33 protein-coding genes and 1 pseudogene are annotated in these 47087 nt (G+C 64.0%); 13 read left to right on the top strand and 21 right to left on the bottom strand.

Annotated elements, in window-relative coordinates:
• The first annotated feature begins 152 nt into the window (after positions 1-152).
• Positions 153-1355, top strand: coding sequence for a diphosphate--fructose-6-phosphate 1-phosphotransferase (locus tag SFHG_RS01725; protein ID WP_042432662.1), 1203 nt, complete (start codon positions 153-155; stop codon positions 1353-1355).
• 68 nt (positions 1356-1423) lie between these two features.
• Here SFHG_RS01725 and SFHG_RS01720 read toward each other — a convergent pair whose 3' ends face one another.
• From SFHG_RS01720 to SFHG_RS01710, 3 genes are all read right to left on the bottom strand, one after another.
• Positions 1424-2380, bottom strand: a complete 957-nt coding sequence (locus tag SFHG_RS01720; protein WP_042432660.1) for a putative manganese transporter — start codon at positions 2378-2380, stop codon at positions 1424-1426.
• A 301-nt stretch (positions 2381-2681) separates the two neighbouring features.
• On the bottom strand, positions 2682-3233 hold the full coding sequence (locus tag SFHG_RS01715; RefSeq protein ID WP_042432658.1) for a hypothetical protein: 552 nt from the start codon (positions 3231-3233) through the stop codon (positions 2682-2684).
• Positions 3234-3237: 4 nt separating this feature from the next.
• Positions 3238-17262 (bottom strand): YDG domain-containing protein, encoded by a 14025-nt coding sequence (locus tag SFHG_RS01710; RefSeq protein ID WP_148514783.1) that lies wholly within the window; start codon positions 17260-17262, stop codon positions 3238-3240.
• A 423-nt stretch (positions 17263-17685) separates the two neighbouring features.
• Between SFHG_RS01710 and SFHG_RS01700 the strand changes: the two genes are divergently transcribed.
• The 7 genes from SFHG_RS01700 (at position 17686) to SFHG_RS01670 (ending at position 22752) form a co-directional block, all read left to right on the top strand.
• Complete coding sequence (locus SFHG_RS01700) at positions 17686-18639, top strand: transglutaminase-like domain-containing protein (RefSeq protein WP_148514782.1); 954 nt, start codon at positions 17686-17688, stop codon at positions 18637-18639.
• 158 nt (positions 18640-18797) lie between these two features.
• Positions 18798-19850, top strand: coding sequence for a type II secretion system F family protein (locus SFHG_RS01695; protein WP_042432650.1), 1053 nt, complete (start codon positions 18798-18800; stop codon positions 19848-19850).
• Between the two features lie 20 nt (positions 19851-19870).
• On the top strand, positions 19871-20197 hold the full coding sequence (locus SFHG_RS01690; RefSeq protein WP_042432647.1) for a hypothetical protein: 327 nt from the start codon (positions 19871-19873) through the stop codon (positions 20195-20197).
• Positions 20194-20733 (top strand): DUF4860 domain-containing protein, encoded by a 540-nt coding sequence (locus tag SFHG_RS01685; protein ID WP_081468873.1) that lies wholly within the window; start codon positions 20194-20196, stop codon positions 20731-20733. Before SFHG_RS01690 ends, SFHG_RS01685 begins: the two co-directional genes overlap by 4 nt.
• A gap of 1 nt (position 20734) precedes the next feature.
• Positions 20735-21163, top strand: coding sequence for a PQQ-binding-like beta-propeller repeat protein (locus SFHG_RS01680; RefSeq protein WP_042432645.1), 429 nt, complete (start codon positions 20735-20737; stop codon positions 21161-21163).
• A gap of 1 nt (position 21164) precedes the next feature.
• Positions 21165-21647: a hypothetical protein gene (locus SFHG_RS01675; RefSeq protein WP_042432642.1), complete on the top strand. Its 483-nt coding sequence runs from the start codon at positions 21165-21167 to the stop codon at positions 21645-21647.
• A gap of 31 nt (positions 21648-21678) precedes the next feature.
• Positions 21679-22752: a type IV pilus twitching motility protein PilT gene (locus SFHG_RS01670; protein ID WP_042432640.1), complete on the top strand. Its 1074-nt coding sequence runs from the start codon at positions 21679-21681 to the stop codon at positions 22750-22752.
• A 339-nt stretch (positions 22753-23091) separates the two neighbouring features.
• Here SFHG_RS01670 and groL read toward each other — a convergent pair whose 3' ends face one another.
• From groL to SFHG_RS01590, 16 genes are all read right to left on the bottom strand, one after another.
• Positions 23092-24726, bottom strand: a complete 1635-nt coding sequence (groL, locus tag SFHG_RS01665) for a chaperonin GroEL (RefSeq protein WP_042432637.1) — start codon at positions 24724-24726, stop codon at positions 23092-23094.
• 90 nt (positions 24727-24816) lie between these two features.
• Entirely contained in the window at positions 24817-25104 is a 288-nt protein-coding gene (locus SFHG_RS01660; RefSeq protein WP_042432634.1) for a co-chaperone GroES, read from the bottom strand.
• Between the two features lie 255 nt (positions 25105-25359).
• Positions 25360-26229 (bottom strand): response regulator, encoded by an 870-nt coding sequence (locus tag SFHG_RS01655; RefSeq protein WP_238318241.1) that lies wholly within the window; start codon positions 26227-26229, stop codon positions 25360-25362.
• 3 nt (positions 26230-26232) lie between these two features.
• Entirely contained in the window at positions 26233-27504 is a 1272-nt protein-coding gene (locus tag SFHG_RS01650; RefSeq protein ID WP_202898035.1) for a sensor histidine kinase, read from the bottom strand.
• A gap of 317 nt (positions 27505-27821) precedes the next feature.
• Entirely contained in the window at positions 27822-29300 is a 1479-nt protein-coding gene (locus tag SFHG_RS01645) for an FAD-dependent oxidoreductase (protein ID WP_042432631.1), read from the bottom strand.
• A 178-nt stretch (positions 29301-29478) separates the two neighbouring features.
• The gene (gene nadE, locus SFHG_RS01640) at positions 29479-30297 is read right to left on the bottom strand and encodes an NAD(+) synthase (protein WP_042432628.1); all 819 of its coding nucleotides are present in this window, start codon (positions 30295-30297) and stop codon (positions 29479-29481) included.
• A 293-nt stretch (positions 30298-30590) separates the two neighbouring features.
• Positions 30591-31244: a hydrogenase nickel incorporation protein HypB gene (gene hypB, locus SFHG_RS01635; RefSeq protein ID WP_042432625.1), complete on the bottom strand. Its 654-nt coding sequence runs from the start codon at positions 31242-31244 to the stop codon at positions 30591-30593.
• Positions 31245-31398: 154 nt separating this feature from the next.
• Positions 31399-31752 (bottom strand): hydrogenase maturation nickel metallochaperone HypA, encoded by a 354-nt coding sequence (gene hypA, locus SFHG_RS01630; RefSeq protein WP_042432622.1) that lies wholly within the window; start codon positions 31750-31752, stop codon positions 31399-31401.
• 128 nt (positions 31753-31880) lie between these two features.
• The gene (tatC, locus tag SFHG_RS01625; protein WP_238318240.1) at positions 31881-32693 is read right to left on the bottom strand and encodes a twin-arginine translocase subunit TatC; all 813 of its coding nucleotides are present in this window, start codon (positions 32691-32693) and stop codon (positions 31881-31883) included.
• A gap of 24 nt (positions 32694-32717) precedes the next feature.
• Complete coding sequence (locus tag SFHG_RS01620) at positions 32718-33284, bottom strand: Sec-independent protein translocase subunit TatA/TatB (protein ID WP_042432616.1); 567 nt, start codon at positions 33282-33284, stop codon at positions 32718-32720.
• Between the two features lie 168 nt (positions 33285-33452).
• Complete coding sequence (locus SFHG_RS01615) at positions 33453-33647, bottom strand: hypothetical protein (RefSeq protein ID WP_042432613.1); 195 nt, start codon at positions 33645-33647, stop codon at positions 33453-33455.
• 6 nt (positions 33648-33653) lie between these two features.
• Entirely contained in the window at positions 33654-35006 is a 1353-nt protein-coding gene (locus SFHG_RS01610; protein ID WP_042432610.1) for an amidohydrolase family protein, read from the bottom strand.
• A gap of 120 nt (positions 35007-35126) precedes the next feature.
• Entirely contained in the window at positions 35127-36548 is a 1422-nt protein-coding gene (locus tag SFHG_RS01605) for a sensor histidine kinase (protein WP_042432607.1), read from the bottom strand.
• 12 nt (positions 36549-36560) lie between these two features.
• Complete coding sequence (locus tag SFHG_RS01600) at positions 36561-37244, bottom strand: response regulator transcription factor (protein ID WP_042432605.1); 684 nt, start codon at positions 37242-37244, stop codon at positions 36561-36563.
• 150 nt (positions 37245-37394) lie between these two features.
• A complete protein-coding gene (locus tag SFHG_RS01595; RefSeq protein WP_042432602.1) occupies positions 37395-38579 on the bottom strand; it encodes a 4Fe-4S binding protein in 1185 nt (394 codons plus the stop codon).
• Between the two features lie 52 nt (positions 38580-38631).
• On the bottom strand, positions 38632-39441 hold the full coding sequence (locus SFHG_RS01590; protein ID WP_148514781.1) for a hypothetical protein: 810 nt from the start codon (positions 39439-39441) through the stop codon (positions 38632-38634).
• Positions 39442-39824: 383 nt separating this feature from the next.
• Between SFHG_RS01590 and SFHG_RS01585 the strand changes: the two genes are divergently transcribed.
• The 5 genes from SFHG_RS01585 to SFHG_RS01565 all read left to right on the top strand — a co-directional run bounded on the left by SFHG_RS01585 (position 39825) and on the right by SFHG_RS01565 (position 45494).
• Positions 39825-40646 carry a hypothetical protein gene (locus SFHG_RS01585; RefSeq protein WP_042432597.1) on the top strand — a complete coding sequence of 274 codons (822 nt, stop codon included), beginning with the start codon at positions 39825-39827 and terminating at the stop codon, positions 40644-40646.
• Between the two features lie 2 nt (positions 40647-40648).
• On the top strand, positions 40649-41350 hold the full coding sequence (locus tag SFHG_RS01580; protein ID WP_042432594.1) for a TorD/DmsD family molecular chaperone: 702 nt from the start codon (positions 40649-40651) through the stop codon (positions 41348-41350).
• 124 nt (positions 41351-41474) lie between these two features.
• Positions 41475-42200, top strand: a complete 726-nt coding sequence (locus SFHG_RS01575; RefSeq protein WP_202898034.1) for a 4Fe-4S dicluster domain-containing protein — start codon at positions 41475-41477, stop codon at positions 42198-42200.
• Positions 42201-42209: 9 nt separating this feature from the next.
• Positions 42210-43202: a 4Fe-4S binding protein gene (locus SFHG_RS01570; protein WP_042432592.1), complete on the top strand. Its 993-nt coding sequence runs from the start codon at positions 42210-42212 to the stop codon at positions 43200-43202.
• Between the two features lie 390 nt (positions 43203-43592).
• Positions 43593-45494 (top strand): UvrD-helicase domain-containing protein, encoded by a 1902-nt coding sequence (locus SFHG_RS01565; protein WP_042432589.1) that lies wholly within the window; start codon positions 43593-43595, stop codon positions 45492-45494.
• Positions 45495-45727: 233 nt separating this feature from the next.
• Here SFHG_RS01565 and tnpA read toward each other — a convergent pair.
• Together tnpA and SFHG_RS01555 are read right to left on the bottom strand one after the other, a co-directional pair.
• A pseudogene (gene tnpA, locus SFHG_RS01560) lies at positions 45728-46183 on the bottom strand (IS200/IS605 family transposase).
• 369 nt (positions 46184-46552) lie between these two features.
• Positions 46553-46915 carry an arsenate reductase family protein gene (locus SFHG_RS01555; protein WP_042432586.1) on the bottom strand — a complete coding sequence of 121 codons (363 nt, stop codon included), beginning with the start codon at positions 46913-46915 and terminating at the stop codon, positions 46553-46555.
• Positions 46916-47087: the final 172 nt, after the last annotated feature.

Genomic DNA, 47087 nt, shown 5'->3' with positions numbered 1-47087 from the left:
GCCCCGGCCGCCGCGTCCCTGCCGTCCCGGCTGCCACGCCTGCAGCCGCCCCGTTCGCAGCTTTTTTGCAGCCTTTCGCCCTTAGCCCGCAGCCTGGCGCAAGCGTGCGATAATGGGGCCTTCCTACCCTGAACAACGTGCAGGAGCATCGCATGGCCAACTGCCTTGTCGCCCAATCGGGCGGCCCTACCGCCGTCATCAACGCCAGCCTTGCCGGCGTCATCCGCGCAAACCAGCTCAACCCGCTCTACGACCGCGTCCTCGGCGGCCTTCACGGCATCGAGGGAACGCTGGCGGGCAACCTGTTCGACCTGACCGACCTGAGCGGCCGCGAGATCGAGGTGCTCAAGCAAACGCCCTCGTGCGCGCTGGGCACGTGCCGCTACAAGTTCTCCGACGAAGCCGATTTCCGGCGTCTCATCGATGTCATGGACGAGAACGACATCTCCACCATGTTCTACATAGGCGGCAACGGCTCCATGTCCACGGTAGCCGCCATGACCGCCTGGGCCGCCGAGCGCAACCTGGACAAGCGTTTCATCGGCATCCCGAAGACCGTCGACAACGACCTGGGGCTTATGGACCACTGCCCCGGCTTCGCCAGCGCCGCGAAGGTGGCGTGCGAGATAACGCACGCCACGCGCATGGATTACGACGCCTACACGCGCCCCGAGGTGTTCGTGCTGGAGACCATGGGCCGCGACGCAGGCTGGCTTGCGGCCAGCACGTGCCTGACCGGCGACGTCGACCTGCTCGTGCTGCCCGAGGTCGACTTCCGCCGCAGCATCTTCTTGGAGCAGGTGCGCGCGAAGATGGAGCAGCAGGGCAGCTGCTACGTGGTGGTGTCGGAGGGCGCGCGCTGGTACGACGGCACGTACCTGTCGGCCAACGGCAAGGCCGCCGACGGGCTGGGCCACGCCATGCTGGGCGGAGCCGCCGGGCGGCTGAAGTCCATGATCGTGGAAGCCGGCATCGTGCCGCGCTGCGTGGTGCAGGACCTGTCGCGCGTGGCGCGCTCGAGCAACTTCGCCATGAGCTTGGTGGACCTTGAGGAGTCCTACGACCTGGGCGTCTCCGCGCACATGCGCAGCGCGAAGCCCGAGTTCACAGGTCAGGTGGTGGGTATCCGCCGCGGCCAGGGCGTCGACGGCGGCTACAACACCGAGTTCTTCGCCTGCCCCGCCTCCGACCTGGCCAACTTCGTGCGCCCCTTCCCCAGCGAATGGATCCTGCCGAACTACCAAGGCGTCTCCGACGAGGCGCTCGATTACTTCCGCCCGCTCATCCAAGGCGAGCCGAAGCTGATCTGCGAGAACGGCATCCCCTTGACCATGCGCCCCTTCAACAGGCGCTAGCGGGTAAGACCTGCAGACGATAGGGCGAAACGGCTGCGGCCGCGAAGACGAGCCCGCGGCTTCGGACTCTAGAACGCGATGCCGAATGCGGAGATGATGAGGCCCCAGAACACGCCTGTGGCCCACAAGCCCGCCAGCACGATGAGGTTCTGGCGAAGGCCGCGGTTAGTGCGGAACAGCACCAGCAGGCCCACGCCGGCCGACACCAGAAGGCCCGCCATCATGGCGCCCGCGCCGAGCGCGCCCTCGACGTAGAGCTGCGCGATCACCACGCTTGCCGCGCAGTTCGGGATAAGGCCCACCAACGCGCTGCCCAGCACCGACAGCACCGGGTTGCTGCCCAGGAATGCCGCCAACGCGTCCTCGCCGACCAGCTCCAACGCACCGTCGAGCACAAGGGTGATGATGAAGATGAACACCGTGACCTGCAGCGTGTGCTTGAGGGCGCTGCGCAAGATGGAGCCGCCCTCGTGATGATGCTCGTGTTCCTCATCGTGCTCGAAATCGTACGCCAGCTCCGGCTGCTGCTCGCAAGTTTCGCAATCGCCGTTGCAATGGCAGCGATCGCGTTCGCACAGCTCGTGGATGCGCAGCCTCTCGCGGTCGCGGCGCGCCAGGCGGACAGCCGCGTCCACCACGAAGCCCATGACCATGCCGATCATCAGCTTCACGCCCATGATCTTCAGGATGGTCGCCGGCGCCACCTGCTCGGCCAGGAAGATGGGCAGCATCTCGTCGGAGGTTGACAGGAACACCGCGAACAGCGTGCCAAGCGTGATGACGCGGCCCGCCCACAGCGTTGCAGCCGCCGCCGAGAAGCCACATTGCGGGACGATGCCCACAAGCGCGCCGACCACCGGCCCCGCCGCGCCTGCACGGCGCACGGCCTCCTCGGCCTTGTCGCCCGCCTTGTGCTCGAGCCACTCCATTGCCAGATAGGTGACGAACAAAAACGGGATAAGGTACAGCGTGTCCTCGACGGAGTGCTCGAGAACGTGCCCGATGAGATGCGTGATGTCTTCCATGATCCTTGCCTTGCGATCGAAAGGTGCCCTTGCCTGCGCATGCGTCGCATGCGCTCCGTGTGTCAGGTTCCCAGTTTACAGAACGCGTCAAGCGAACGTGAAGAAACCGTGAACGGTGGCTAACTTTCCCGACTTTTGCCCTATCCGGCCCGAGGCGCCTAGTGAATCGCAAGACGCGACCGGCACCCGATGAACAGGTTCCAGGAGGGCGTTCAGATATGGGACGGGCCCGGGATTTCTCCCGGGCCCGTTTGGGTCCCGCCTGTTCGTCTCTTCGTTCGATGCCAGAGACGGCCTGCGACTAGGCCAGCGCCGCCTTCAGCTGATCGATGCCGTCGAACGAGGTTTCGCTGTTCCCGTTTTGGCGGTCGATCTTGATGACCGTGCCCTTCCATGTGGGGTCCTTGCGCTGGGCCGTCGAGCCCGCCGCCGCATTATCGGCGGGCTTGCCGCTTTCCTCATCGTGCTCCTTGAACTCGTCGGTTCGCACGATGAAGCGGTAGTCGAACTTCTTGCGGTCCGGCAAGCCCTTCGAATCGAAGCCGTATTTCAGCTGGCCGAGCATGCCGCGCATGGTCTCGACCGCGCCGGCTTCCCCGATGCCCACCATGCCGAGCTCGCTGCTGTAGAGCGACTTCGGGGACACGTACAGCGTGCGGACTTGGCGGCGGCGACGCTCCTCGACGCGAACGAGGATCGCGGCGATGGCCACGATGCCGACCCACCACACGATGGCGAGCACCAGGTCGAGCGGGCTGTCGATGCGGTTGAAGCCTAGGTGGTGCCACAGCACCAGCAGCAGCGCCGCAACGACCGCCGCCGCGCCCAGCACCAGATAGTTGCTTTTCCTCATGGCCCTAAGCCTCCATTCCGGCGGGCTTGGCGGTGAGAGACCCCGAGGGGTCCTTGCCGTCGCCATCGCCCAGAACATCGTTCATGTCGTTGCGCAGCTTGCGCTCATGGTTCTTACGGCGAAGCGCCGCCGCAAGACCGTAGACGGCCGTCAGAGCCATGCCGACGATCATGTACCAGTGCACCCAGCAATGATCCTCGACCGACTCCCTGCCCAACGGGTTCTCGGCGTCGTAGATCCGCTCCTCCTCGACCGGGTTATCGGCCTCGGGGCCGCCCGTCACCGACTCGTACGCGCCCTCGAGCACACCGGCCAGCGCATCGAGCGGGCCGGCAGCTGCAGGCGCCGGGGCCGAAGGCGACGAGCTAGGCGTAGGCGCGGGTGCGGCCGTCGAGTCGTTGCCCGGCGTCGTGCCGTTACCCGGGTTCGGGTTCGGCGTCGGAGTGGGCTCCGGCGTCGGGGTCGGGGTCGGCGTGGGCGTCGGGGTAGGCTCCGGCGTCGGGGGCACCGGGGCCGGCGTGACCGTCAACGTGCCCAGGTACTCGTCGATGACGTAGTTGGCAGCATCGGTTTCACCCCACGTGATGCGATAGGTGTTCTTCGAGCTGCCCACCTCGGTCTGGCTGCCGGTGGTGGCCGCCGTAACGCGATCCTCGCCCTGCAGGCCCTCGATCGACAGCTCGCCGCTCACAAGCTCGCTGCCGTCGTAGATCTTCGAGTCGCTGCCCGTGGTCACCGTCAGCGGCGCGGGCGTGATGCGGTACGTGCGCTCGACGCTGCCGGCGTAGTTGCCCTTGCCGACAACGGTCACGGTCACCTCGCCGACGTTCTTCACGTCGCCGGAGAAGGAAAGCTCGTAATCACGGCCCTTCACCAGCGCCTTGCCGTCCTTGTCGATCACTTCGGGCTCGAAGCGCTGATCGGCGCCGTTGTACACCGTGTCGGACAGATAGCCGACCGTCACGCCGCCGAACGCATCGGCGTCGTCGGGGTCGATGGACTGCGCCGACACCGTCAGCGTGCCGAGGTTCTCCTCGACCGTGTAGTTCGCCGCCTTCGCGCTACCGTCCCAAACCAGCTCATAGCCGTTCATGCTCGAGCCGACCTCGGTCTGAGAGCCGGTGGTCTTGAGGGTGGCGGCCTCGCCGTTCACGAAGCCGGAGACCTTGCCCTCAGCCGTCAACGCATCACCATCGTAGGGCTTGGAGGCGCTCGGGGTGGTCACCGTCAGCTTCGCCGGCTCGACCTTGATGGTGCCGTCGACGAACTTGATGTTGAGCCTCGAGGTGACGTCCTCGCCCTCGGCGTTCTTGATGACGAGCACGTCGGCCGTTGCCACCACCTCGCCGTCGGAGACGTCCTTCGCCGTCGCGCTGGACGCGGCGGCCTCGAGCGTGTAGCCCTCGGGCAGGGCGCCGACCGTCACGGTGGCGCCATGGGACGCGCCGTCGTAGTTGAACGTGCCGCCCGTGGTGGTCACGACCACCTCGTCAGCGGACTCGGTGACGGTCAGCTTGCCGATGGTCTCGGCCTCAAACCTGTAGTTCGCCCGCTTCGCCGTTCCGCTCCACTCGATCCTGTAGGAGTTATCGCTCGAGCCGACCCTGGTCTGGCTGCCGACCAGCTTGAACGCGACGGTCTCGCCGTTCACCAGGCCATCGACCTTGCCGCCGGCGGTCAGGGGCTTGCCGTCGTAGACCTTGTTGGCGCTTTCGGTGGTCACCGTCAGCGGCGCGGGCGCGATCTGGTACGCCACATCGACGCTGCCGGCGTAGTCGCCCTTGCCGGCCACGGTCACCGTGACGGTGCCCGCGTCGGTCGCGTTCCCTGAGTAGGTCAGCTCGTAGTCGACGCCCTCGACCAGCGTCTTGTCGCCGTCCTTCACGACCGGCTTCTGCTGCTGGGCCTTGCCGCTGTACACGACGTCGGCAGGGGCCTGGACGGCCATATCAGCTGCCGCGATCTGCTTGGCCGTGACGCTCAGCGCGCCCTCGTCCTTGGAGATGGCGTAGTTGTCCGCGTTGAAGCCCTCGCCCTCGGTATAGGCGATGGCGTTCGCCACCTTGCCGTCGGAGACGTGGGTGGCGCTGCCCGTGGCGCGGACGTCGGAGACCTGGCCGTCGACGAAGCCCTCATCGCCGAGCTGCTTCCAGCCGGCCACCTCGGGCCTGGTGAGCGCGATGCCGTCGAACACCTTCGAGGCGCTTTCACTCTTCAGGCTGACCGCGCGCTTGGTGACGGATAGCTGCTGCGAGCCGTACACGTAACCCTCGTAGTTGCCCGGGCTGGACGCACGGAGCTGGACCGTTGCGGAATCGGCCACATCGGTCGCCGCGAGCGAGCCGGGGTCGGTCGTCCAGTTCTCGCCGTCAAGGCTGTACTCGATGGTCACCGCATCCTGCGTCGGGACCGCCGCGGAGGCGACCTTCGCCGCAAGCGGCTTGCCGTCGTAGACCTTGGAGGCGGAGCTGCCGCTCAGCGAGATCTTCCCCTCCGCCTTGGCCGCGGTCACCTCCAGCGACCCGATGGTATCGGCGCCGTGGACGTAGTTGCCTTCCTTCGCGGACTTGTCGAACGCGATGGCGTAGGTGTTCACGCTGGAGCCCGCATCGGTCTGGCTACCGGTCACGGAAAGCGACGTCTCCTCGCCGTTGACCAGGCCGACGATCTTGCCGGGCGCCGTCAGCGCGGTGCCGTCATAGACCTTGAAGGCCCCCTCGGTCACGACATGGTACTCGGCGGGCGCGATCTTGATGGCGCCGGTCCGCTTCTCGATATCCAGCTTGCCAGTGACATCCTCGCCCTGGGCGTTGACGATGACCAGCTCGTCGACCGAAGCGGTCACGCCCGCCTCGTCGGTCGCGTCGGTGGCCGCGGCGTTGGAGTGCGCGGCCTTCACCGAATAGCCCTCGGGCAGGCCGGACACGGTCACGTCGACGCCGTGGGCCTGGCCGTCGTAGACGCCGGAATAGCTGCCGGGCGTCGCGACCACGCGGCCGGCGAACTCGGTGACGGTCAGCTTGCCGACGGTCTCGGAGACCGTGTAGTTCGCCTGCTTGGCGGTGGCGTCCGCCGCCGCCCAGTCGATGGCGTAGGTGTTGTCGCTCGTGCCGACCTCGGTCTGGGAGCCGGTGGTCTCGAAGGGCGTGGACTCGCCGTTGACGAAGCCGGAGATAGTGCCGGCGGCGGTCAGGGCGTTGCCGTTGTAAACCCTGGAGGCGCTCGGCGTGCTCACCGTCAGCGGCGCGGGCGTGATGCGGTACGCGCGCTCGACGCTGCCGGCGTAGTTGCCCTGGCCGGTGACGGTCACCTTAATGACGCCCGCCGCATTGGTGAAGTCATCGGCGCCGTAGGACACCGTGTAGTCGATGCCCTCCGTCAGGAGCTTCTCCCCGTCCTTCACCTCGGGTGCCCACTTGTGCTCACGGCCGTCGTAGACCAAATCGCTCGGACTGGAAACCGTCATGTCGGCGGAGGAGACGATGTCCTTCGCGACGACGGACAGCTCGCCCTCGCTCTTCTCGATGGCGAAGTTGCTGGCCTTGAAACCGTCCTTCCAGGTGTAGGCGATGGTATTGGGAACCTTGCCCTCGGCCACCGTCATGACCCTGCCGACCGCCTTCAGGTCATCGACCTGGCTACGGAACAGGGCCTCGGCGCCCTGGACCGTCACCGCGTCATCGGACTGGTACGCGCCGTTGTAAACGAACTCGCGCGTGTTGGACGCAAGCTTCACGGAAGCGGGCGCGATCTGGTACTCCCTCGTAACGGAGCCGGTGTAGTCGCCGATGCCCGTAATGGTCACCTTGATGGTGCCCGTCACGTTGGTGAAGTCATCAGTGCTGTAGGCCACCGTATAATCGCGGCCCTCGACGAGCGCGTTGCCGTCCTTGCCGGTGACCACGGGAATCCACTTATGCTCGCGCGCGTCGTAAACGGCGTCGCTCGGAGCGTTGACCTTCACCCCGGCATACGCGCCCGGGATCGGGTCGTCCGGGTTGATGGACTGCGCGCTCACCGTCAGCGTGCCGTACCTATAGGTGATGTCGTAGTTCTCCACCTTCGTGCCGCCGTTGCCGGGCGTTGCGGCGAAGGTGTTCTTGCTGGAACCCACAGAGGTCTGGAAGCCGAAGAAGTCGTAGCCGAACTCCTCGCCGGAAGCAAGCGAACCATCTTCCACGCTGACCTTATGCTCGGTGAGCGCGGTGCCGTCGTAGACCTTGGAGGCGTCGCCGGAGACAAGCGTCACCGGACGCTTGGTCACGACGAGCGAGGCCTTGCCGGTCGCCACGTTGCCGAACTGGTCGGTGACGTCCTGGCCGGCGGCGTTCGTGATGACATAGGAATCAACTTCTGCCGCGGCGTACCCGGCGTCGGTGACGGAGCCCTTGGTCTTGGCCGAAAGGGTGAAGCCCGCGGGCACGCCGATCACGTTGACCCCGGCGCTTTCGAGGGCCGTGCCATCGTAGACCTTGGTGCCGCCCTGCGGAATCACCACGATGCCGGCCATGCTCTTGGTGACCTCGAGCGTGCCGAGGTACTCCTCGATCGTGTAGTTCTCAGCCTTCGCGTTGTCGTCCCACACCAGCTCGCAGCCGTTTTCGCTCATGCCGACAGTGGTCTGGCTGCCGGTGGTCTTAAGGGTTGCGGCCTCGCCGTTCACGAAGCCGGACGCCTTGCCCTCGGCCGTCAGCGCATTGCCGTCATAGGGCTTGGAAGCGCTCGGGGTGGTCACCGTCAGCTTCGCCGGCTCGACCTTGATGGTGCCGTCGACGAACTTGACGTTCAGCTTGGAGGTGACGTCCTCGCCCTGGGCGTTCCTGATGACGAGCACGTCGGCCGTGGCAGCAACCTCGCCGTCGGAGACGTCCTTCGCCGTGGCGCTGGACGCGGCGGCCTCGAGCGTGTAGCCCTCGGGCAGGGCGCCGACCGTCACGGTCGCGCCATGGGCCGAGCCGTCGTAGGTGAACGTGCCGCCCGTGGTGGTCACGACCACCTCGTCAGCGGACTCGGTGACGGTCAGCTTGCCGATGGATTCGGAGACCGTGTAGTTCGCCTGCTTGGCGGTGGCGCCTGCCGCCGCCCAGTCGATGGCGTAGGTGTTGTCGCTCGTGCCCACCTCGGTCTGGGAGCCGGTGGTCTCGAAGGGCGCGGACTCGCCGTTGACGAAGCCGGAGACGGAGCCAGCGGCGGTCAGGGGCTTACCGTTGTAGACCCCGGATGCGCTCGGCGTGGCAACCGTCAGCAGCGCGGGCGTGATGCGATACGCCACGTCGACGCTGCCAGCATAGTTACCCTTGCCGGTCACAGTCACGGTCACCGTGCCCGCATCGGTCGTGTTCCCGGAGTGCGTCAGCTCGTAGTCGACGCCTTCTGCCAGCACCTTTTCGCCGTCCTTCACGACCGGCTTCTGCTGCTGGCTTTCACCGTTGTAGGTAACGTCGGGCAGGCTGCCGACGGTCATCTGGGCGACGCCCTTCGGCGTGACGGTCAGCGTGCCGTCGTTCTGCGCAGCGATATAGTAATTGCCTTCCTTAGCGGTATCCCACGTGATGCCCGACACCGTGTTGGCGGAAGAGCCGACCTCGGTCTGGGAGCCCTGGGTTTGAGCGATCGCGTTCTCACCGCCGACAAGGCCTTCGATCGTCGCGCCCGCAGTCAGGGCTTCACCGTCATAGACCTTGGAAGCGCTGCCGGCATTCACGGTCAGCGGAGCCTTCGTGATCTCGTACGCTTTCACGCACGTGCCCGTGTAGCTGCCCATGCCGGCAATCGTCACGTTGACGACCTTCACGTTCACGAAGTCGTCGGTATCGTAGGTCACCGTGTAATCGCGATCCTTGACGAGCTTGTTGCCGTCCTTGTCGGTGACCTCGGGAGCCCACTTGTGCTCCGTGCCGTCGTAGACATGGTCGCTCGGCTCGTCGATCGCGACGCCCTTATAGGAATCCGGGTTCTGCGGATCGGGCGTGATGGACTGAGCCGTCACCGTAAGGGTGCCGACGTGCTCGCCGATGATGTTGTAGTTGTTCTCCGCACCGGGCTTGAGCTGGTAGGAAATCGCGTTCTTGGAGGAGCCGACCTCGGTCTGCGAGCCCGTCGCGTGCACCTGGCCGTCATCGGCAAGGTCGGTCCAGATGAAGCCCGTGTCAGGACGGTTCGGACCCATGTCGACCCAGTCCTTCGCAAGGGGCGCACCGTCGTACACCTTGGACGCGCTGGCAGACGTCAGCTCGACGTCACGCTTCTGGATGGCAAGCGTCTGCTCTGCATACTTATAGCCGCTATAGTTCGCGGCGGAAGCGCGAACCTCGACGGTCAGGGTGCCGGCGTTGATCGCCGTGATCGCGGAAGGGTTGCTGCGCCACTCGGTATCGGCGCTGCCTTTGGCGCGATACTCAAGGTTCACGTCGGTTCCCGCGACGGAAGCCGAAGCCGTTGCGGCGCCCGCCTCATGCGAGGATGCATCATATATATAGGTAGCATTGTTCGGCGTGATGGTGATGCCATCTTCGGCCGCAAGCGCCGTGATGCTCAGCTTACCCTCGTCCTTGGAGGTGGCGTAGTTGTTCTCGTTGAAGCCAGCGTTTGTGTCGTATGCGATCGAGTTGGTGACCTCGCCCTGGGCAACGGTGGTCACGGAACCCGTAGCGCGAACGCTCGAAACCTCGCCCGTCACAAAGCCGGTGTCTCCCTGCTGCTGCCAGCCGGAAACCTCGGGCTTGACAAGCGCGGTGCCGTCGTAGGGCTTCGAGCCGCCCTCGGACTTCAGCTCAACAGGGCGCTTGGTGATCTGGTACGTGCGCTTGACCTCGCCGGAATAGTTGTTGATGCCTTTGATGGTCACTGTAATCTTCTTGCCGGTGGCGTTGGTGCGGTCGGCGGTGCCGTATTCGACGGTGTAGTCCTTGCCGGGCTCAAGCGTGCGCTCCCCATCCTTGACCACGGGCGTCCACGTCTGATCCTGGCCGTTGTAGACGACATCCGCAGGCGAATCGACGAACATCGTATTCTTCGGATTCTCAGGATCCGGAACGATCGACTTCGGCGTGATAGTCAGCGTGCCGTCCGTTACGGCGAACGTGACCTTCGAGAAGTTTTTGCTGGTGTTGGCGAACTGCTCGGAAGCAAGGTTCATCTTGTAGGTGCCGACATCCGTGCCCTTGGCAACGGCCGTTCCGCTGAAGGCGAAGTCGCCTTCCCCGTACAACTTGCTGGAAGCCTCGACGAAGTCATAACCTTCAACGGACTGCTCCAAGCCGTTGTACTCGACGCTCTTGTTATGGCCGGCGATGGTCGCAACCACCTCGGAGTCGCTCGCGGTCACCACGAGCTTACCGAGTTCAGTCTTCACCCAGTAGTCGTTGGCGTTCGTGCCCTCGTTGAAGGTGTAGTCGAAGGTGTTGTCGCTTTCGCCGGCATCGGTCTGGGAACCGGTGACCTTGATGGTCACGCCCTCGCCGTCGATGAAGCCGGTCCCCTCGCCCTTCGTTTCAACCGTCACGGTATCGTTGGTAAGCGGTTCACCATCATATTTCTTGTTATCGCCCTTAGAAGTCAACGTGACCGGGCGGCTGGTAATGGCGACCCATTCCCCGTTTTCCGCGTACTGATCAGCAGCGTAGTTGGGGCTCGTCGCGCGCAGCATCACCAGCTGAGCGCCGAAATGGGTCAGCGTGATACCCGACGGATCGTCCGTCCACTGTTTACCGTCAGTGCTGTACTCCACCTTGAGCGCATCGCCGAACTTGTCGGTGGTTTTTGCGACATACGCGGAAAGCGGCGTGCCGTCGTAGACCTTCTGCACATCGTGCACATCCCAGACGACCTTGCCAGCATCGAGATCGCCGCCCGTAATCTCAAGCGAGCCATCGACGACCACAAACTCCACGTTGGTGAAGTTGCCGCTAGTATTGGAGAACTGCCCGGAAGCCAGGTTCATGTTATAGGTGCCGGCATTCGTGCCCTTGGCGACGGCCTCGCCCTGGAACTTAACGTTTGCTTCGCGGTAGCGACCATCACTCGTAGCAAAGGAGTACCCTGTCACACTCTGCTCGGAGCCGCTGTACGGCAGCGTGGCGCTGTTGCCCGTGATGGTGACGGTGACCTTGTCGGTAACCGGCGTCACCTTAAGGGCGCCTTCTTCCTTACTAATACTGTAGTTGTCGAAGTTGGTGTTCGAGTTGCGCTCATACGTGAACGAGTTCGCCACCTTGCCAGCATCGGTAATGGTGCCCGTCACGTTATAGACAGCGCCCTCGCCCGCAACAAAGCCGTCGCCGCCGACGGTGACGCCATCATTGGTCAGCGCCTCGCCGTTGTACACCCGGCTTTCGCTTGCCGAGGTCAGCGTGACGGAGCGTTTCGCGATTTCCAGCTTGCCCGGAACCAGCGTTACAGCGAACTGGCTGGACACATCGTTGCCGTTAGCATCCTTCACCACCGGCGTGCCGCTGATGGTGTTTGCATATTCGCCGGCGTTAACGGCCTTCGGGTCGGAGGTATTCAGGCCCTCGACCGTGTACTTCTGGCCGTCCACCGTGAACTCGGACGTTTTCAATCCCGTCGCCGCGTGCTCAACGCCGTCGTACGTGTTGCCGGTGGAGGAGTTCGCCTCGACCGTGACCTGATACTGCGCCTGGCGATTGGCCACCGTCAGCTGACCGGGGATCACGCTGATATCGTAGTTGCTTTCCTTGGTGTTCTCATTCAGCGTGTAGCTGAACGCGTTGGGGCTGCCGCCCACCAGCGTCTGAGAACCAGTGAAGGTGTAAGCGGCGCCTTCACCCTCGGCCCAGCCGGACTCCACCGCAAGCGGGGTCTGCTCCTCGCCACCCTTTTTATTGGTCAGAGCCGTGCCGTCGTATTCCTTCTCAAGATTGGCGGACTGAAGCGTCACCTTCGCCTTGGAGATAGCAACGGAACCGTTCGTGATATCGAAGCGGACGTTGGGGAAGTTGACCGCATCGGCATTCGTGAACTTGCCCTGCAGGTCCATGACAGACGCGCCGGCATCCGTGCGCGACACGCTGTTCTCGCCGGAGAAAGCGACCTTTGTACTGGTGTACAGCGCGTTAGAGGACGCAAAGCTATAACCGGTAGCCGTCAAAGGCTTCCCGTTGTAAACGCCTTCGGCATGGTTGCCCGCGATGGTCACCACAACCTCATCGGACACCGGGTTCACCTTCAGAACGCCCTCGACTTTGGTGATGTCGTAGTTACGGTAGGCGCCCTCGGCGTCTTTCGCCAGCTCCTCGCCCGCGGCGTTCACCAGCTTGTACGTGAACGCATTAGCACTGCTGCCGGCATTGGTCTGAGAACCCGTAACGCCTGCGACAAACTTGTCCCCGGTAGCCAGGCTGCCACTCGTGATGCTGACGGCGCGATCCTCAAGTGGGTTGCCGTCATAGGTTTTCTCAGCCGGCGTAGCGGAAGTCAGCGTCACGGCGCGCTTCGTGATGGTGAGCGAGCCATCGACGATCTGGAACTTCACGTTGGTGAAGTTGGTGCTGTTGTTCTTGAAGTCCTCGGGCTTGAGGTTCATCTCATACGTGCCGGCATCGGTGCCCTTGGCAACCTGATCGTCAGCGGAGCCAACGAACTCGATATCCGTGGCGGCGTAGTTGCTGCTCGAGGTACTGCGAAGCTCATAGCCCTCGACGGACTGCTCGGAACCGTTGTATTCCTTTGTATCGGACTTCTCGGCGATGGTGACAACCACCTCATCGGTAACCGGCGTCACCTCAAGCTTGCCGGGCTTATACGTGATGTTGTAGTTGGAGGCCTTGGTGCCGTTCTTGAGCATGACGCTGTTCTGCGCCACGTTGCTCTCGATTTCGCCGACGTTGGTGATGGAGCCTTCGACCGTAGCGGACGCGATGCCGTCCTCGCCCACGAAGCCCTCAGCCGTGAACTCGTGCTCCGCCTCGGCGGCAGTCAGCGCGGACCCGTTGTAAGCCCTGGTCACAGAGCCGGCGGTCACGGTTACCTCAGCAGGCTTGATGGCCAACGTGCCCGGGGCGACGCTGATGGAAAACTCCTCCGTCACGTCGTTGCCGTTCGGGTCGGTCACCCTATAGCCGTCCTTATCGCTCGTGACGATATTACTGTAGGTGCCAGCATCCACGCCCGAAACGCTTGCATGGTAATTGGAAACAGTGTACTCAACGCCGTCGAAGGTCCACTTATCCTGCTCCACGCCGGACACCGCGTGCTCTTTACCGTCATAGGTTGCGGCATCATCGCTCTTACCCGTCAGCGTGATAGCGTACTTCTTGTCATCCGAACGATGCTTCACCGTCAGCTTTCCCCGCTCAGTGGTGACGCTGTAGTTGTTTCCGTTCGTCCCATTTTGGAACTTCCAGCTTTTGTCCTTGATGGTGCTGGCGGAGGTGCCGCACTGCGTCTGCGAGCCCTCCACGGTAACGTCGGAGATGCCCTGGCCGTCAACGAAGCCCTTGGTAGTGAACTTCGGGTCAGCCTGATCGGCGGTCAGCGCGCTGCCGTCGTATTCCTTTTCCGCGGACCCAGCCGTGATCGTCACCGAACGCTTGTCGATAGTGAGCTTGCCGTCCTCAGTCGTGATCTTGAACTGATCGGTCACGTCATTGCCATGGGGGTCTTTCACGACCGGGGTTCCCACGACCTTATTCGTATAGGTACCCGCATCGGTTCCGGACACGCTGGCGCTCATGCCTTCAACAGTGAAGGTCACCTTGTTTTCGTTGGTATAGGTATCGCCCGTCACGCCAGACACCGTATGTTCTTCGCCGTCATAGGTAACCGTGTTCGAGCAAGCGGTAACCGTAATCGCGTACTTATCTTTGCCGGTGCGCGCGTTGACCACCAACTCGCCAAACACAAGCCGCACGTCATAGTTGTTGAGCTTAGTGCTGGGGGTGTAGGCGGGGTCGAACTTGTTCTCATACGTACCCGGCAGGATGTTGTTTTCGTCATACCAGGTGAGTTTGTCTTTGGCCAAAACGCCATCTTCGCCCACGAAACCGTCGCCGCCAACATTCTTGCTGATATCGGTGCGACGCTGCAGCGTTTTGCCGTCGTAATTCTTGTGACCACCTTCGGACGTCAGGATAACGGTACGCTTGCCAATGGTAAGCACGCCGTCACGCTCAACCCGGAACTTCACGTTGACGTAGTTCTTGGCGGCATCACCCTTGAGCGAGAACTGCGTTTCGGCAAGGCCCATCTTGTACTCGCCGGCATCAGTGCCCTTTGCTTCTGCCTTACCGGTGAAGCTGATATCGCCTTCACCCACACCAGCAGGCAAACCGGAAACGTCGTAGCCCGAGACACTCTGCTCTTCACCGCTGTACTTCTCGCCGCCGTTGTGACCGGAAATCGTAATGGTAACCTCGTCGGTAACGGGGCCGATGTGCAGGTTGCCGGGCGTCGTCTGGGTCACGACATAGTTATTATCGGAGCTGACCTTGCCGATGGTGCCATTCGCGAACGTATACGGGTAATCCCCGGCGTTCGTGCCCTTGCCGCCCTCGAGCATCACGCCGTCGAAGCTGGCGCTCACGCCCTCGGGGAGGTTCGTCGTGTAGCCATCGACGCCCTGCTCGGAACCGTTATAGGTTTTGGAATCGGAATTCGCCTTCAACGAAACGTTCTGGCGGTAGTAGAACTTCACCACATTCTGAGACTCGTCAGCGCCAAGCTTGAGGTCCTGAACGTTATCGCTGACCGGCGTGTAACCGGCAATCGCCTTGGGCGCAAGCCCAGTGACCTGGTCGCCCACATGGCCCGAACGCTTCTCGCTTGAAATCGGGGTGTCCGAACCCGTCCAGTAGTACTCGATGCTATAGTTCACCGGATTTGCGGTGTAGTAGAAGTCGATGGAGGAGTCATTGCCCACCACACCGGATTTCGTCTCGTCGGAAACAGGCTTATAGCCCTCAATGGAAATGGGGCTCTGCACAACCGTCTGACCCTTCATGTAACCGGAAAGGGTCTTGGACGGCGCAACCTGAGTTGTGGTCCCCTCAAGATAGTAGTTGACCTGGATGGACTGATCGCAAGCCACATACTTGCCGTAGTAGTTCACGTTCTCGCTCGTGCGCATGGGGAACGACACCGCCTGCGTGCAAGCCTGATCGGAGCACCATCCCATAAACTTATATTTCACACCGTTGACGGTCTTCTCATCAGCGGGGGTTTTGGAGGGGGCGGCAACCTGCGCAATACCCTTTTCCAGCTTGTACGTGGCAGCGTCGTACTGAGCGAAGCCGGACGCATCGGCGTCCTGAAGATAGAACACCGCGTTGATCGCCTTGTTGCACTTCACTACCACCTTACAGTCAAGGTGGTACCCACAACCGACATTCGTATTATTCGAGATCTTGTACGGATAGAGCGCGATCTCCTCCACGTCATCTTCCGTGATCTGAGTGCCCTGCTCCTTGGAGAGCGTGTCCTTCCATGCCCGGAAAACGGCGTTCCAATACTGGCTATATGCGCCGTTTCTATCGAGCACCCAGCTTGAACCCGTGCTTCCATCAGGCCATTGCGTCACGCGATTCGCCACGTTGTCGTAACTGTTCTTGCCGCCCGGAAGGTTCAAACCGTCGAGATTGACCTTGACCCCTAAGGCATGTTTTCCGCCGGAGGGAAACCAGGAGGCAGTGCCGTTGCTGTCCGGGTTGGCGGTAGGGCTATTCTGGAAGAACAGATAACAATTCGTAGCCGAGGCTTTCGATTCCGCCACCGTCAGCTCGTAGGTGGCGGTGAGCACCTTGCCTTCCGCAGTGACCGTGGTGGCCGTGATGGTGACCCTGCCCGCTTTGACGCCGACCACCTTGCCGGAAGCGTCGATGGTGGCGACCGAGGGATCACTCGACGTCCACGTGACGTCCGTATCGGAGTCCGTGGTCAACGTGATGTTCTTGAATTGCTCGACCGTGTCAGTCTCAGGCCCGAAAATGGACAGCGATGTCGCCGCCGGCTTCTTCATCACATGAATGGTGAAGGTTTCGGCATGCCAGCCCAAAGCGTAATACTCGCGCTGCACCGTCGCATCGCCAACTTCACGGCCCGTTGCGGTTCGCAACCCGCTGCTAGACCCGGACAGCTTGACGTTCTCGGAGCCGCTGGACACCGTCCAGTTCTCTCCCCACCACGCGTTTTCGTCACCTACCAGGTCAACGCTTTCGTCAACATAGATCCACTTCTCGAAGTCCGTGTTGTCGGGCTTCTTGGTGGAATCGGCGAGCGTAACCTCATCGCCCTGCGCGATGGAGGTGGGGCCGGAGATGGCACCTGCGCCGGAGACGGAGGCCTGCGTCTTCTCGGTAGCATCATCCTCCTCGGCGTCGTCCTCGATGGAGACGGCGGCGTTATCCTTGCCGGAATCGCTGGAAACAGCCTCAGTCTCAAGCGTCACGGTCGCGCCGGCGGCTACGTCGGCGGCGGAAACGGTATAAACGCCCTGTTCATCGGGGCAGATAGGGTTCTCCTTGCCGGAAACCTTGAGCACCGCCTTCGTAAGGCTATAGCCGTTATCGGGGGACACCGTGAACTTGAAGTCGTCATTCACGGGCACGGTGAGCTTATGCGCAGGCGCAGAGACGACCTGGTTCATATACGCGATGGAGGCGTTGCCCAGCACCAGCTCGACGTCGGCCGTGTCGGCATCCTCCTTCGCGCTCTCGTCCCGCTGCGTCGCAGCGGGCTGCGCGGGCACGGAAGCGCTTGGGGCGGCCTGCTGCTGCGACGTCGTGGACGCAGGCTGCTCGCTTGCCGCAGGCGCTGCAGAGCTCGCCGCGGAGCTTGCCGCCGCATCAGCGGCCTTGTCGGCCGTGCTCGTGGCCGCAGCGGACGAGGCGCCTTCCACCTGCGCCGCCGCATCGTCTGCCGCGGCGCCATCGCCGGCGTACACTTGCGACGGTGAAACCGCCGGCCAGCCGAATCCCATCAAGACGACGGACAGTGCCACGGACAGCGCCTTGTGACCCAGCGAGTACCGCTGCGTCATGCTCTCCACCGTCAGCTGGTTGCTCTTTGCCTTCATATCGTTCACCTCATCAAGCGTCTCCGTCGGAAACGTTCACAGCCGAAATACCGTTTCAACCCGCTTCGCCACCGCGCGTGATCATTCGAAGCGCGCAGTCGGCCTAGTGCAGGCTATTGTGGGAAATTATATAACGATTCCCCCTATTCTGTACCTCCCCTGCCACTAAATTTCTGCATTCAAATCAAATTAATTCATATACGAAATCCCAGTTCAATATGAGATTCTGCCCATTTCTTCGATTTGCCCGTAACAAACAACGCCCCTTTTGTATGTCCGCAGAACTGTCACCCCTCCGATAGAAGGGTTTTCCAGACTTTCCCGACAACGTGACAAACGATGAAGAGAACGAACGATCTCGCGTCAAAACCGTTTAGCTGCGCAGGCCGAAACCCCACCCATCACGCGTATAATCGACGCATCATGGAATCATCCGCTCAGACAAGGCGCACCTCCCCGCTCATCGCCGCCATCGCGGCGGCGGCTTTCTGCGCCCTGCTGTGGCTTACCGCATGCAGCGGATCCGGCAGCGCAGAAGGCGCCGGCAAGGACCAGGCCACCGGCGCCGCGTTCTCCCCTGCCGCAACAGTCGAGGAAACGCAGTTCGACGCGAGCGCCGCCACGGGCGCCAACGACGCGCTCATCGATGCGTCCCACGTGCAAGACGGCTACGTCAGCGCGAGCGCCACTTCGAACGCGCGTATAAAAGCCCAGGTCATCAGCGGTCAAGCAAGCTCCAGCTTCGACATGCCCCAAGACGGCACGCCCATCGCGTGCCCGCTGGCGTTCGGCGACGGCCCGTACACGGTGCGCATTATGCGCAACACGTCAGGCAACAACTACGTGGAGCTGTGCAGCGCCGACATCGACGTCGCGCTGACCTCGGAGTTCGCCCCGTTCCTGCGCCCGAACGTCTACTGCAGCTACACTGCTTCCAGCAGCTGCGTGGCCAAGGCCCGCGAGCTGGTCGAAGGCTGCGAGAACCAAGGGGATGCCCTACGCGCGATCTGCACCTACATCGTCGACAACGTGGCCTACGACGACGACAAGGCTGCGAAGCTCAAGGATTCCGCCGGCTACATCCCCGACCCGGACGAGACGCTGCAGTCGGGCAAAGGCGTCTGCTTCGACTACGCAAGCCTAGGCGCCGCCATGCTGCGAAGCCAGGGGATCCCCGCGAAGATCGTCACCGGCACCGTCTCGCCGCAGGGCATCTACCATGCGTGGATCATGGTGAACATCGACGGCACCTGGCAAAGCGCCCGCTTCAGCGTTTCCCCGAACACCTGGTCGCGTATCGACCTGACCTTCGCGGCAACGGGAGGCGGGGCGAACGTCGGGGACGGGGAAAACTACACCGACCGCTATGTGTACTAGCAGCGCGGGCGAAAACGCTCGCTACCGAAACCCCCTCGCCCGGTGCATAGTGGCACCGGGGTATCAGCTTCTTCTCAAAAACAGGAGAAAACGCACGTCATCGCCTACTATATGTGAGACAATAACGAACGTTTAAACCGATAACCCAGGAGGTACCGATGACAGGAAAGCTTCTGGAGAGCGGCGCCATCAGCGCGTTCTGCAGCAGCGTGGCGACCATGCTGGCTGCCGGCGTCCAGACGGACGAAGCCGTTCACATGCTTGCGGAAAACCGCGAGCAATCCGAATTCAAGCGCGTATGCGACGCGGTCTACTCCAAAGTCGTCGAAGGCTCCAACCTCGCCGACGCCATGGAGGCTACCGGCGCCTTCCCCGCCTACGCAACGGAAACCGTGCGCGTCGGCGAGGCATCGGGCCGCACCGAGCGCGTGCTGCGCAGCCTCGGGCGCTACTACGATAGCGAAGGCCGCGCGTTCGCCAAGCTGCGCAACTCGGTCGGCTATCCGGCGGCGCTGCTGTGCATCATGAGCGTCATCCTGGTGTTCACCGTGGCAATCATCCTCCCCATCTTCTCCAGCGCCTATGAGAACCTGTCCGGATCCATAACCTCGGGGTCCTTCAACACCGTGGGCGCGTCCGTCGCCATCGGCTGGGTAGCCCTGGCCATCGTGCTGGTCGCCACCGTAGCCGCCCTATACGTGGCCATCTGCGCGCGCAACGAAAGCGGGCGCGGCCGCGTGACCAAGATGCTCGAACGCTACCCGGGCACCCGCCGGGCCATGTACCAGCTGGCGCTCTCCCGCTTCGTCAGCGCGCTTTCGTCCCTGGTGGCATCGGGCGTGCAGGAGGAAGAGGCTATGCGCAAGGCCATGGCGACCATCGACCACGCCAAGCTGCAAGCCGAGCTGCAGGCAGCTTACGATTCCATGATCGACCTTGAGAACCCGCGCAGCCTCGCCCAAGCCATCGTCGAACACGAGATCGTCGAGCCCGTATACGGCCGCATGCTGCTCATGGGCACGCGCGCAGGCTCCGTCGACGAGGTGCTCGGCCATCTTGCGCAGGTGTTCTTCGACGACGCCAACATGCAGATCGACGCCGCGGTCGACCGGGTCGAACCCACGCTAGCCGCCTTCCTGACCATCGCCGTCGGCGCAACCCTTATCGCCGTCATGCTGCCGCTCATCGGCATCATGGGCTCGATCGCATAGCGAAGTCGCAGGTAACAGCCATGTTCCACGAACTCACCGACAACGATATCAAACGGCGGCGCAAGCGCATCGTCGTCACCGCATGCCTGGTGGCGGCGCTCGCCCTCGCCGCCTTCGCCGTATACAGCGTCGTGCAGGAGAACGCCAAGACGCAAGGCGCCGTGGCGCTGCGCGACTCCATCCTGGCCTCGGCCAAGCAGTGCTGCGCCATCGAGGGCAGCTACCCGAGCTCGCTCGAGCATCTCGAGGAAAGCTACGGGCTGACCATCAACCATGATGACTACGTGATCACCTACGAGTGCTTCGCCGACAACATCATGCCCAGCGTGGTGGTGACGCCCCGATGAACCCGCAGGCGAATAAAACCCACAAGCAGCGCATCCACGCCATCGCTTCCGTGACGCAAGGTGCGCCGTCCAACGAAAAAGGCGGCGGCGCAAGACGCGCCTTCCCCACGCTGCTGCTAGCGGCGTTCTTCGCGGCGCTGCTCATGGCGCTCATCTCGGGCGTGACCGTGTACAAGGCCGTTTCCGCAGACCAACAGGCCAGCAGCGCGCAGCGCGAAGGAGCGGGGCTTATCTGCAACGTCGTGCGCGCCAACGATTCCAAGGGCGCCATCGCCCAAGGCCAGGGACCGGAGGGCAAGTCTCTCGTGGTGGTGGAGCCGTTGGATTCCGGCACCTACGAAACGCGCTTCTACCTGTACGAGGGCAAGGTGGTGCAGGAATACAGCCTGGCAGGCAGCGGGTACACGCCCGAGAAGGCCACCGAGGTGACGGCTTCCGACACCTTCGATTTCTCGTACTCCGACGGCCTTCTGGCCGTGACCACCGATCAGGGAACCGCCGAGGTGGCCCTTCGCTACATGCAGGGAGGTGCCTAGGATGACGAAGAACGATCAGATCGAAGACGCCTCGAAAACCAAGGTAAATACGGCGTTCCTCATCGAGGCGCTGGTGCTTATGGCGGTGCTCATCGCGTCCATGGCCGTGTTCACGCAGCTGTTCACGCACTCGGCGGTTGCGGCGCATCGGGCCGAAGAGCTGACAAGGGCCACGCTGCTGGCCCAAAACGCCGCTGAGGAGTTCTCGTCCGACCCCGCAGCCGTCGCCGCCGGCAAGACGGTCGGCCAGGGCGTCGCCGCCGGGGACGCATCCGCCGTCGACGGTTCCGACGGCCTGACGGTCAGCTGCGACGTCGACTCCAACGCGCAAGGCCGGGGCACGCTGTACACGGCGCACATCACCGTGAGCGACGATTCCGGCGAAGTGTACGCGCTCGACGCGTCGCGATACGAAAGCGGGGTGAGATAGCATGGCAAGGCGAACCGGGGAAGGGGTGCGCATCGGCCCCATCACGCTGCTGACGCTGGTGTCCGTGCTGCTGCTGGCGGTGCTGGCCATGCTGTGCGTCACCACCACGCACGCAACCGAGGCCATGGCGCAGCGGCAGGCCGACGCGCTGTCGCAAACCTACGAGCTGGATGCCTTCGGCCAAGCGCTGCTCGCCCAGATCGACGAGCAGATCGCCGAAAGCGGCTCGCCCGCAGCGGCCGCCGCGCTGGTCCAGCACCGCTCCGACAAGCTGCTGGAAAACGCCGCCGAGGCAAGCGGCGCCCGCGACCTGCGGTCCTTCATCGACGTAGCGGGCACGCAGGTCACGTTCACGGTCATCGCGCAGGACGGCAAAGAGCTTGCCGCCACGGCGACCATCGCCGCGAACGGCTGCACCGTGGACGCCTGGAAGATGACTACCGCGCAAGAGCTTCCCGAGCAAGCTCTTCTTTCCACTAACTAACGACGAGAAGCAATAGCATAGGAGGATCGCCATGCAACTGAAAAGCCTACTCGAGAAGATGATCGAGGTGCACGCTTCCGACGTGTTCATCATCGCCGGCCTGCCTCTGGCGTACCAGGCGAGCGGATCGCATGTGCGCACGGACACGGCCCCGCTCACCCCGGCCGACACGCAGGAGTACATCGAGACGATCTACGAACTGGCCGGGCGCGACCTGAGCCTGTTCACCGACAGCGTCAACCACGACGACGACTTCAGCTTCGCCGTCCCGAGCGTCGGCCGTTTCCGTGCCAACATATTCCGCCAGCGCGGCTCCTATGGCGCCGTCATCCGCGTCATCCCCTTCGGGCTGCCCGATTCAGACGAGATGAACATCCCCGAGTCCGTCATGCGCTTGGCCGACCTGAACAGGGGCCTGGTGCTGGTGACGGGCCCCACCGGCTGCGGCAAGTCCACCACGCTGGCGTGCATGCTCGACCGCATGAACCACAAGCGCACGGGCCATATCCTGACCATGGAGGACCCCATCGAGTTCGTGCATAAGCACGGCTCCTGCATCATCACGCAGCGCGAGATCCCCACCGACATCGCCAACTACTCCGAGGCGCTGCGCTCGGCCATGCGCGAAAGCCCCGACGTCATCCTGCTCGGCGAGATGCGCGACGCCGAGACCATCGGCACCGCCATCAACGCCGCCGAGATGACGCAGCTGGTGCTCTCCACGCTGCACACCACCAGCGCCGCCGACACCATCGAGCGCATGATCGACGCCTTCCCCGCCAGCCAGCAGCGCCAAATCCGAACCCAGCTGTCGCTCGTACTGCAGGCCACGGTCAGCCAGATGCTCATCCCCGCGCTCGACGGCACCACCATCCCCGTGTTTGAGGTCATGCGCATGAACACCGCCATCCGCAACCTCATCCGCGAGGAGAAGACCTACCAGATCGACTCCGTGATCGCCTCCAACGGCGCCGTCGGCATGCAGACCATGGACCAGGCGCTGTTCAACGCCGTGCGCGAGGGCAAGGTGGCGAAGGACGTCGCGCTGCAGTACTCGCACCATCAGGAAGCCCTCCTGCGCCGCTTCCAGGCCGAGGGCTTGTAAGGGTCCACCAGCCACATACAAGGCCGCAAACGCCCTCCTGCAACCGCAGGAGGGCGTTTTTGCTGCATTCCGACGATTGAATGGAGACGACGGGGGCGCCCGCCCGGGGAACCCAAGTAGGCGATTCGGGCTTCCCCGTGCGCGCTTTTGCCCGCCGCAGCGCGATATGTCGCCGGGCAAAGCCACGGCGGCTGCGCCCGGGACGATCTTCGCCGCGGTCGCGCCTAACACCGTAGCTACGCATATCGAGGCCGTTACGGCTACCGCGGCTTCCCCGCAAGACGCGAAAAGGGCCCGCCGAAGCGGGCCCTTTTGCTGCAAGGTTTATGAACCTGTTGCTTACATCATGCCGCCCATACCGGCTGCACCTGCGGCAGCAGCAGCGGCCGCCGGATCGGGATCCTTCGGGATCTCGTTGATGGTGCACTCGGTGATGAGGATCAGGGCAGCCACGGAAGCAGCGGACTGCAGAGCCGTGCGGGTGACCTTGACGGGGTCGTTGACGCCCATCTCGATCATCTTGCCGGTGGTGCCGTCGGCGAAGTTCACGCCCTCGCCCTTCTCCATGTGGCGGACCTTGTCGACCATGACGGAGCCCTCGAAGCCAGCGTTCTGAGCGATGGCGCGCATGGGGGCCTCCATGGCCTTGCGGATGATCTCCACGCCGACCTTCTCGTCAGCATCGGTAATCTCGAGCGTGTCCAGCGCCGGGATGGCGTTAATCAGAGCCACGCCGCCGCCTGCGACGATGCCCTCCTCGACAGCAGCGCGGGTAGCCTGCAGGGCGTCCTCGATGCGGGACTTCTTCTCCTTGAGCTCGGCCTCGGTGGCAGCGCCCACCTTCAGCACGGCCACGCCGCCGGACAGCTTTGCCAGACGCTCCTGGAGCTTATCACGATCGAAGTCGGAGTCGACGCGCTCCAGCTCCTTCTTGATGTGGGAGATGCGCTCCTGGATGGCGGCCTTGTCGCCGGCGCCGTCCACGATCAGGGCACGGTCCTTGGTGACCTTGACGGTCTTAGCAGTGCCGAGCATCTCGATCTTGGCATCGGCCAGGGTCATGCCGAAGTCCTTGTCGATGACCTGCGCGCCGGTGACGGCGGCGATGTCCTCGAGGATGCGCTTGCGGCGGTCGCCGAAGCCCGGGGCCTTGATGGCCACAGCGGTGAAGGTACCGCGCAGCTTGTTCAGCAGGATGGTGGCCAGAGCCTCGCCCTCAACGTCCTCGGCGACGATGAACAGCGGACGGCCGGTCTTCATGATCTGCTCCAGCAGCGGGACCATGTCCTGGATGTTGGAGATCTTCTGGTCGGTCAGCAGGATGTAGGGGTCGGAGAGGTTGGCTTCCATCTTCTCCATGTCGGTGGCCATGTAGGGGCTGATGTAGCCGCGCTCGTACTGCATGCCCTCGACGATGTCCATGTCCAGGCCGAAGGTCTGGGAATCCTCGACGGAGATGGCGCCGTCCTTGCCCACGGCGTCCATGGCCTCGGCGATCTTGGCGCCGATCACGGCGTCGCCGGCGGAGATGGTGCCGACGTTGGTGATCTGCTCGGTGGTGGAAACCGGGGTGGCGTCGGCCTTGATGGCCTCGACCACGGCGTCGGTTGCCTTCTGGATGCCGCGGCGGATGCCCAGGGCGTCGGCGCCGGCGGTGACGTTGCGCAGGCCCTCGGAAACGATCACGTCGGCCAGCAGGGTGGCGGTGGTGGTGCCGTCACCGGCGACGTCGTTGGTCTTAACAGCGGCCTCGCGGATGAGCTGGGCGCCCATGTTCTCGACCGGATCCTCCAGCTCGACTTCCTTGGCGACGGTGACGCCGTCGTTGGTGATCAGCGGAGCGCCGAAGGACTTCTCAAGGGCGACGTAGCGGCCCTTGGGGCCGAGCGTGACCTTGACGGCGTTTGCCAGCTTGTTGACGCCTGCGGCCAGAGCGCTGCGGGCATCAGCCTCGAACTTGATATCCTTAGCCATTCTAAAGCTTCCTTTCGAATGCGGCCTGCGCACGGTTCCAAGATACCGGGCGCAGGCCCATGCTTACTGACGAGGTGAAACGATCGAAACTTATTCGAAGACGCCGTACAGATCGTCGGCACGGAGGATGAGCAGGTCCTCGCCGTCGACCTTGATCTCCTGGCCACCGAACTTGCCGTAGACGACCTTGTCGCCGACCTTCACGGGAACGGGAACCAGGTTGCCGTCCTTATCGGGCTTGCCAGCGCCGACTGCCAGAACGACGCCGCTCTGAGGCTTTTCCTTGGCCTCGGATGCGATGAACAGACCGGAAGCCGTGGTCTCCTCAGCTTCGTCAGCCTTCACGATAACGCGGTCGCCCAGGGGTTTCAGATTCATAACGCTGCCTTCCTTTCGCATCGATTACGCGAGATTGGTTTCGCATACCCGTTATTTAACCACTCTGTGTTTCTGAGTGCTAGCACTCTTTGGTAACGAGTGCTAAACACATTGCCTACTATAGCAGCCGACCGTCCGATTGCAAGTGGATTACGGTGATTTATGGCGCGCTCCGAAAAGTTCTTGTGCAAGCGCATAAGACAGAAGGAGCGCCGGCGGCCGATAGCCGCCGGCGCTCCCCCCTTTCGCCAGCTTTCACATCACGCCGGGCTTCACCAACCCGCTCTCGTAGGCGCGCACCACCAGCTGCGCGCGGTCATGCGCATCGAGCTTGGCCATGATGCGCGCGAGGTGCGTTTTGACCGTTGCGGGGCTGATGAACAGACGCTCGCCGATCTGGTCGTTGTTCAAGCCGCGCGCCACCAACGTGAGGATCTCGCGCTCGCGGTCGGTGAGCTGGTCAATGCCGCATGCCGCGGCGCCTGCGGGCACGCCCGGGCGCGCCGCCACGAACGTCTCGATGAGCCGGCGCGTGATGGACGGCTCGATGAGCGCCTCGCCCGCCGCCACCACGCGCACCGCCGATGCGATCTCGTCGGGCTCGGCGTCTTTGAGGAGGAAGCCGCCGGCGCCCGCCGACAGCGCGTCGTACACGTATTCGTCCAGGTCGAACGTGGTGAGGATGAGCACCTGCACGTCCGCGAGGACGGCGTTGGAGCGGATGGCGCGCGTGGCGTCGATGCCGTTGACGCGCGGCATGCGGATATCCATGAGCACCACGTCGGGGCGCAGGCGCTCGGCAAGCTGCACCGCCTGATCGCCGTCGCGCGCCTCGCCCACCACCTCGATGCCGTCGTAAGACGACAAGATCATGCGGAAGCCGCTGCGCACAAGGTCCTGGTCGTCGGCCACCAGCACGCGCACGGGACGCTTCGCACCCGCCGCCTGCGAAGGGGCGTTCGCCATGCTGACGGGATTGGCCGCCTGCGGTGAGGTACCGGAATCCCTGGCCGGGGTTGCCGGGTTGGCGGGGCTTGCCGCGTTTGCAAGGTTGGCCGGGCCTGCCGGGTTGGCCGCCTGCGAGGAAGCGCTTGCCGCGCCTTCGCCGTCGAGCGTCTGTTCCATTCGCTATGCCTCCGTTCCGCGAAGCGGGATGCTCGCGCGCACGCAAAACCCGCCGTTTTCGCCATCGCCTGCCGAGAACGACCCGCCGAGCACGTGGATGCGCTCGGCCATGCCCGCGACGCCGTGGCCTGCGCCATCGGCCGCCCGCGGCAGCTGGGAGGCGGCCATATCTGCCGGCTGCGCCGCCACGCCGCAGCCGGCGCCGTCGTCGATCACAGACAACGTGGCCGCGCCGTCCTCCACCGCGAACCGCAGCGACACGCGCTGCGCCCGCGCATGCCGAACCGCGTTCGTGCACGCCTCGCGCGCCACGGTGAACAGCGCCATGTCGACGTGCGCGGGCACGCGGGCTCGATCGTACGCCGCCATATCGAGCGTCACGTCAAGGCCGGCGCCGCGCAGATACGACTCCAGCTCGTCCACCTGGTTCGTTCCCGCGGCGGGCATGGTCTCGGCCGCGTCGTCGCCGTGGCGCAGCACGCCGATCATCGAGCGGATGTCGTCGAGCGCGGCCTTCGCCGTGGCGCGCGCCGTGGACACCGCCTCCTTCGCCATCTGAGGATCGCGCTCCACCAGCCGCTCGGCCGCGGCAAGCTGGATGCTCACCGCCGAGAGCGAGTGCGCCGTGATGTCGTGCACCTCGCGGGCGATGCGCACGCGCTCCTCCTCCACGCGGCGGGCGGCCTCCTCCTCGCGCGTGCGCTCGGCCTCGGCCGCGCGCTGCTCCACCGCGCGCACGTACGCGACATGCGTGCGGTAGGCGTAACCGGCGAGCACCGCCGCCACCATGAGAGCGATATTCTGGAAGCGCGTGAAGAACACCATGCTGGCCGCCTGCATGGGCGCGCCGGCGAACAGCAGCGACAGCACCGCCGCCGCACCGCACGCGATACCAGGCACGGTGCCGCATTCAGCCGCCACGGTATAGAGCGCCACCAGCGGCCCGACCACCGTCATGGAGAAACCCGAGAACCTGACCTGCAGGCCCAGGAAGATGACCAGGCACGCGGCGAACACGGGCAGCGGGAAGCGGCGGCGCAGCACGAGCGGCACCACCGTCATGCCCAGGCCCACGAACACCTGCAGGTCGGGCACCACGTTGACCACGCCGAGATATTGGCGAAGCGCCAGGTCGGGAATGATGATCGACGACGCCGTGAGCATAAGCTGCAGGCAGCCCACGGCGAACGCCGCCAGCGCCACCGCGGCGTCGACCAGCCAGTCGCGCGTCGTCATGTCGCGATATGTCATAAGAAGGTTATCCATGTCGTCCATGGTATCCCGAGCACGCCAAGCACGCCATACGCCGCCCGGGGTAATCGCGCGAACGAGAGATGCGGGGAACCTCGAGGTTCTGGGCGGTTTTGGAGGAGATGACGCCCTCCGCGCTAATGCCGACCTGGGGTTATGCCGAGAGGCGTCCCGAATCAACCCTTGAAACCGCCCAGAACCCCAAAAGCATGTCAATTTCAAGGTCGAAAAGCTGCAAAACAGCCCAGAACCCAGGGGGTCAGGACGGAACGCCACAGCTCGATGCAGCGAACCGCCCAGAGCCCCGGGACTGTGACGGGCATGCAAGCGCGAGCGCGCGGCTATGCCGCTCCCAGGTCCTCGGTCACGGCTCTGCCGGTGAGGATGCCGAAGGCCCCGTTGGTGGTCAGGCTCTCGCCGCCGCCCTGCGCGGCGGCCCCACAGCAGTACACGCCCGCGATGGCCTTGCCGTTGGCGTCGAGCAGGCGTCCGCCGCCGTCCACCACCGCGCCGCCGCGCGTGCGGAAGCGCACGGGGAACTGCTTGAGCGCGTAATACGGCGGCTTCAGGTTCTCCAGGAACTGCTTGCGCCCGAAATCCGAATCCTTGCCGGCCTCGACCATGCTGGAGAAGCGGTCGACGGTCTTGCCCAGCACATCCTCGGACACGCCCATGCCCGACGCCAGCTGCTCCACCGTGTCGCACGGTCCGACCAGGCGCGATGCGTGCTTCGCCGTCACCTGCGCCGCGCTGCGGGCCTGCCCGCTCTCCGAGATGCCGCTGTCGAAGATGGTCCAGAAATAGCCGCGCTCCTGGGTGAAGCATGCGGCGCACAGGTCGCGCATGTAGTCCTCGTTGGCGAAGCGGTTGCCCTGCGCATCCACCACGAGCGTGGGCGCGAACATGCCCCATGCAGCCGCCTGCGGAAGGTCGCTGATCACCGATGGGGTCACGCTCATGTCGCTGAGCTGCGCGCCGAGCGCCTGGCACAGCTTATGACCCTCCCCCATGGACGCGGCGGTGTAGCAGCCGATGCGCTCCCACGCCGACAGGTACTGGCGCACGAGCGACTGGTTGCTGGCGAACCCGCCCGTTGCCACCACCGCGGCGCGCGCATGCACGTCGACCACGCCGGACTGGTCCTTCTTGCTGGTGGAGAAGCGCACGCCGCACACCTTGCCCGCCTCGTCCAAGATGAACCCAGTGGCGCAATAGCCGGTGGAGAACTGCACGCCCTTCGCCGCCAGCTTGTCGCGCAGCGGCATCATGATGCTCTCCGTGTCGCCGATGCCGTTTTTCGGGAGCACGCGGCGGCGGTTCGCCTCGTTGGCGGAATAGCTGGCAGGGTCGGCGAACTGCGCGCCGTACGAGCTTTTCATGCGGTCGACCCACTCGGGCGCCGCGTAGAACAGGCGCTTCGCGAATTCAAGATCGGTCACGCCGGCGCTCTTCAGGGCCTCCTTGCGCTCGGGCCATACGTCGTCGCAGGTCTCGGTGATGCCCGCGTCCTTCTGCAGCTGGCTGCCGCACACCTCCATGACGGCGTTGGACTCGTAGCTTTCGCCGCCCAACACATCGAGCTTCTCGGCCACCATGACCGACAGCCCCGCCTCGGAAGGATCCATGGCCGCCGAAAGGCCCGCCATGCCGCTGCCCAATATGAGCACGTCAACCGATGTGGAGAACGACACCTGGGGCTGGCCGAGCACGCCGGCACCCTCGGCGGAGGGCGCCGCGGCGGAGCTGCACGATGACAGCAGGGGCACGGCGGCGAAGGCGGCGGAGGCGCCGACCAGCTTGAAGAAATCGCGGCGTTTCATGTAGGGCATGCTCTTTCACTAGATGGCGAAGGGACGGCGCCCGCCGCCGTGCAACCGGCTTTGGGCACCGTCCCCCATTTCGATATCGCAGCCATGGTAACGCACGCGACCCGCGCGCGGCCGGCCGTTCGGCGCGCGTCACATCTTCTCGATATGCGGGCGCCCGGCGGGCGCTTCCCTATTGGTAGAACTTCACATCGGGATACGGCGGCTCGAGGGCGCGCTTGAAGGCCTGCGAGCGCACCTTCGCCAGCACGCGCTCGACGTCGGCACGGTTGAATCCGGCCTCCACCAGGCCGTTCTCGCTGACGCCGTGCTCGAAATGCGCGATGAGCATGCGGTCGAGCGTGGGGTAGTCGATACCCATGGATTTCTCGTCCTCCTGGCCGGGCGCCAGCTCGGCGCTGGGCGGCTTGACCAGCACGTGCTCGGGGATGGGCGACACCTGGCCGTCGCGCTCGGCGCGCTCGTTGCGCCAGCGCGCGATGGCGTACACGTCGGTCTTGTACAGGCCGCCGATGGGAGCGAACGCGCCGGCCGTGTCGCCGTAGAGCGTGGAGTAGCCCATCATGGACTCGCTGCGATTGCCCGTGTTCACGAGCATCCAGCCGTTGGCGTTGGAAAGCGCCATGAGCACCACGGTGCGGCAGCGCGCCTGCGTGTTCTCCGACGCCGTGCCCGAAAGCTTGCCGCAGCCCGAGCGGCGCAGCACCGCCTCGAACGCCTCGAACGGCTCGCAGATGGACACGACGTGCGTCTCGATGCCCAGGTTGTCCGCCAGCTCGCGGGCATCGTCCAGGGAATGCTCCGTGGAATAGGGGCCGGGAAGCATGACGCCGTGCACGTGATCGGGGCCGAACACGTCGGCGCACAAGACGGCAATGACGCTTGAATCAATGCCGCCGGAAAGCCCCACCACCATATCGGTGAAGCCGGCGCCCTCCGCATAGGCGCGCAGCGCGTCGGCGCACGCCTCGTACATATCATTCGCTCGCATAAAGCTGTCCTTTCAGCACAAGCGGGATTCCTTCGGATACGAGTATGCCCAAGCAGTGTTTCAAGGTGATTGCCAGCACGCAACAGCTTGGCAACCGGTCGAATCGCACGACCAGCGAACCAGGGACGGCGGGCGGGCAGCGTAAAGCTTGCCCTTGCCGCCGTCCGCGTACGCCAGCGCTCAATCTTGTCACCCCTCCTGTTAAAGCGGGACGGCATTGGGAGCCCCTGAAGCACAAGCAGGCGGCACGCCCTGGGACATGCCGCCTGCTTGGATGGGATATATTCGCCGTGCTATTGGATGGCGCGGATCTGCTCGGCCAGCCAGGTTGCCCATTCCTCGACGCCCTCGCCCTTGGTTGCGGCGATGGGGAAGATGGGGGCCTGCGGGTTGAGCTGGCGCACGCTGGCGTCGAACGCCTCGCGATCGAAGTTGAACACGGGCATGGTGTCCACTTTGTTCAGGATGACCACCTTCGCCGCCTGGAAAACGCCGGGGTACTTGAGCGGCTTGTCATCGCCTTCGGGCACGGACAAGATCATGACCTTGGCGTTCTCGCCCAGGTCGAAGTCGGTCGGGCACACCAGGTTGCCCACGTTCTCCACGATGATCAGGTCCAGGCGCTCCAGGTCGAGCACGTCGATGGCACGGCTGATCATGTTGGACTCCAGGTGGCACGCACCGCCCGTGTTGATCTGCACGGCCGCGATGCCCTGGGCCTTGATCTTCTCGGCGTCCACATTGCTGGCGATGTCGCCCTCGATGACGGCGATGTTGAACTCGTCGCGCAGCGCCTCGATGGTGGCAAGGATGGTGGACGTCTTGCCAGAGCCAGGGCTGGCAAGCAGGTCGAGCACGAACACGTGGTTGTCGGCGAAGCGCTTGCGCAGCTGCGCCGCCAGCTGGTCGTTCTTGTCAAGGATGGGTTGCTTCATATCGATTTGCATGCTGAATCCTCCTATTGATCAAGCAGCGGTTTCAGTTATGAACCGGATTGGAAAGGCGCGGCGAATGCACGTTGCCTTCCGGCTGCGCCCTATGGGGAAGCGCCTCCCCGCGCACGGCCGCGGCTTCGCCGGCACAGCGACGCGCTGACGCTCGTTAGTCGTCGGGCAGGTCGACCTCGATGGAATCGATCTGCAGTTCACGACCGGCTAAAAGCTTCGTGTTGTAGCCGCCGCACTCGGGGCACACCATATGGAAACGGTCGTGCTCGTACTCGGCACCGCAGTCCAAGCAAAGGCTTCGGGGCGCCACCATGTTGATCTCAAGCTCCGCGCCTTCGCTCATGGTGCCCTCCGTGAGCACCTCGAACGCGAAGCGCAGCGAGTCCTCGATGGCCTCGGTCATCTCGCCGATGGACAACGTGACCTTGAGCACCTTCGTGGCGCCCGCTTGCACGGCGGACTTCTCCACCGCCTCCATGACGCCGGTCATGATACCTAGCTCGTGCATGCAGCTCCTTCGATCCGCGAAACCGTACGGCGCCCGCGCCGCACGCCATTGGTACGAACCCCATACTATCCCAAGAAGGCCCGCATGCAGCGGGCCTTCAGGTTAACCATATATGTTTGCCGGCGAAGCTACTTGCGCTTCACGGCTTTGAGCTTCTTGGTCTTGGGAGCGGCCGCCTGAGCAGCGCCCTCCTCCTTCGCAAGCTCCTGGTTCTGCTTCTTGATACGGCCGGCAAGCACGATGCGGGCCAGCAGCAGCGACACCTCGTACAGCACGATCAGCGCGGCGAACATGAGCGCCATGGTGACCGGCGATGCGTCGGGCGTGACGATGGCGCAGAACACCAGCAGGCCGACGTAGATGCCGCGCCAGCTATTGCGCAGCTTCTTGTACGGCACCACGTTGAACACCACCAGGTAGAAGATGACCAGCGGCAGCTCGAAGGCCACGCCAAAGCCCAGCTCGAACTTGATGATGATGTCCACGTAGCTGGCCATGCGAGGCGTGACGGTGCCCAAGCCCATGGCCTGGTCGGTGAGCCACTGGAACGCCGGGTTCAGGATGATGCAGTAGCAGAAGATGGTGCCCACGATGAACAGCACCACTGCCGCGACGAACGTGGGGATGAACCACTTGCGCTCGTTGGGCTTGAGCGCCGGCAGGAAAAACGCCAGCAGTTGCCACAGGATAACCGGCGAGCAAGCCACGATGGCCGCCCAGATGGAGATCTTGAAGCGGGTGGAGAACGCCTCGAACGGGTCGATGGCCATGAACGACGGCAGGCCGTCGGGGCCCTTCGGCAGGTACTCGGCGATGGGGATCATCAGGAACTGGCCCATGGTGGGCGTGGCGAAGTAGAACACGCACACGCCGACGAGCAGGCACACGACGATGCGCACCAAGCGCATGCGCAGCTCGCCCAGATGATCGAATAGGGGCATTCGCGCCGGTCCGATAGGCATCGGTTACTCCCCCTTCGTTTCGGTTTCGGAAGACTGGGCAGCGGGCGCTGCCGGTGCGGCGGGCGCCGCGGGAGCCGCTTGCGCGGCGGTTTCGGGAGCTGCGGCCTCGGTCGACTGGGCGTCGGCAGCGGCCAGCGCGGCCTGCTTGGCGGCCTCGGCCCTTTCGGCTTCGGCAGCCTGCTTGGCGGCGCGCTCGCGATCGTAGCGGGCCTTGCGCTCGCTGAAGCTTTCCTGCTGCCCCGCCGGGCGCGGCTTGGGCGCCGTGGCGGAGGAGCTATGCGAGGACACGACCTTGCTTGCGCTGCTCACGGCCTTGCTGGCGCCGTTGGCGGCCTTCTTGCCGGCATCGGCGGCCTTCTCCATGACGTCGAGCGGGTTCTTGAACGGCTCGTCGGAATCGGGGTCGTACACCTCGTTCTTAATAACCTTGTTCATCTCCTCCTGCGCGTTGCGGAACTTGCCGATGGCCTTGCCAAGCGTTTTCGCCATTGCGGGCAGCTTGTCGGGGCCGAACAGCAGGAAACCGAACAGCAGAATGAGAAAGAGCTCAAATCCACCAATACCAAACAAAGCATTCCCCTTTGCGTGCGTTCCCTTTACTCTTTTCACGCTTGCGCGCGACAGCCATTCATGGTAACACAAACGCCCCGACCCCCTTCGCGCGCACTTCCTTTACAGAAAAGTTCTGCTCGGGAAGCCGCGTTCGGGGACCGGGGCGTTATCCGTTGTCAAAGGTTGCTACATGGACAGCACGGAAAGCGCGATGGTTGGGATGCCAAGTGCCAGCACCAGGATGACGCACACCACCACGGTGAAGATTTTCTTCGTGCGAGCCGCCGCCTCTCGGCGCGCCTTCTCGCGCGCCTCGCGCTCCTGCGCCGCCTTGATGCGTTCGGCCTTCTGCTTGGCCGTGAGCTTCTGATTCGTTCCCATGGCGCGCTACCTCAGCTTGCTGCGGATCTCGATGACGCGGGCGATGCTGCGGGCCACTTCCACGCCCACATGCCAGCTGCTCTTCTCGTACAGCACGTTGCCGCCCACCATGGTCATGAGCACGTCGGAGCCGTTGCAGGCGTTGACCACGGCCGAAACCGGGTCGGTGGCCGGCGTTTGGTGCGAGCCGGACAGGTCGACGGCGATGACGTCGGCCAGCTTGCCCACTTCCAGGCTGCCCACCTTGTCGTCCATGCGCAGCGCGCGGGCGCCGCCGATGGTGGCCATCTCCAGCATGGTGGAGGACTTCATGAAGCTGCGCGGGTTCACGGCGCGCTGGATGAGCATGCCGATGTGCATCTCCGAGATCATGTCGGTGGAGTCGGTGGCGGCGGGGCTGTCGGTGCCCAGGCCCACGCGCAGGCCGTTGTTCAGGAACTCGGCGAGCGGGGCCACGCCCATGCCCAGCTGGGCGTTGATGCGAGGGCAGCTGGCCACGGAGACGTCGTACTCCTTGAGCTTGGCCACGTCATGATCGTCGACGTAGACGCCGTGCACCATCATAACGTTGTCGCTCTCGAACGCGCCCCAGTTCAGCACGTAGTTGACCGGCGTGGTGCCCGTAGGCAGCCACGGCGGGACCTCCACGTAGCAGCGCGTGGTGTCCATGGAATGGACGGAGAAGGGCGAGGAACCGTAGCGCACGAAATCGCACTCCTCGCGGTCGCCGGCCAGGCGCAGCGCCACGGGGAGGTTCTCCTTGGAGGCGAGCTGGGCGACCTTGCGGAAGATCTCCGGGTTGCAGGTGAACAGCGACGACGGCGCAAGGCCGATGGTCAGGCGATCGGAGTCGACCTCCTCCTGCCAATGAGCCAGGTCGTTCTCGGCCTGATGCATGGCGAAGTCGACGCGACGGCGGTCCATGGCGCCCACCTCGCGATATACGACACCGCGCATGCCCAGCTTCTGCATGGCGGTGCAGCTGGCGCCCGAGGTGGTGATGTCGGCCACGGTGGTGATGCCGCTGGAAAGCGACTCGAGACCGCCCAGGATGGCCGAATCATACCAATCGGCCACGTCCATCTTAGCGGACAGCTCGCGCATGGTCATGATCCAGGTGGCATAGGGGACATCGTGGACGATGCCGCGCATGACCGCGTTCTCCAGGTGGGTGTGCAGGTCGACGAAGCCGGGCAGGATAGCCGCCTGGCCGAAATCGGAGACCTCTTCATCGGGATAGCGCAACTTGAGCATGGCGGCGTCGCCGACGTCGCGGATGGCGCCGTCGCGAACGAGCACCGCACCGTTGTGGATGGGTTCCGACGTGATGGGAAGCACGTACTGCGCGCACAAAAGCATGGGCTGCCTCGCTTGTTCCGTGATTTGCAAGTAAACACGTATGATAGCACCGATGAGCGCCCCGGCGGAGCTTCCACGAAAGCAACGCGGCGAGCGGCGCGGGGAGGGGCGCTCGCCCGCTTACTTCAGCGGCAACGTTGCGGTGAACGCGGCGCCTTCGGCCTGCGTGCTGGAAGCCGTCAGCGTGCCGCCGTGCTCCTCGGCGATGGCGCGCGCGATGGCAAGCCCCAGGCCGTGCCCGCCGACGCCGCCCGTGCGCGCCTTGTCCGCGCGGTAAAAACGGTCGAACACATGGGGAAGGTCCTCGGGGGATATGGGCGCGCCGGTGTTGCGCACCTCGAGCTTCGCCTGCTTGCCCGCGCGCGAAAGCGCCACGTCGACCGCTCCCCCATCGTCGACGTATTTGCAGGCATTGTCGATGAGCGTGCCCGCCAAGCGGCGCAGCCGCTGCTCGTTGCCGCGCAGCTTGATGCCCGGCTCCACCTGCGATCCCAGCTTCACGCCGCGTTCGAACGCCACCGATTCGAACTGCAGCACCTCGCCTTCGATAACGTCGGACAGGTCGACTTCCTCGAGGGCCGGGCGCGCGGCGCCGGATTGCGCGGCGGCCTCCTCCTCGTCCATCTTCGCCAGCGTGAGCAGGTCGCCCACCAGCCCTTGCATGGCCTCGGCCTCGTGCTGCGTGCTCTCGAGCCACTGGCTTTGGCTTGCCACGCTGCGCTCGGGATGCTCGAGCGCGATGGACGTGTTGGCAAGGATCACGGTGAGCGGGGTCTTCAGATCGTGCGACGCGTCGGCCACGAAGCGGCGCTGCTGCGTCCAGGCGCGGGCGACGGGGCGCAGCGCCCAGCGGCTGAAGAACAGGCTGATGACGAGGAACACGGCCAGCGCCGCGACCTCCACCACGGCGAGCGTTGCCGCCAGAGCGCGCCAGCCGCTCGCGCTGCCCATGTCGGCGAACGCCAGGTACATGACGCCGCCCGCCCGGCGCTTCATGTAAAACAGGCCCAGGTCGGAAAGGCTGCCGAAGCCCTCGTCGGCGCCGGCGAGCTGCTCGCCCGCCTGCTCGAGCACGTCTTGGCTGATGGACGCCGTGTTGTAGCGGCCGAGCGCGGTCATATCGCCGTCCGAGGACATGGAGAACAGCGCCACGGGGATGACCTGCCCCCCGCTGCGCTCGCGCCCGCCGATGGTCGGCGGCGCCGCAACGCCGGAGGAGGCGTCGACCACGGCTCCCGCCTGCTCGGCTGCCTGAGCCGGAGATTCCCGGCCATCGGATGCTTGCGAATCGCCTGCCTCGCCGTCATCGGGCGCCGCCTGACCGTTGCCGGATTCCGGCTGGCCTTCGCCAAGCGCATCCTTCCCCATCTGCCTGCCCTGATGCTCGGATGCCTGCGCGATGGCCTGGTTGAGCGCGCCGTCGACCGTGGCAACGCTTTGTCGATGGTTCACCACGCAGATGGCCGCGAAGATCACTGTCAGCACAACGGCGACGGTGGCCATGTTCAACGCTATGAACTTGATGCGAAGCTTTTTCAGCATGGGATGACCACCTTAGGCCGCGGCGCCATCGGCGGCGAAACGATAGCCCGCTTTGCGGATGGTCTCAATGCACGCTTTCGAGCCCAAAAAACGCATCTTCTTGCGCAGGAAGCTGACGTAGGCCTCGACGTTGTTGTCCTCGGCGCTGGATTCCACGCCCCACACGCGCTCGATGAGCAGCTCCTTCGACACCACCTGACCCGCGTTGCTCATAAGCACCTTCGCCAGGGAAAACTCCTTGAACGACAGGTGGATGGTCTTCTGCCCGCACGTCAGGTCGTAGCTTTCCAGATTCAGCGAAAGATCGCCCGCATCGAGCTTCTCGAAGATTACCTCGCCCTGGCGGCGCGTGAGGGCGCGCAGGTGCGCCAGCAGCTCGGCGGGGCTGAACGGCTTTGTCATGTAGTCGTCGGCGCCGCTGTCAAGACCGGTGATCTTGTCGGGCACGGCGTCGCGCGCGGTGAGCAGCAGCACCGGCGTGCTCACGTTCTTGCGGCGCAATTCGGTCACTACCGTGAAACCGTCCATTTTGGGAAGCATGACGTCCAGGATGACCACATCGTAGATGTCGCTTTCGGCATAGGCAAGCCCGTCGGCGCCGTTGTGCACCACATCGGTGCCGTAGCCGTTCTCCTCCAGGATGTGCGCCAGCGCGCGGGCAAGCCGCACATCGTCTTCCACGATGAGGATCTGCATGGTGTGCCTTCCGTCGATTCCCGAACCCGCACCGCAGGGCACAGGCGTGCATTCTTTCAATCAACAGTATACGGCGCAGCCTGAAAGCGGGCTTAAAGAACGGGGCCGCCCCGAAGGACGGCCCCGCGTGCGAAAGCTATGGAAGCGGATTTAGCGCTCGTAAACCTGATCGCAGCCGAGCAGGTCCTTCATGGTGCGCCAGATCTGGTGCGGGTCGTCCACGGGGTGCGCGAGCGGCTTCATCTCGTAGCGCTCCACCGCGCCCGAGAGCAGGTCGACGGCGAACACCTCGTCGGAAAGCGTGAGCGCTTGCTGCGGGCAGATGTCCGTGCAGCAGCGACACTTCACGCAATCGCCGGGGAAATGTTCCACGCCGAACGTGCCGTCCTCGTCGGTGAACTTGCTGATGGCTCCGGTCGGGCAAAACGTCGCGCACATCTGGCAGCTGCTGCATTTATCCGGGTCGATGATGACGTGGCCCCACAGGCGCGTCTCGATCATGACGTCCTGCGGCTCGCCCAGGCTGGACAGGCTGTTCAGCAGAAGCTCGCGGCGGTCGGGGATGAAATGCGGCAGCGTGCCGTCCTCCATCACCTTTTGGAAGCGCGATTCGGGCTTCTCCTCGATACCGAGCGTTTCCTTCACGGCGTAGTCGGCGGTCGTGCCGGCGGCGGCTTTCGCCTCGGAGCCCATCTCCGCGAAGAACCTGCGCTTGCCGGCATCGAAACTGGATTTGCCCTCAAGGCGCACCTGGTGCGGGAACTTCTTGACCAGGTCGACGCGCGTGTCGCTGTTCCATGTTTCCAGCAGCGTGTTGGCGGTGTCGCGCACCTGCTCGGCCATGTGGAACCCGGTGGCGTGCTCACAGGAGGCGCACTTGCCCTCGACCAGGCTGACGTGTTTTGCGCCGGCCACGGCCAGGGTGACCAGCAGGCTTTCCTCCACGCGCCCAAGGCACGTGACGGGCACGACTTTCTCCAGGTCAAGCAGGCCTTCTGCAGCGTTCACGATCTGCTCGCACGCGATGACGACCTCGCCGTCGGCGGCGCGCATGGCCTGGATGCAGCGATGCAGCAGCTCAGCGTCGTTGGGACGATGGGCCTCGAGCGCGCACGTGGGGCACACGGTGGCGCACGTGCCGCAGCCGATGCACTTCTCCGGCGAGATGATCAGCTCGTTGTCGTTATAGGAGATGCAGCCCGATGTGCACACCTCCGCGCATTTCATGCACGTGGCGTTGCGATTGCGCACGACGGCGCAGCGGTTCTGGTGAACCGTGATATCGGCGCTCTGAAGCTTTTCGAGCAGACCGAGGAAATTCTTGGCACTTGGCATTGCTGCCCCTTTCTCGTCTACCCCCTTGCAATTGGTTAGTATAGCCGTTCGCCTACGAGAACGCACCGGCGGCGACATTGAACTCGCGCACGGAACCGTCGGCGTACTCGATGCCCCAGGTGCCGTAGTCCACGTCGAACGCGGGCAGCTCGGGAATGGCGAAGGCGGGCTCGGCGGGGTCGGCGGAATCGGCCTGCCCCTCGGCGGCGGTGCCGGCAACATCGACGGCCTGCTCGGCGGTGACGCTGGCGAGCTCAGCCTGCTCGGCCACTTGACCTGCGGAGTCGCCTTGTTCGGCGGCAACGACGGCTTCCGCCTGCGCCTGCTCGGCGGCTGCAAGCTGCGCCTCGTAGCTGGCGCGCGACGGAATGCGCACGCAAGCGATATCCTGCCCCAGCGCACCGGCGTTCATGAGGTCGCGCACGCGCTCCACCATGTCCACCCCATCGGCAGGAAACGACGAATCGGAACCCGTCTTCACCGCAATGAGCGCATTGTCGCCGAACTCCAGCTCAAGCCAGTGATACGGAAACGCCGGCTGGCCGTTTTCGGCACGAACGTTGTTGGCGGCAGTGATGGTGTTGGACACCTTCGAGAACATGTTGTGCAGCCACTTGGGCATGACGCCCTCCCACAGCTGCTGCGCTGCCTCGTCGGACTTGTCCCAGTAGGCGCGATGCAGCTTGATCATGAAGCGCATCACGTTCTCCGGGCGCTGCCCGTCTACCGGCTTGTGCGCCTGCACAAGCGACGGCGCCACATAGGAGTACGAGCGTTTGATATCGGAGACGCACTCGTCGTTGAATAAACGTTCGTCCAGGTCCATGCGAAGAATCAAAGAGGGTCGAATAAAAGCGGTCATGGCTTCAGCTTCCTTTCTCCAAACCAAAGCGGGCCGGCGCACGTCCCCACGCGGCCAGGTCCGTCGTCCACTTGCATTCTTCCCCAAACCCCGCCGCGCAGTATGGCGCAACCCTCCGCGCATTGTCAAACGCGAAAACCACTATCCTCAAATTCAAATAATCTGACACAGGGAATCGGGCCTTGACACCGTCGATGCGGCGCGCATATCATCGTCGCGGGGAGTCCGCCGGCGCACCAGATGCGTGCGGCAGACATTGTTTGCAAAAAGTCGGAGCTTCAGGGGTGAAGTTCCCGGAGTCGGTCTTACGGGCCGGCACTGTAGCGTCATGCCAGAAGGCAGGCGCTTGTTTTGTTGTTGGCAATGTCTGGGAGGGGCGGAGCATGTCTGATTCCACTTTCGATCTATCCTTTGATTCCGAGCTTGACGAGTTCGACCCGCTGGAGGATACCGGCGCGGACGATGATGACGAGGGCGGCGATTGCACCGCCATCAGCTCGGCAATCGATGCACCCGCACAGCAGCTCGATGCCGAAAGCGATAGCCGCACGCCGACCGAGCGCATCGACGATCTGTTCAAATCCATGGCCCCGCGCCGCAAGGTGCTGCTGGGCATCCTGTCCTTCGTGCAAGAGCCGCAAACCGCCGAGGCCGTGAACGCCCACGTCGATAAGCTGCAGCAGGATAACTTCAGCGTCTACACCGCCGCAAACCTGTGCAGCCTGCTCGAGCGAGCCGGCGCCATCGAGCGCATCACCGCCGACGGCCAGCCCGCCGACGACACGGTAAACGAACCTAAGACCGTGGTCGTGGACGGCGTGGAGTATCTTGAAGCCGCCGAGCCCGTTGAGGTGTTCTGGCGTATCACCGAGCCTGGTCAGGCAAAACTTGATTCCGACAAACCGATCGAGCGCCTGCGCGCCCTGCTTGAGGAGGACGCGGCGTACGCGGTCATCTACAAACGCATCCTCACGCTGTGCGCAGCCGAAAACGGCGCCGCAACCCCGGACATCAACGGCAAGGTCGATAGCGACCCGCTGGTGCAAAAGCCCCGCCTGTACGCCCCGCATTTCGTGGACAAGCTGGAGCAATGCGACGCGCTGGAATGGCGCAAGGCCTGGTTCACCACCGAAACGGGCAAGCAGGGCCTGGAAATGCTGGCAGACGTCGTGGACGAGTCCGCGGCCGATTCTAAGGAGGACTAACCATGACCGAGAACGCCAACACCGCCGCAGAGCAGGCTTCCATGGACGATCTGATCAAGCTGATCGAGCAGCGCGCCGCAACGTATGGCCTGCTCAGCCGCCTGTTCCGTGTGGAAATCGACCAGGAGCTGCTCGACGAGCTGCATGGCATGCGCTTCCCCGCCTCCACGGGCAACGCCGACGTGGACGAAGGCTACCTGCGCCTGGCGAAGTACCTGTCCAATACCTGGGAGAACAGCCTGACCGACCTGGCCGTGGACTACACCCGCGTGTTCATCGGCCACGGCGTGGACGCCTACAGCGCCGCCTACCCGTTCGAAAGCGTGTACACCTCCGAGAAGCGCCTGCTCATGCAGGATGCCCGCGACGAGGTGCTGGCCATCTACCGCTCCGCCGGCCTTGACAAGAAGAACAGCTGGAAGGAAGGCGAGGACCACGTAGCTCTGGAGCTGGAGTTCGAGCAGGTGCTTGCCAACCGTACCGCCGATGCGCTGCGCAAGGGCGACGAGGAGGAGGCCGCCGCGCTGCTGACCACGCAGAGGAACTTCCTGGAAGACCATCTGCTGTCCTGGGTTCCCATGATGACCGCGGATATGAAGCGTTTCGCGAAAACCGACCTCTATCAGGGCCTGGCTTACCTCACCGACGGCTTTCTGAACACCGATAAGGCGTTCTTGGACGACGTTTTGACCGAAGACGAGTAACGTACATCGCCCGCTGACGCGCTTCGAAGCCGGCGCGTCGGCGGTTTTGCCCCGCCAGGCTTCCCGACGTGGAGGGCGTCGGATACGGGGAGGCCAGCATCGGGCGCGAGCGAAAGAAGGAGAGATGGACAACACGGATAACCGCACGGACCTGCCCGAAGGCCGCGCGGGACAGACGAGGGAAGCGGCCGACACGGCAACAGCGCAAGCCGCCTCAGGGAAGCAAGCGAAAACCGGCGGCATGACGCGCCGCACGCTATGCCTGGGCATCGGCGGCGCAGCAGTGATGCTGGGCCTGGGAGGGCTGAAGCTGGCGAACCCACAGGCCATCATCCGCCCTCCGGGAGGACAGGATGAGGACCGCCTGATCAGCGCATGCATCCGCTGCGAGAAATGCTACGAGATCTGCCCGCGCGACGTCATCCGCCCGGCGCACATCGAGGACGGCATCCTGAACATGCGCACGCCTACGTTCGATTTCAGCGAGAACTACTGCGACTGGTGCACCGAGGAGAACGGCGGCACACCGCTGTGCGTTTCGGCCTGCCCCACGCGCGCGCTGGAGCTGCCAGCAGGCGCCACGAAGGAGAACGTCATCATCGGCCGCGCCGTCATCAACACCGACTGGTGCCTGGCATACAAGCTGATCGGCTGCCGATTCTGCTACGACACGTGCCCCTACGAGGCAATCAAGCTTGACGACGAGAACCGTCCCGTGGTGCTGGACAACAAGTGCAACGGCTGCGGCGCCTGCGAGAGCGTGTGCGTATCGCTGCAAAACGGCTCCATTTCCGAGGGCGCCACTTCACGCGCCATCACTATCAAGCCGCTTGACCAGGTAGAAAGGTAAGGTGCGGTCATGAAACGCAATTCCAAGACGCTGCGCACCATCACCGCGCTCGTCATCGTGGCCATCGTGTTCGTGGGCTTTTTGACGAACCTGGGCATCGGCACCATTTCGGCACCGGGCATCTGGGATATCTCCATCCTCTGCCCGCTGGGAGCGCTGGGCACCATGTTGGCCAGCAAGATGATGGTACCGCGCGCCGTGGTATCGCTGGTCATCATGGTGGCGCTCATCATCGTGTTCGCCCGCGCGTTCTGCGGCTGGATGTGCCCCGTTCCCCTGGTGCAGAAGCTGCGCGGCGTATTCACCAAGCCCGAGAAGCAGGCGAAAGCCGAGAAGGCAAAGGCCGCGAAACAGGCAGACGATAAGGCAACCGAGGCCGCAGCCAACATCGTGCCGCTAACCGAGGACGAGAAGGCGGCGCTGGCAACCGGCTGCGAGAAGGACTCGAAGGGCCTGTCCGGCTGCGCAGGCTGCGCGAAGAAGCGCGGCGAGGCCGTGGATGCCCGCCACTTCGTGCTGGGCGGTGCGCTGCTGTCCACCTTCATCTTCGGCTTCCCGGTGTTTTGCCTGGTGTGCCCCATCGGGCTGACCTTCGCCACCATCCTGCTGCTGGTGAACCTGTTCGCGCAAGGCGACGTGACGTGGTCGCTCATCGTGGTGCCCGCCATCTTGATCGCCGAGGTGCTGCTGTTCAAGAAGTGGTGCCATAAGCTGTGCCCACTTTCGGCGTTCATGAGCCTTATCGCCAAGCTGAACCGCACGTTCAAGCCCACCATCGACAACACGAAGTGCCTGGAAACGGCCCAAGGCAAGAAGTGCGGCGCTTGCGGACGCGCCTGCGATGAAGGCATCGACCCGCGCCATCCCGAGCTGTCCGAGGCCGCATGGAGCGAATGCACGAAGTGCCGCTCGTGCATGGACGCCTGCCCGGCGCACGCGATCAGCATGCCGCTGATCGCCAAGAAGGGCGAACCCGTTTCCTTAAAGGGCAACGACGAATAAGCGTCACAACGTGGCGATGCGCAAGCTGCAGCGCAGGAAACGCAGCATCGGGAAAAGCCGGGCGCGGCGCGCGTCCGGCCTCCCGGACAGAGGGTGGCCTAGCAAGGGTTCTGGGGATAGACCACCTTCTGCCCGGGAGCGGCGCCCCTTCACCCTCCCCTCCCTCCCCGATTTCGGAGGGGCCGCCGTTCCTTCTTCCAACCCGAGAAGCCGAAGCGGGAAGCCCCCTCCCCGCTTCGGCGCCCCTTCTGCCGGCTGACCCGAGGAAGGAACACGCAGAGACAACGACCCGTCGGCGACACCCGACGGCAGCGCGCTCCAACCCGCCCGCCGGGGAAGATCGCGAACATATATATAAATAGGTAAGGAACAACGACTGGGAGGTCGAACATGAGCCAGGATACTTCGCAAGTCAAGGTGACGCGCATCGTCGGCGGCGTCGGCTGCGGGAAGACGCAGGAGCTGATCGAGCGCGTATGCTCGCTGCTCTCGAACGGCGAGAAGGCGGAGAGCGTGCTGGCGCTGTGCGCCACGCCGCAGGCATGCGAGTCGTTCACGTTGCGCTTGGGCGCTGCGGCCAAGGTCGCCGACGTGAACGCCGATGGGGTCACGGTGACCACGCCGCGGGCCCTGGCGCTCGAGGTGCTCTCCGATGCCGAGGCGGTGCGCTGGTCGGGCCGCGAGCCGCGCCTGCTCACCGCCTATGAGGAGCTCTTCCTGCTTGAGGACATGAAGACGTGCGGGCTGCGCCCGAAGCGCCTGCGCGAGATGCTGAAGTTCTTCTACCGCAGCTGGACCGAGCTTGCCGACGCCGATCCGAATTGGCTGCTGGCCGGCGAGGAGGCCAACGTGCACGCGCTGCTGAAGGCGAACCTGGCCTTCACGCGCAGCATCGCCGAGCCCGAAGCGGGCAACCTTGCGGTGAACTATCTGCGCGGCCACGCCGGCGCGCGCAGCACGCACTCGTTCGCCCACGTGCTAGTGGACGACTATCAGCGCATCAGCAGGGCATCGCAGCTGCTGGCCGACCTGGTGGCATCTGAAACGCTTACGATCGCCGGCGACCGCGCCGCCTGCGTGCAGGTCTACGATAGCTACCCTTACGCCGCGGGCTTGGACGAGTTCATGGATGCGCACGAAGGTGCCGAGGATATCGAGCTTTCCGCGTGCCACGCCTGCGCAGCCGGGGCGGCCGGAGCCGCCAAGCTGCTGGCCGACCCCGCGATGCAGTCGATCGCGTTCCACACAGCGGAAGACGCCGTCGCAGGTCAGACGACCATGCTGGAAGCCACGCTACCCGAAGACGAGTTCGGCGCCGTCGCGCGCTTCGTGGCCGATGCCGTGGCTGGCGGCATGAGCCCCGCCGACGTGACGGTTGCGACACCCAACGGCGTATGGAGCCGCAACATCGTGAAGGCCCTGCTGGCCGCCAAGGTTCCTGCGCAAGCGCTGGCCGATCGCCAGCCGGTACGCGGCGATATACGCGACAACGAACGTTGCGTGCCCGCCCGCGTGCTGACAGCGTTGGATTTGGTGGCCGATCCCGATAATGCGATGGCATGGCGTTGCTGGTGCGGGTACGGCGACTGGCTGGCCAATAGCTCCGCCATGGCGAACCTGCGCAAATACGCCGCTGAACAGGATAAGGACCTGGTGGGGTCTCTTCGCGACATGGCGAACGGCGCGCTGGCCGCCGACGAGGGCGATGCCGACCGCATAGTGGGTGCCCAGCGCGTCGGCGCCGCGTACGAAGCTGGTCTTGCGCTCATCGAATCCGCAAGCGGCCTTGAGGGCACGGCGCTGCTGGACAAGGTTGCCGAGGCGGTCACGGGCGAGAAGGGCGCAACGGCACCGGGCATCGTGAGCGCGCTGTGCCTGGGCGAGCAGGATAACTCCGCCGCCGCCATGGCCGAGCGCTTCCGCAGCCGCCTGCTGGCGCCCCACATCGATGCCGCAAGCGCCGTCCTGGTGGTCCCCTACGACCAGGTTGCCGGCCTGTCGCCGAAGGCGCTGGTCATCGCCGGTTTCGTGAACGGCTTCATCCCCTGCCGCGAGTACTTCGACGGCGCCGAGATGCCCCTCGACAAGCAGGAGAAGGAGCACGCGAAGGACGCGCGCCGCGTGTACTCCATGGCAGGAAAGGCAAGCAAGCAGCTGGTGGTTTCGCGTTTCACCACCACCAGCCTGGAAACCGCCGGCGTTATGAAGCTGCATATCGGCCGCATCCGCCTGCAAGACGGCAAGCGCATGTGCGTCATCGAGCCCAGCAACTTCACCGAACAGCTGGCATAAAAAGGTTGGCCGAGAACCGTCCCGATAGCTTATCGAGCGCGCAAAGCACCGCACCCCACCTCGTGGGCGCGAGCGCAAGCTCAAGCAAATCAGGACCACCCGCATAGCAGGTGGTTTGCTCTTAGGGTATAACCCATGGAAGGCCGGCGCGCGCCTAAAGACGCCGGCCTTCACGCTGTTCAGGCCCTATTGCCCTTGACCCGTGGCGAGCCGGTCGAACCGGCGGGCCCCGGCTATTTCCTGAACGGGTCGGAGTACTCCTTGACGCTCAGCTTGTCCAGCGCGATGTCGGCGGCCTCCTGCTCCCTGATGTACTTCGCGATGGTCGCCTCGTTGAGCCCGACGGTGGAGACGTAGTAGCCCTCCGCCCAGAACCTCCTGTTGCCGAACCTGTACTTCAGGTTGGCGTGCTTGTCGAAGATCATGAGCGAGCTCTTGCCCTACAGGTAGCCCATCACGCCCGACACGCTGTACTTCGGCGGTATCGCCAGCAGCATGTGCACATGGTCGGGCATGAGGTGCCCCTCTATTATCTCGACGCCCTTGTACTCGCAGAGCCTCCTCAGGATCTCCCCTATGTCGGACCTGGTTTGGCCGTAGATGGCCTTTCGCCTATACTTCGGCGTGAACACGATGTGGTACTTGCACATCCACTTCGTGTGCGAAAGGCTGTAGGCTTTGTTGGCCATAGCCGACCACCACCCTTCCTTCTCGGATTCTTGACGGCCTGAACAATCGTCAATATCCGGCGGGAGGGTGGTTTTGTAAAGCAGGTTGTCGTCCGCCCGCATAGCGGGCGGTTTGCTTGGCGCGGCTACGCGCGCGCCAGACTGAAGTCATTAACGCAAAAAGCCCCGCACAATGCGGGGCTTTTTAATCCGTCGCTTTCCGATCTTGACGCATGCCGAATTAAGAAGCTGGAAAAACAGCGGCACGGGCGCCTTGCGAAATCGGCCTTGCGATTCCGCCGGCGCTAAGCTCGGCCGCCAATTGATTTTCGGCGGTTTCCTTTTTTTCCTATTTGTCCAACGGAAGCGCAAAACGCCTATGCGAAAAGCCTATAGCAGTACAGCTTCCCAGTCGGCTTCTTTGAAGCCGGTTAGCACGAAATCGGGGCCGACGACGATGGGACGTTTTACCAGCATGCCGTTGGTAGCCAGCAGGTCATAAGCTTCCGCGTCCGACATGCCTGCATCTAGCTGGGCTTTCACATTATGCTGGCGATACAGCTGCCCGCTGGTGTTGAAGAATCGGCGCAGCGGCAGCCCGCTTTTCGCGTGCCATTCGGCCAGCTCGGTCGCCGTGGGGTTATCCGCCACAATGTCGCGATCCGCATACGCCACGTCATGCGCGTCCAACCACGCCTTCGCCTTCTTGCACGTTGAGCACTTCGGGTACTCGATGAACAGCACTTCCTGCACGATGAGCTCCTTCCTTTAGGCGGCTCGCCTTTGTGTTTTGCGTTGCATAGCGTAGCAGGACGCCACCACACCGCTCAACCATGCACAAGTGAAACGCGATTCAGACAGATAGCGCTACGTCCCCTAAGCGTCCGGTCCCAAGACGCAAGGCGGCCCCTTCCGCTTGGAGACG

It is taken from the genome of Senegalimassilia anaerobia JC110 (genome assembly GCF_000236865.1).
GTDB classification, from domain to species: Bacteria; Actinomycetota; Coriobacteriia; order Coriobacteriales; family Eggerthellaceae; genus Senegalimassilia; species Senegalimassilia anaerobia.
The sequence above is the reverse complement of the archived record's forward strand: the minus strand, read 5'-3'. Positions and strand labels throughout refer to the sequence as shown.

Coding starts and splice junctions, on each gene's coding strand:
- SFHG_RS01565 (WP_042432589.1), top strand. CDS start 43,593: ATGAGCCAGGATACTTCGCAAGTCAAGGTGACGCGCATCGTCGGCGGC.
- SFHG_RS01645 (WP_042432631.1), bottom strand. CDS start 29,300: ATGAAACGCCGCGATTTCTTCAAGCTGGTCGGCGCCTCCGCCGCCTTC.
- SFHG_RS01680 (WP_042432645.1), top strand. CDS start 20,735: ATGACGAAGAACGATCAGATCGAAGACGCCTCGAAAACCAAGGTAAAT.
- SFHG_RS01710 (WP_148514783.1), bottom strand. CDS start 17,262: ATGAAGGCAAAGAGCAACCAGCTGACGGTGGAGAGCATGACGCAGCGG.
- SFHG_RS01715 (WP_042432658.1), bottom strand. CDS start 3,233: ATGAGGAAAAGCAACTATCTGGTGCTGGGCGCGGCGGCGGTCGTTGCG.
- SFHG_RS01720 (WP_042432660.1), bottom strand. CDS start 2,380: ATGGAAGACATCACGCATCTCATCGGGCACGTTCTCGAGCACTCCGTC.
- SFHG_RS01580 (WP_042432594.1), top strand. CDS start 40,649: ATGACCGAGAACGCCAACACCGCCGCAGAGCAGGCTTCCATGGACGAT.
- SFHG_RS01655 (WP_238318241.1), bottom strand. CDS start 26,229: ATGGAACAGACGCTCGACGGCGAAGGCGCGGCAAGCGCTTCCTCGCAG.
- SFHG_RS01615 (WP_042432613.1), bottom strand. CDS start 33,647: ATGGGAACGAATCAGAAGCTCACGGCCAAGCAGAAGGCCGAACGCATC.
- SFHG_RS01575 (WP_202898034.1), top strand. CDS start 41,475: ATGGACAACACGGATAACCGCACGGACCTGCCCGAAGGCCGCGCGGGA.
- SFHG_RS01685 (WP_081468873.1), top strand. CDS start 20,194: ATGAACCCGCAGGCGAATAAAACCCACAAGCAGCGCATCCACGCCATC.
- SFHG_RS01595 (WP_042432602.1), bottom strand. CDS start 38,579: ATGCCAAGTGCCAAGAATTTCCTCGGTCTGCTCGAAAAGCTTCAGAGC.
- SFHG_RS01695 (WP_042432650.1), top strand. CDS start 18,798: ATGACAGGAAAGCTTCTGGAGAGCGGCGCCATCAGCGCGTTCTGCAGC.
- nadE (WP_042432628.1), bottom strand. CDS start 30,297: ATGCGAGCGAATGATATGTACGAGGCGTGCGCCGACGCGCTGCGCGCC.
- SFHG_RS01650 (WP_202898035.1), bottom strand. CDS start 27,504: ATGGACGACATGGATAACCTTCTTATGACATATCGCGACATGACGACG.
- SFHG_RS01605 (WP_042432607.1), bottom strand. CDS start 36,548: ATGCTGAAAAAGCTTCGCATCAAGTTCATAGCGTTGAACATGGCCACC.
- SFHG_RS01585 (WP_042432597.1), top strand. CDS start 39,825: ATGTCTGATTCCACTTTCGATCTATCCTTTGATTCCGAGCTTGACGAG.
- SFHG_RS01660 (WP_042432634.1), bottom strand. CDS start 25,104: ATGAATCTGAAACCCCTGGGCGACCGCGTTATCGTGAAGGCTGACGAA.
- SFHG_RS01690 (WP_042432647.1), top strand. CDS start 19,871: ATGTTCCACGAACTCACCGACAACGATATCAAACGGCGGCGCAAGCGC.
- hypA (WP_042432622.1), bottom strand. CDS start 31,752: ATGCACGAGCTAGGTATCATGACCGGCGTCATGGAGGCGGTGGAGAAG.
- SFHG_RS01590 (WP_148514781.1), bottom strand. CDS start 39,441: ATGACCGCTTTTATTCGACCCTCTTTGATTCTTCGCATGGACCTGGAC.
- SFHG_RS01570 (WP_042432592.1), top strand. CDS start 42,210: ATGAAACGCAATTCCAAGACGCTGCGCACCATCACCGCGCTCGTCATC.
- SFHG_RS01670 (WP_042432640.1), top strand. CDS start 21,679: ATGCAACTGAAAAGCCTACTCGAGAAGATGATCGAGGTGCACGCTTCC.
- groL (WP_042432637.1), bottom strand. CDS start 24,726: ATGGCTAAGGATATCAAGTTCGAGGCTGATGCCCGCAGCGCTCTGGCC.
- hypB (WP_042432625.1), bottom strand. CDS start 31,244: ATGCAAATCGATATGAAGCAACCCATCCTTGACAAGAACGACCAGCTG.
- SFHG_RS01700 (WP_148514782.1), top strand. CDS start 17,686: ATGGAATCATCCGCTCAGACAAGGCGCACCTCCCCGCTCATCGCCGCC.
- SFHG_RS01600 (WP_042432605.1), bottom strand. CDS start 37,244: ATGCAGATCCTCATCGTGGAAGACGATGTGCGGCTTGCCCGCGCGCTG.
- SFHG_RS01610 (WP_042432610.1), bottom strand. CDS start 35,006: ATGCTTTTGTGCGCGCAGTACGTGCTTCCCATCACGTCGGAACCCATC.
- SFHG_RS01725 (WP_042432662.1), top strand. CDS start 153: ATGGCCAACTGCCTTGTCGCCCAATCGGGCGGCCCTACCGCCGTCATC.
- SFHG_RS01675 (WP_042432642.1), top strand. CDS start 21,165: ATGGCAAGGCGAACCGGGGAAGGGGTGCGCATCGGCCCCATCACGCTG.
- tatC (WP_238318240.1), bottom strand. CDS start 32,693: ATGCCCCTATTCGATCATCTGGGCGAGCTGCGCATGCGCTTGGTGCGC.